Source organism: Streptomyces sp. 3MP-14 (assembly GCF_006334905.2).
Classification (GTDB): Bacteria; Actinomycetota; Actinomycetes; order Streptomycetales; family Streptomycetaceae; genus Streptomyces; species Streptomyces triticirhizae.
The window spans coordinates 1-57,342 of record NZ_VDLZ02000002.1 but is presented as its reverse complement, the minus strand read 5'-3'; the positions used below and the strand labels follow the sequence as shown (position 1 = coordinate 57,342).

Genomic DNA, 57,342 nt, shown 5'->3' with positions numbered 1-57,342 from the left:
CACCGCGATCGACACGGTGCAGCTGTTCTGGGAGACCTCCTACGCCAGGGCCTACGAGGTGCAGGTCTCCGATGACGGTGCGAACTGGACCTCGATCCACACCGTGACCGACGGCGCGGGCGGGGTCGAGACCGCCGAGGTGAACGGCTCCGGGCGGTACGTCCGGGTGCTGGGCACCGAGCGCGGCACCGGATGGGGCTACTCGCTCTACGAGTTCGGCGTCTACACCTCCTGACAGCCACCCGAGGTAGCACGCCCGCGCATCCACCTCCCCGAACGGCCCCGGCCTCCCAAGGCCGGGGCCGTTCTCCGTTTCGATTCCGCTCCTGGCTTCTTGGCGAACGGCGCGCCAAACGATAAAATCCAAACTGAATCGAACACAAACAAACGTTGCGGGCGGAACGGTCCGCGCGCGGAGGGAGTGGGTGCCTCGTGAAGGTCCTGATCGCCGGCGGCGCCGGATACATCGGCAGCACCGTGGCCTCGGCCTGCCTGGACCGGGGCGTCACGCCCGTGCTGCTGGACAAGGGCGTCACCGGGCGGCGGGAGTTCACCGAGGGCCGGACGCTCTACGAGGGCGACATCGCGGACGGCCCGCTGGTGGACCGGATCTTCGCCGAGCACCCCGACATCGGGGCGGTGGTCCACTGCGCCGCCCTGATCGTGGTCCCCGACTCGGTGGCCGACCCGATCGGCTACTACCGGGCCAACGTGGCCGCGAGCCTGGAGTTCGTCGGCCATCTGCTGCGCAACGGCTGCCACCGGCTGGTGTTCAGCTCCTCCGCCTCGATCTACCGGGCCGGGGCCGACCTGACCGTGGACGAGGAGTCGCCGCTGGCCCCGCTGAGCCCGTACGCGCGGACCAAAGCGGTCTGCGAGGAGATGTTCGCCGACATCGCGGCGGGCACCCCGCTGCGGGTGCTCTCCCTGCGCTACTTCAACCCGGTCGGCGCCGACCCGCGGTTGCGCACCGGGCTGCAACTCCCCCGCCCCAGTCACGCGTTGGGGCGGATGATCCTGGCCGCCGAGGAGGGCGTCCCGTTCCGGATCACCGGCACCGACTACCCGACCAGGGACGGCTCGGGGCTGCGGGACTACATCCACGTCTGGGACCTGGCCGCCGCCCATCTCGCCGCGCTGGACGCGTTCGACGGGCTCTTCGCCGACGGCACCCGGTCGTTGGCGATCAACCTGGGGACCGGAACGGGCACCACCGTGCGTGAACTGCTCGCCACCTTTAACGAGGTGAGCGACCGGCCGGTCGAGGCCGTCGAGGCCGGCCGCCGCCCCGGCGACTCGGCGGGCGCGTGCAGCCGGGGCGACCGGGCGCTGCGCCTGCTCGGCTGGCGGCCGGAGCTGTCGCTGGCCGAGGGCATCCGGGACTCCCTCCGCTGGGCGGCGGTCCGGCCCACGGTGCTCGACGAGGGATAGCGCGGGAGAACGGCCGCGCGCGGCGCACGCCTTCGCCGGGCCCCGGGCCTCCGGCCCCGGATCGGCGCCGGCCGGTGGGGCGTTCCGCGCGTCGTTCCCGGGTGCGGCGATGAGTTCTCGTGGTCCCGGAAGTCACCTCTCCGTTGTCCACTCTGAGGAGAAGCGCATGTCTCAGCTGCTGAAGGTCCAGAACTTCACCGTCTCCGCCGACGGGGTCGCCGCCGGGGAGGAACAGAGTCTGGAGCATCCCTTCGGGCGGGCCGTCGATCCGGGGCGGCTGTTCACCTGGGCCTTCCACACCGCCAGCTGGCCCGGCCGCACCGAGCCCGGCGGAAGCCGGGGCCTCGACGACTACTTCACCCGGGACTTCTCCCACAACATCGGCGCCGAGATCATGGGCCGCAACAAGTTCTCGCCGCAGCGCGGCCCGTGGGAGGACCACAACTGGCGCGGCTGGTGGGGCGACGAACCGCCGTTCCACACGCCGGTGTTCGTGCTGACGCACCACCCGCGCCCCTCGTTCACCCTCTCCGACACGACCTTCCACTTCGTCGACGGCGACCCGGCCTCGGTGCTGGAGCAGGCGAAGGAGGCCGCGCAGGGCAGGGATGTCCGGCTCGGCGGCGGGGTGAGCACCATCAGGGAGTTCCTGGACGCCGACCTCGTCGACACCCTTCAGGTGGCGGTCGCGCCGGTGACGATCGGGTCCGGGCTGCGGCTCTGGGACTCCCCGGACGACCTGCTCGACCGGTTCCACCGGGACGTGGTGCCGAGCCCGAGCGGCGTGACGCACCACCTGTTCTGGCGTCGCTGACCGCCCCGCGCGGGGCCGCCCGCCGCCCCGGGCGGAACCCGCACGGAACGCGGGCGCCGGCTCGTCGTCAGGCGGGCCGGCGTTCCGCGATGAGGACCGTGGCCTCGCGCTCCGGGCAGCTGGCCACCCGTGGCACGAGCCCCACGGCGGTCAACTCGGCGAGCAGCGACGCGCGTTGACGTTCGCTCGACTCGACCAGCAGGCTGCCGCCCGGCGCGAGCCACTCCCCCGCGCCGGCGGCGACCCGGCGGAGCACGCCGAGGCCGTCGGCCCCGCCGTCCAGCGCGAGCGTCGGCTCGTGCACCCGGGCCTCGGTGGGCAGCAGGGCGACGGCGTCGGAGGGAACGTAGGGCGCGTTGGCGACCAGCACGTCCACCTGGCCGCGCAGCCGCGCCGGCAGCGGGGCGTAGAGGTCGCCCTCGTAGACCCCGGCCGCCGCGCCCAGGTTGCGGCGGGCGTAGGCGACGGCGCGCGGGTCGAGGTCGGAGGCGTGCACCTCGACGCGGTCCAGCGCGGCCAGCAGGGCCGCGCCCACGGCGCCCGCGCCGCAGCACAGGTCGACGGCCACGGCGGGTGAGGGCGCGAGCCGCGCGGCGCACTCCGCCAGGAACTCCGTGCGCCGCCTGGGCACGAACACGCCGGGCCCGACGCGCAGGCGTTGGCCGGCGAACTCGGCCCAGCCCAGGACGTGTTCGAGGGGTTCGCCGGCGGCCCTGCGGGTCACCGGGGCCGCCAGGGCCTCGGGGTCCGCGCCGAACTCGGCGAGCAGCAGGGCGGCCTCGTCCTCGGCGAAGACACAGCCGGCCGCCCGGAGTCGGTCAACGACGGACGCCAGGACCGTATCCGGGGAGAAGGCGGGAACGGGAGAAGGGGGTGTTACCGACATGAGAGCCTCTCAACGTGCCGGGCCCTCCCTGGCCTCGGCGCGGCGAGCGCCTCCGCGTCCGCTAGCGCGCCGGGTCCTGCGCCCCGTGCCGGGGCCGGAGTGCCCGTGCCGACCATACGGTGATCGGGCTCACCTCCCCGTTCCCCCGGGGGTGCCATCGCACCCGTTTCGAACATCGCTGGTCCGAAGGGACCGGCGTCCACCCTACCCGAGCCACGCCGGCTGGCCGTGGCTCGGGTGGGCGTCGGGACCGTGGTGCCGCCGCCGACGCGGGCCCGCCCAGGCGCGCGTCGGCGAACGGCGGGGGCCCGGCACCGGAACCGGGCCCCGTTCCCCCGCCGGCGCGGCCCCACGCCGCACCGGCCAACCGGACCCGCGCGGCTGCCGCGCCCGCGCTGGGCTCAGTTGCTCTCCAGATAGAAGATGCCGTCGTTCATCCCAGGGCCCGCCGGGCCACCCAGGTCGTTGATGACGTGGTTGATGATGCCGAGTTGGCCCAGCGAGACGATCACCATGCTGGTGAAGTCGATGCCGTCCCCGGCCGGGGTGGCGATGGCCCGCTCGGTGGTGATGTTGGCGTCCTCCAGCATCAGGCTGTAGACGCCGAGGCCGTAGGCGGTGTGGTTGGTGACGCCCTCGGAGACCACGTAGGCGGTCCAGCCCAGCTCGTCGCCGTTCATCCAGGCGGCCTGGTTGGGCGGGTCGTAGGGCAGCTCGCACTGGTAGAAGTACGTGCGGCCGTTGTTGCCGTTCCAGATCACCTGGTGGCCCTGGTAGTGCTCGACGAAGAGGCCGTAGCCGGTGACGTCCTCGCCGTTGACGATCAGGCCGTTGGTGGCGGGGTTGACGTCCCAGCCGATGCCGTCGCCGTGGTCGCCGCGCCAGAGCCAGATGTGGTCGATGACGGTGTCGTGGGCGTGCACCAGCAGGCTGACGTCGGCGGAGCCGGCGTGGGCGCCGCCGATCCGGCAGAAGACGTCGTGCAGGTGGATCGGGTTCTCCTGGTGGCGGGTCGATGAGCCCTCGTCGCCGACCTCGATCAGCACCTCCGAGCCGCCCTCGCCCGCGTCGACCAGGATGCCGGCGAGCTGCACGCCGTCCACGTCGGCGACCTTGATGGCGTTGACCCCGCCCTCGGGGATCAGGGTGGCCAACCCCAGGCCCAGCACGATGGTGTTGGGGTTGCTGATCTCGATGGTCTGGTCGATCCGGTAGACGCCGGGGGTGATCAGCAGGTGCTTGCCCTCGGCCAGCGCGGCGTTCATGGAGGCGGCGTCGTCGCCCTCGTGCGCCACGTGGAACTCGCTGAGCGGGATGGAGGTGCCGGGCGTCGGGCCGTTGGCCCAGGTGATGCCACGGGAGTCCTGGCGCGGGTCGGGCACGAAGACGGCGTAGTCGTCCCCGTCGAGGTAGAGGTAGGGCTTCTCCTTCACCCACGGGGTGGAGTCGACGACGGTGTGGGACGGGTTGGGGAAGTGGTGCGGCGGGGCGCCGTCGACGCCGACGAAGACCATGTTCCACACCGAGCCGGCCCACTCGCCCAGTTCGCTGTTGCGGGTCAGCCACTGCTGCTGGGAGCCGGAGACCACCCGGTCGACCTTGCTGTCGGCGAGGAAGCCGCCGCTGGCCCAGCCGTCGTAGCCGTTCCACAGCGGCATCTCGCCCCTGACGTGCAGGCGGCGGATCGGCGCGGCCTGGGAGACGGCGTAGCGGTTGTAGCCGTCCCAGGGCGTAACGGAGAGGTTCTCCGAGGCGCGCCAGAAGTTCTGGGTGGCGTTGCCGTCGAACCAGTCGGCCTCGACCCGCACCCAGCCGGTGATGTTGACGTCGTCGGGCGACTGCCCGAGCCCCGCGATGTGGGTGTAGTAGCCGATGTTGACGTCGAGGTCCTGGTAGTTGCCCGGCTTGAAGAGGAACGCGAACCGGCCCAGGCCGAACTGCGCGGTCTCCTGCTGCTGGAAGGCCGCGTTGAGGGTGGCCTGGATGTCGCCGATGGGCATCGACGGGTCGAAGACGGTGACGTTGGGGCCCAGGACCGGGTCGGCCTGGGTGATCGGGGTGCCGGAGGCCAGCTGCGCCGGGCGCCGGGCCGGGCCCTGGGACGAGGAGGAGCCGTTGGCCAGGGCGTGGGTGGCGGCGGCGGAGGACACCACGGCGGCGGCCAGACCGGCCAGGGTGGCCCGTCGGGTCACCCCGTTGGGGCGGCGGTGCTTGGGGGCGTCGGGGGACTGGGGGGTGGGCACGGGATCTCCTAGGTCGACCCGACCGTCGCAGGCCGGGGAGGGTGGGGGTCAGAAGATGACGGGGACGAACGGGGAGAGCGCTCTACGGTGGGGGTGGGGGCGGCCGGCCCGCTACCCGCGGGGCCGACCGCCGTGGGAGGCGGCGGGCCGGTCAGGGCCCGGTCGCCTCAGGGGAGTTCGTGGTTCTCGTCGAGGACGGCGCCCTCGTCGGGGTGGAACTGGTCGTAGCCCCGGGTGTCGCACTGGAGACCACCGTTGATGCAGTGCTCCACCAGCGCGGCGAGCGTGGCCTCGTCCCAGCTGTTGAAGAAGTCGTAGTGGAACGAGTACGCGGGGCCGCTGGCCAGGCGCACCTGTGAGGTGTCACCGTCGACCGGGAAGGCCATCTTGAACTCGATCATGGGAACGGCCACCGGGTGCGAGTCCGGGCAGACGTTCTGGTTGTTCTCCACCACCGGGTAGGCCATGTGGTCCTGGTGGTTCGGCGAGTCCAGGTGTTGGCCGTCCCAGCAACTCGGCGCCTGGAAGCGCACGTTCATCTGGGAGCCCTCGGGGCAGTTGGTCGGGAACGTGGTGTTCTCGTAGTCGTCCCCGCACTCCCAACCCTTGACGTAGCCGGGGTGGTTGGCGAACTCCTCCTCGGTCTGCATCGGGTTGCCGACCACGTAGCGCAGGCCGGTGGGGAAGGGCCGCACCGACTCCTGGTCCCTGATGCCGGACTTGTAGTAGATGACCTGGGGCCCGATCGGACGGACCTCCTCGTCACCGTTGTACATCGTCGGCATCCAGTACGCGGACCGGTCACCCGGCACCACGCAGCTGGTCTCGCCGGCGTCCAGCGACGCCTCGTCGGTGTAGGCGTCGGTGGTGTCGTTGCCCATGAACGTGTGGTTGTGCGACTCGCCCGGCATCCCCGGGTAGACGATGGGGTCGTCGTCGCCGGTGTGACTGACCGAGCAGTTGGCCTGGAACTCGCGGTGCTCCGCGAAGGGCGCGTCGGGGTTGGGCTCGATGCCCTCGACCGGCTCGTCCACCGGAATCCACTCGCCAGGCGGGGGTGCCATCAACATCTGGTGCGTGGAGTGGTCGGCCTCCGTCGAGGAGACGGCGGCCTGTTCACCGCTGGGTGCGGCGACGGCGCCCATGGTGCCCAGCCCGGCGGCGACGAGCGAGAGCGCGGCCGCCGCCAACGTGCCGGACAACAGGGCTGTTCTACGTACCATGCGGACCTCCGAAGTCGCTTGGTAACGGGAGAGCGCTCTCCCATCCGCAGTGTTACGTTGATGATGAGAACGTGTCAATGCTCGGTGAACGGCGGGAAGGGTCCGGAACTTTCCCGGAACCGGGGCGGGGCTGCGAGCCGGGCGCGGGCCGGAGGACAACGGTTTCTTCGCCCGGGCCGGGAAACGTTTCCCGGGGCGGCGCGGGGGGCGCACGCCGGGGGCGGGGGGCGGTAACGGGGGTGACGGCCGGTGGTGGGGGCGTCTAGGGTGGTGGGCATGATCCAGCTCCAGATCTACGGCTGACGGCCCCGGCGGGGCACGTCCCCCGCGTCCGCTCCCGCGTTTCCGCTGCGCGCGCCCGTCCTCGGCGACGGTGTGCTGACGCGCCGCCGCGCGGTCCCCCTGTCTGCCCGATCTGAGATGGTGATCACCCATGTCTTCTGCTGTGCCTTCTTCCACGACGTCCTCTGCTACGCCCTCCGGTGTGTCCTCGCCGGCCCGTTCGCCGCTCTCGCCGCGCACCACCGAGCGACCAGCCCATGTGGCCATGTTCGGCATCCCGGCGGTCAGCCATGTGCTGCCGAGCCTGGAGATCATCCGGGAGCTGGTCGCCCGTGGTCACCGGGTCAGCTATGCCAACGACCCGTTGATGGCGGAGCGGATCACGGCCACCGGCGCCGAGTTCGTTCCGTTCACGTCCCGGCTGCCGGTCGTGGACAACGACTGGCCCGAGGACCCGATCGCCGCGATGGGCCTCTTCCTGGACGACGCGATCCGGGCGCTGCCGGGGCTTCGCGCGCACTATGACGCCGATCCGGCGGACGTCTACCTCTATGACATCGCGTCCTATGCCGCCCGGGTCGTCGCCGAGGCGCAGGGCCGGCCGCTGGTGCAGCTCTCCCCCGCCTATGTGGCGTGGCGGGGCTATGAGGAGGAGGTCGCCGCCCCGCTGTGGCAGCTGCCGGGGGCCGACGCCTATCGGGAGAGGTTCTCCGCCTGGCTGGCCTCCTCCGGGGCGACCACGCTCGACATGGAGAGGTTCTCCGGTCGGCCCGAGCGCTGTCTGGCGCTGGTGCCCCGGGCCATGCAACCGCGTCTCGACGACGTGGACACCACGACCGTGACCTTCGTCGGTCCCTGCTTCGGGGACCGGCTGGGCCGGCAGGAGTGGCAACGGCCGGCCGGGGCGCGGCGGGTGCTGCTGATCTCGCTGGGCTCGGCCTACACCCGGCAGGCCGCGTTCTACCGACGCTGCGTCGAGGCCTTCGGCGGGCTGGATGGCTGGCATGTGGTGCTGGGCATCGGCCGGCACACCGACCCGGCGGAGCTGGGCGAGGTGCCGGAGAACGTCGAGGTGCACTCCTGGCTGCCGCAGCTGTCGGTGTTGGAACAGGCCGACGCGTTCGTCACCCACGCCGGGATGGGCGGCTGCTCGGAGGGCCTGGCGACGGGCACGCCGATGATCGCGGTGCCGCAGGCCGTCGACCAGTTCGCCAACGCGGACCGGCTGGTGGAGCTGGGCGTGGCGCGGCGGCTGGACACCGAGGAGGCGACGGCCGAGCGGCTGCGCGCGGCGCTGCTGGAGCTGGTCAACGACCCGGCGGTGGCCCGGCGTTCGGCCGAGCTGCGGGCGGCGGCCGCCGCCGAGGGCGGCACGGCGCGGGCGGCCGACCTGATCGAGGCCGAGGTGCGCTGAGGTCTCCACGCCGTGTCCCGGCCCGGCCGCCCTCCGGCGGCCGGGTCGGGGCTCGGCCGACGCCCGGTCCCGCTACGGGTAGGAGACGACGTAGGACTCGACGGAGCCAGGACCCGCCGGGCCGCCGGTGTCGTTGACGACGTGCTCGATGGTGCCGGTGCCGCCGCCGAGGGAGACCGCCAGCAGGTGTTCCAGGGCGACGCCCGGGGCCTGTGGCACCTCGATGCCGCGTTCGCTGACGACGCTGGGGTTGGCGTTGAAGAAGCAGTACACGCCCAGGCCCCAGGCGCGGTGGTCGGTGACGGCGTCGTTGACCTTGTAGGAGGCGAAGCCCCGGGTCGAACCGTTCATCCAGGACTCCTGGTTGGGCGGGTCGTAGGGCATTTCGCTCTGGTAGAAGTACGTGCGGCCGCGCTCGCCGTTCCAGAAGACCTGGTAGTCCTGGTAGTGCTCGACGAAGAGGCCGTAGGCGGTGACGTCGTCGCCGTTGACGATCAGGCCGTAGAGCGCGGGGTTGGTGTTCCAGCCGATGCCGGTGCCGTGGTCGCCGCGCCACAGCCAGGTGTGGTCGCAGATGACGTGGTTGCTGTTGATGGCGAGGCTGACGTCCGCGTTGCCGGCGTGCATCCCGCCGATGCGGAAGAAGACGTCGTGCAGCGAGGTGGGGTTGGCGGAGTGGTCGGCGTCGGCGCCCTCCTCGCCGACGAGCATCATCAGCGGCGAGTTCTGTTCGTTGGCGTCGATGAGGATGCCGGCGACCTTGACGCCGTCCACGTCGGCGACGGTGACGGCGGGCTGGCCGGGGGCGGGGACCAGGGTGGCCAGGCCGAGGCCGAGCACCACGGTGTCGGCGTGGCCGACCTCGATCGGCGCGTCGAGCCAGTAGATGCCGGGGGTCAGCAGGAGGTGGCGGCCCTCGGCGAGCGCCGCGTTGATCTCGGGGACGGGGGTGTCGGGGTCGGCGACCAGGAACTGCTCGACGGGGATGGACTCGCCCTCGGGGGTGGCCTGGTGCCAGGTGGTGCCGGAGGTGTCGGTGCGCAGGGCCGGGACGAAGACGTGCCAGGCTCCGGCGTCGTCCACGTGGAGGAACGGCTTCTCGCGGATCAGCGGGGTGGAGTCGACGACGGTGTAGGGCGGTTCGGGGAACTGGCCGGCCGGGGCGTTCTCCACTCCGACGAAGACCATGTTCCAGTTGGCGCCGGTCCAGGAGCCGAACTCGCTGTCCCGGGAGAGCCACTGCTGCTGGGAGCCGGAGTTGACGTCGCCCTCGACCCGGCAGTCGGCCATGAAGCCGCCGCTGGACCAGCCGCCGTCGTCCAGCACCAGGTCGCCGTTGACATGCATCCGGCGGTAGGGGGCGGCCTGGGAGACCGCCCAGCGGTCGAAGCCGTCGGGCGGGGAGACGGAGAGGTTCTCCGCGCAGCGCCAGAAGTTGTGGGTGGCGTTGCCGTCGAACCAGTCGGCCTCGACATGGACCGTGCCGTCGATGGCCACGTCGTCCGGGGAGAGGCCGAGGCCGGCGATCTGGGTGTAGTAGCCGACGTTGGCGTTGACGGCGTAGGAGCCCGGCTTGAAGAGCACGGCGTGACGGCCGGTGCCGAACTGGTCGGTCTCCATGGCGTCGAAGATGCCGTCGAGGACGGCCTGGATGTCGGCGGAGGGGGTCTCCGGTCCGAAGATGTGGACGTTGGGGCCGAGGTCGGGGTCGGCCAGCGGGCGGAGCGAGGTGCCGGCCGGCGGCCGGGCGGCGGGTCCCGCGCCGGCGGCCGTGGTGGCGGCGACGCCGACGCCGGCGGCTCCGGTCGCGACCGCGATCCCGGTGAGCAGGGTGCGGCGGGACAGCCGGCGGCCGTGGGCGGGCGGCTCGGTGGGGTCGTCGGGCCGCTGGGGCGGGCGGGGCGTGTCAGGCATGGGTGTCCTCCGGTGTGGGGCGACCGTCCACGCCGCGTTGGTGTCGCGGCGATGGGGCTGAACAGCCACCGGGCGTGATCACAGCGCAGCGGCGGGGGCGGGTCAACGGCCGGCGTCCGGTTCCGGAACCGATTCCGTGGTTCCGGGAAAGCGCTTGCGGTCAACGGGGGTTGGCGGCGGGCGTTCGGTCGACGGCGTTGGCGAGGTGAACGGGCGGGGTCAGACGGAGACCGGGCCCTCGAAGCGGAGTTGGCCGTGGTGGGCGCGGTAGAGGTAGGCCAGCGGGCCGGCGCCCGCGTAGGCGCCGGTGTCGTCGAAGGCCAACTCCCTGGCCACGCCCCGGTACTCGCTGGTGCGCAGCCGGTCCAGCAGCACGCCCCTGGTGAGGCCGCCCCGGTGTTCGACGGTCTCGCGCATCGCGGTGACCAGCAGATGGGTGGCGTCATAGGCCTCGGCCGCGTAGGGCTCGGGGTCCCAGCCGAAGCGTTCGCGGTGGGCCTGGCCGAAGGTGCGCGCCCTGGGGTCGCTGCGCGGGTCGGTGTAGGCGGCCAGGAAGTACCAGTCCTCGGGCGGCTGGCCGCTGCGCAGGAAGTACTCGGGGCCGATGGCGCGTTCGGTGCCCAGGCCGAGGCCGGCGAAGCCGGTGGTGCGCAGCGCGCGGGAGAGCCGGCCCGCGCCCTCGGCGTGGCCGCACCAGACCACGGCCTCGGTGCCGTCGCCGGTGAGTTCGGCGGCCAGGGCGGTGAAGTCGACGTCGGCGCTGTCGAGTTCCCTGGTCCGCGGGGCGAACCGCTCGCGGTCCAGGGAGCCGTTGACGGCGCGGGCGATGCGTCCGCCGTCCTCTCCGGCGGCGCGGTCGTCGAGCACGACGACGCGGCGGGCCGCGTGGGCGGCGAGCACCTCGCCGGCTGCGATGCCGGCGAGGGTGGCGGGCGGGCGGGCAAGCAGCAGGGACGGGTGCTGCCCGCCGTCGGCGGTGCCGGTCACCGAGAGGGCGAGCAGCGGGAGTTCGGCGCGGCCGTAGGTCTCGCCGACGACCGGCAGCACCGCGTCGTCGGTGGGGCCGAGGACGGCCATCACCTCGGGGTCGGCGGCCAGGGCGCGGGCGGCGTCGGCGGCCAGGGTCCGGTCGCCGGCGTCGTCGAGGGAGCGGACAGCGAGGTCGAAGGGGAGGTTGCCCAGCCGGTTCAGCTCGTCGACGGCCATGTTGAGGCCGCGCTGTTGGCCGTTGCCGGCGGTGGCGTGGGGTCCGCTGAGGTCGGCGTGCAGGCCGATGGCGCAGACGCGGCGGCCGGCGCCGGCCGGGGCCTCGGCGCCGGGGCGGGCGCGGGTCAGCAGGCCGGCGCCCGCACCGGCGAGGGCCAGCGCGCCGGCGCCGCCCAGCAGGCGGAGCGCGCGCCGGCGCCCGGGGCGTACGGGGGGCGCGGGGTGTGCGGGGACGCCCTGGGAGTGGGCGGAGGTGGTGCGGGGGTGTGTTCCTGGCGCGTTCTCGGACGCGTGCGCCGGGGCGGTCGCGCCCGGCTCCTCCCGGGAGTCCCGGTGCTCCCGGGAGTCCCGGTGCTCCCGGGACTCCCGGTGCCGCCCGCCGGATAACTCCCCCCTGCCCGCCCCTCCCCCGGCCGGCGGGCCCAACGCCCGGGCGCCGCCGGCCGGTTCGAGCGCGGGACCGGCGGGGCCGCCCGGACCTCCGGGTCCGCCGGGCCCGCCGCCCGGCCCCTGGTCGGCGCCGGTCGGCTCGTGGGACGCGGGCCTCGGCAGCGGCGCCGCGTAGCGGGCGGCGACCTCGCGGGCCAGCGGCCCCGGCAGCCAGCCGGTGCCCACCGGCGGCGCCAACTCCCGGGCCAGGTCCCGGGCCGAGGGCCGCAGCAGCGGGTCCCGGTGCAGGCAGGCGCCGACCACCTCCAGCAGTCCGCGCGGCACGTCGGCCAGCTCGGGCGGCTCGAAGGCGGCCCGGCGTAACAGCTCGCGCGGGGTGCCGTCGCCGAACGGGCCACGGCCGGTGGCGGCATAGGCCAGCAGGCAGCCCAGGGCGAAGACGTCGCTGGGCGGCCCCACCGGGATGGCGCCGCCGACGGCCTGTTCGGGCGAGAGGAACCCCGGCGGCCCGATCCGGGTGCCCGAGCCCCCGAAGCCGGTCAACCTCGGCCCGTCCAGGGTGAGTTGCACATGTCCTGGCCGGACGTCCCGGTGGCAGAGGCCGCCGGCGTGCACGGCGGCCAGCGCCTCGGCCAGCAGCGCGCCCAGCGCGCCGACGGTGCGCGGCGGCAGCGGACCGTGGCCGGCGACGGCCTCCTCCAGGGTGGGGCCGGCGACATAGGGGTAGGCCGCCCAGACCGTGCCGCCGGCGGTGTCGGCGGCGGCCACGGTGACCAGCCGGCGGGCCCGCACATGGCGGGCGGAGGCGACATCGGCCGCGAAGCGGGCGCGGAAGGCGGGGTCGAAGGCATAGGCGGGTCGGATCAGCTTGAGCGCCGCCGGCTCGCCGCGCAGCGAACAGGCGAGGTAGACCACGCCGCTGCGGCCCTCGCCGAGCCGACGCAGCAACAGATGGCTCCCGACGCGACGGGGATCGGCGGGCGTCAACTCCCGCATGGTGTCAACTCCCCCATGGCGTCCGGCTCTTGGCGGCTCTTCCCCGGTCGTCGGCGGTGCGGCGCGGAACCGCTCGCGCCCTGACCCGCCCTCCGTCGTAGCACCGTTGCCTCCCCCGTTCCCCTCCCCTGGGACCGTTCCGCAACGCACCTTAGCGTGCCCCGGCGGGCACCGGGAGTGTTCGCGCGCATCGGGTGACATCGGGGTGAAAGGGGGAATTGAGGTTGCACCCGTGCGCCGGTGAAGTGCGCCGGCGTGCGCCGGTGGGAAGACTGCGGATCATGCTGATCGACGCGCACGACGAGTTCTCCCCGGCCCCCGGCTACCTCGACACCGCCTCCCTGGGGCGGCCGCCGGCCCGTTCCGTGGCGGCGCTGGAACGGGCGGTGCGCCTGGCGGCCGAGGGCCGGCCCGACCAGGCGGCGGCCTTCCGCGCGGTGGAGGAGGCCAGAGCCTCGTTCGCCGCGCTGGTCGGGCTGGGCCCGGAGCGGGTGGCGGTCGGCAGCTCGGTGTCCGCCCATGTCGGGCTGGTCGCGGCCGCGCTCCCCGAGGGCGGTGAAGTGCTGTGCGCGCGGGGCGAGTTCAGCTCGCTGGTGACGCCGTTCGCGCTGCGCGCCGGGGTGCGGCTGCGGGAGGCGGCGCTGGCCGGGCTGGCCGAGGCGGTCGGTCCTGGGACGGTGCTGGTCGCGGTCTCCTCGGTGCAGTCGTCCGACGGGTCCCGCGCCGACCTGGCGGCGGTGACGGAGGCGGCCCGCGCCCACGGGGCGTTGACCCTGGTGGACACCACCCAGTCCACCGGCTGGCTGCCGCTCTCCGCCGACGCGTTCGACTTCACGGTGTGCGGGGCGTTCAAGTGGCTGCTCTGCCCGCGCGGCACGTCGTTCCTGACGGTGCCGGCGGACGGCGGGGGTCTGGCGCCGCTCGCCGCCGGCTGGGCGGCGGCGGCCGATCCGGCGGGCAGCGTCTACGGGCCGGTGACCGAACTGGCCACCGGCGGGCGGCGGTTCGACACCAGCCCCGCGCTCCACACGTATGTGGCGGCCGCGCCGGCGCTCGCGCTGGTGCGCGAGCTGGGGCCGGAGACGATCGGGGCGCACGACCTGCGGCTGGCCGACCGGTTCCGGGCCGGGCTCGCCGAGTTGGGCTTGCCGCCCGGGCCGGGCGGCTCGCCGATCGTCTCGGTGCCGGAGAGCGGGGAGGCGCTGGCCGCGCTGGACGCGGCCGGAGTGCGGGTGACCCGCAGGGGCGGGCGGCTGCGGTTCGCGTTCCACCTGTACAACGGGGACGCGGATGTGGACGCGGCACTGAACGCGTTCCTGCGGTCCGCCTGACGGACGCCGGGCCGGCCCGGGGCCGGCCCGGCGGGGCCGCGCGGCCCGGCGGGGGCGCGCAGCGCCCCCGCCGGGCCGCCACCGCCCGTTCGCTCAGCCGAGGTCGACCTGGGGGTAGAGCGGGTGCTTGGCGAGCAGGTCGGCGGAGCGGTCGGCGACCTCCTTGGCCACGCCCTCGGCGAGGACATACGTGGCCTTGGACGGCTTGCCGCTCTTCGCGGTGCCGGGGGTGGTGCGGCTGAGCACGGTGTCGATCAGCTCGGCGACCTCGTCGAAGCCGTCGGCGGTCAGCCCCCGGGTGGTGAGCGCGGGGGTGCCCAGGCGGATGCCGGAGGTGTACCAGGCGCCGTTGGGGTCGCGGGGGATCGCGTTCCGGTTGGTGACGATGCCGGCGTCGAGCAGGGCGCCCTCGGCCTGGCGGCCGGTGAGGCCGTAGCCGGAGACGTCCAGCAGCACCAGGTGGTTGTCGGTGCCGCCGGTGACCAGCCGGGCGCCGCGCCGGGTCAGCCCCTCGGCGAGGGACTGGGCGTTGTCCACCACGCGCTGGGCGTAGTCCTGGAACGCGGGCTGCCGGGCCTCGGCCAGGGCGACGGCCTTGGCGGCCATCACGTGCGGCAGCGGGCCGCCGAGCACCATGGGACAGCCCCGGTCCACCTGGTCGGCGAGCGAGTCGTCGCACAGCACCATGCCGCCGCGCGGGCCGCGCAGCGACTTGTGGGTGGTGGTGGTCACGATCTGGGCGTGCGGCACCGGATCGAAGTCGCCGGTGAGGACCTTGCCGGCGACGAGCCCGGCGAAGTGCGCCATGTCGACCATGAGCGTGGCGCCGACCTCGTCGGCGATCTCCCGCATGATGCGGAAGTTGACCCGGCGCGGGTAGGCGGAGTAGCCGGCGATCAGGATCAGCGGGCGGAACTCGCGGGCGGCGGCGCGTACCGCGTCGTAGTCCAGCAGGCCGGTCTCGGGGTCGGTGCCGTAGGAGCGCTGGTGGAACATCTTGCCGGAGATGTTGGGGCGGAAGCCGTGGGTGAGGTGGCCGCCGGCGTCCAGCGACATGCCCAGCATCCGCTGGTCGCCCAGCGCCTTGCGCAGCCGCTCCCAGTCCTCCTCGCCGAGGTCGTTGACCTGGCGCACGCCGGCCTGCTCCAGCGCGGGCAGTTCGACGCGCTGGGCGAGCACGGCCCAGAACGCGACGAGGTTGGCGTCGATCCCCGAGTGCGGCTGAACGTAGGCGTGTTGGGCGCCGAACAGCTCGCGGGCGTGCTCGGCGGCGATGGCCTCGACGGTGTCGACGTTGCGGCAGCCGGCGTAGAAGCGGCGGCCGATGGTGCCCTCGGCGTACTTGTCGCTGAACCAGTTCCCCATGGCGAGCAGGACGGCCGGTGAGGCGTAGTTCTCGCTGGCGATCAGCTTGAGCGAGGCGCGCTGGTCCTCCAGCTCGGCGCCGATGGCGTCGGCGATCCTGGGTTCGACGCCGCGCACCACGTCGATCGCCGTGCGGAAGGCGGCGGACTCGGGCGTGCGGGACGGGTTATCGGTGGTCACTTCGGGCCTCCTAGACAGACGTCGCGACGGCCCAGGCGCACGGCTTCACATCGCATCGCTGGGGCCGCTCCCCGATGGTTTCGCCCATCCGAACGCGCCAGTCACGGCCCGAGGCGAGACTAGCACCGCGCACCCTCGTCGCCGAAGGTCGGGCGGGGTCCCACGCTCCCGTGGCCGGGCCCGCTCCGGCCCGCTCCGGGTGCGGGTTCGGGGTGGCTGGGGCACGGTGGAGAGGGTCCGGCGGTCCAGCCACGGGAGGTCAGCGTGTCCGAGCACATCTACCGGGTGACGGAGATCGTCGGTTCCTCGCCGGACGGCGTGGACGCGGCGATCCGCAACGCGATCGAGCGGGCCTCGCGCACCCTGCGGCAGCTCGACTGGTTCGAGGTGGTGCAGGTGCGCGGCCACATCGAGGACGGGCGGCTGGCCCACTACCAGGTGGGGCTGAAGGTCGGGTTCCGGCTGGAGGACACGGGCGACTAGGCCGGTGGCCCGGGGCTCCTGACCGCCGGCCCCGACGACCGTCGGGCTCCGACGGTCGTCGGGGCCTAACGGGCCCCGGTTCCGTCGAGCTGGGCGCGGGTGGGTGGGTCGGCGCCCTCGCGGGCGCAGGTGAGGGCGGCGCAACGGGCGCAGCGGGTCAGCACGCGACGCAGTTCCTCGGGCTCGGTGGGGACGGCGCCGCGCGTCGCGAGGGCGTCGAGGAGCGCGGCCTGGAAGGCGTCGCCCGCGCCGACGGTGTCCACCACCCGCACCTCGGGCGCCGGTACCGCGATCCGGTGCGCCGGCGTGAGCCCGAACGCGCCCTGCGCGCCCCGGGTGACGACGACCAGTTCGGGGCCGAGCGCGCGCAGCGTCTCGGCGGCCTCCTCCGTGTCCTGTTCGGGGTAGAGCCAGCTCAGGTCCTCGTCGCTGGCCTTGAGCACCCGCACCTCGGCGGCCAGCCGTTCGGCGAGGGCGCGGTAGGCGGCGCGGTCGGGGCGGACGGCGGGTCGGACGTTGAGGTCGGCGACGACCATCCGGCCCAACGCGCGCTGCTGGCGGGCCAGTTCGAGGACCCGGGAGGCGCCGGGTTCGACGGCGACGGCGAGCGAGCCGGTGTGGACCACGGCAGTGTCCTCGGGCAGCGGCAGCGCGGCGGGGGTCCAGGAGGTCAGGAAGTCGTAGTGGGCGGAGCCGTTCTCGGCCAGGTAGGCCAGGGCGACGGTGGTCCTGGCCGGTCCCTCGGTGGGCAGCCGGACGACGTCGACGCCGATCGCGGCGAGGTGCTCGCCGACCAGGGCGCCGGGCGGGTCGTCGCCCCAGCTGGTGAGGAGGGTGACGGGGCGCCGGAGGCGGTGCAGGCCGACGGCGACGTTGGCGGGGCTGCCGCCGGGGACGGCGCGGGCCTCGCGAGAACCGGTCGGCCAGAGCAGATCCACCAGGGCCTCGCCCACCACGGCGACCCGAGCTGTCACGTGCCACGCTCCTCCCGGCCGGCCCGTCCATCGGGCCCGGCGTCGGCCCATCCTGTCGGCCCATCCTGGGGTGCGGACGGCGGGGCGGGCAAGTGAGGGGCGGCGGACGCCCCTCCGTCAACCGGGGTTGACGAATCCCGCGCCGTCAACCATGGTTGACGCATGACCGAGGTGGACCTCTCCCCCGTCACCGGGGCGTCCGACCCGTTGGCGGGACTGCGGCTGTCCCGACGGGCGCGCTCCGACCTGGAGCGGGCGGAGGCGGTGCTGGTGCGCCGCGCCCGCAACGACGGCGCCAGCTGGGCCGCGATCGCCGAGGCCCTGGGGGTCAGCCGCCAGGCGGTGCACAAGAAGCACGGCGGGCGCCGCCTGCTGGGCCGTTCCGACTGACCGTCACCAACACGCCAACCCGACTGCTCCCGGGGGGAGTTCCTGAGATGAACCTGACCGCGAACGCGCTGGCGGAGCTGGTCGAGGAGACGGCGCGAACGGTCGGGGCCGACCGGCCAGGGGCGGTCACCGTGGGGGCGGTGCTCGGCGAGGAGACCGCGCTGCACGGCGCGCCGCCCGACACACTCTTCGAGATCGGCTCGGTCAGCAAGACGTTCACCGCGCTGGCCCTGGCCCGGCTCGTCGTACGCGGCACGGTCGACTGGGAGACGCCGCTGGCCGCGCTGCTGCCCGAGGTGCGGGTGCCGGAGCGCGGGGGCCGGCCCGTCACATTGGGCCAACTCGCCCTGCACACCTCGGGGCTGCCCCGGCTGCCGCAGCGGCTGATGCCGCGCGGGCGGCGCGGGGCGCTCGACCCGTATGTGCGCTGCACGGCCGACGCGCTGCTGGCCGAACTCGCCGCGACCCGGCTCCGCTCCACGCCCGGCCGGAAGTTCCGCTACTCCAGCTTCGGCTCCGGCCTGCTCGGGCTGGCGCTGGCCCGGCACACCGGGCGGTCCTACGACGCGCTGATCCGGGAGGAGATCGCCGCGCCGCTGGGCATGGCGGACACCCGGGTCGAGCTGGACGAGGAGCGCGCGGCCCGGCTGGCGCGGGGCCACTCCCGCACCGGGAGGCCACGCCCGCGCTGGCACCTCGCCGACCTGGCCGGCGCCGGCGGGCTGCACGCCACGCCGGCGGACCTGCTGAAGCTGGCCCTGGCCGAACTGGGCGATGTCAGCGGCGAGTTGGGCAGGGCGGTGGCGTTGACCCACGAGACCGAGCAGCGGATCTACCGGGCGCACACCATGCGTCCCGGCTGGTACGGCACCCATCTGCCGGCCTCGCTCGGCCGGCACGCGGTGCTCTTCGCCAACGGCAGGACCGGCGGCTACCACGCGCTGCTGGCGGTGGCGCCGGCCCGGCAGGCGGCCGTGGTGGTCCTCAGCGCCAACGCCCGCTCCGTGGACCGGGCCGGCTTCGACCTGCTCGGCCGGCTCACCGTTGACCCGCTGTTGACCGGCCGTTGACCGGGTCCTGACCTGCGGGAGGGTCAGGGCGCGGCGGGCGTCAACCCGTTGGGCGTGTGGCCAAGGTCGCGGCGGGCCGGCCCCGGCCTGGGTACCGTGGGCGCGCGGCAGTGGCGTTGACGGCGCGGCCGGTGGCGGCCGGCCCTACCGAAGGAGTGGCGTGGCGACGGGCTTCACCGTGGACATAGCCGGCGCGGACGGGATGCGCACCGCCGAGTGGACGGTCGGCGAGGAGTTTCTGATCCGGCCGAACCAGCGTGGCGAGGACGCCGAACCGGCCGCCCGCGTGCGGCTGTTGGCGCCCGAGGGCCACGAGACGGCGGCGGGGCCGGCGAGCGCGCTGGCCTCGCGCCCGGTGACGGTGGCCGAGGTCGAGGAACGGCTGCGGCTGCGGGGCGGCGGGCAGCCGCACCCGGTGCTGGCGCTGACCGGCCCGGACGGCGCGGCGCTCGCGACCGTTCACCCGGAGGAACGGGTGCCCTGGCCACGGCACTTCCGGGTCGTGGACGAGCGGGACCGGCCGCTGGGTGAGATCACCCACGAGCCGGCGCGGTTCGGGCGCCGCTGCACCTGGGTGATCGACCCGGCGGACGGGAGCCCGCCCGTGGTCGGGCGCCGGGGCTCGGTCGGCGGTTGGCTGGTGTTCGCGCTGGCGTTCCCGCTCTGGCTGGTGATCTTCCTCGGCTGCCTGCTGCTGACCCTGCTGACCTTCGGGCAGGTGGCCGAGATGGTGGTCTGGGGCTATCCGCGCAGCGTGGTGTGGCGGCGGCGGGGCGCCGGGCGGGCGTTGTCGTTCGGCCATCTGCGGACCGACTACCACCACGACCCCCGGCTGCTGGACTCCCGGCTGGCGTATGCGCAGGCGGCGCTGCACTACTTCGACGTGATGCACCACGACTGAGCGGCGGCGGCCGCTCGCGCCGGCGCGCGGACGCCGGCGCGCGAACGGGCCCCCGGGGGCGTGCCCCGGGGACCCGTGGTGCGCGACGCTCCGCGTGCCGGCGTGCGCGCCGGGTTGAACGTTGGCCCGGCGCGCGCGCCGGGTTGCGCCTCGGCCCGCGCGCCGGTGTCTCGGACCGTCAGCGGCCGGCCTGGAGCGCCGCCCAGGTCTGGGGGCCGACGATGGAGTCGGCGCCGAGGCCGCGACTGCTCTGGTACTCGCGCACGGCGGCCGCCGTGTTCGGGCCGAACTGGCCGTCGATGGCGAGCGTTTCGCCCAGCGCTGCGGTCAGCGCCCGCTGGAGGCGGGAGACCGCCTCGCCCGAGCTGCCCTGGCTGAGCGTGGGCGTCGAGCCGGCCGACAGCAGCGCGGTCCAGGTGCGGGGGCCGACGACGCCGTCGGCGGTCAACCCCTTGGCGGTCTGGAAGCCCCGCACGGCCGCGCCCGTGGCAGGCCCGAACTGCCCGTCCACGGTGCCCGCGTTCTGCCCGTTCTGGTTGAGCAGGTACTGGAGCGCGGTCACCTGCGGCCCGGTGGAGCCGTCCCGCAGGGTCTGGTAGGTGGGGAAGTCCAGGGCGGGCGGGCCGGGTTCGCCCGGGTCGCCGCCGACCAGTTCCATGTAGTAGTCCCAGTCCCAGTGCGGTCCCGGGTCGGTGTGGTCGTTGCCCGGCACCTCGACATGGCCGACGATGTGCTGCCGGTCCAGCGGGATGCCGTGCTCGGCGGCGAGGTGCCGGGTGAGCGCGGCCGAGGAGCGGTACATCGCGTCGGTGAACCAGGACGGCTCGTCGACCCACCCCTCGTGCTCGATGCCGATGCTGTAGGCGTTGCCGCCCCTGGCGTGCCAGGCGGTGTCCCGGTCGCGGACGGACTGGGTGACCTCGCCGTCCGAGGAACGGATGGTGTAGTGGGCACTGACCTGGGACGCCGGGTTCTGGAACCAGGAGATCGAGCCGGCGTAGGAGCCCTGGGTCACATGGATGACCACGGTGTCGATGTCCTGCGTCCTGCCCGCCGAGTAGTTGGCCGAGTGGGCGGGCGCCCACAGGGCCGGCGGGTAGTCCTCGCTGAGCACGCCGACGTCGGCCGAGGCGTAGTCGCCGCGTTCGGGGTTGACCGTCACGGGATCGACGGCGACCGTCTCGCCGCCGTCCACGACCGCGCTGAGGCCGTCGCCGAGCAGGTCGTAGACGGTATCGGCATAGAGCCGTGCGGTGGCGTCCTGCTCGGCGCCGCCGTACAGGGCGACGACGGGGTACCAGGCGTCGAGGTCGGCCCGCTCCTCGGCGGTGAGGCCCAACTCGTCGGCATACGCGCGTAGAACGGCCGCGCCGCCCTCGATGTTGGCCGTCGTGTCGGACCGGAGTTCGGCGGCGTCGAGGCCGGTGGCCTCGGCGGCGGCGTCCAGGGTGCGGTGGGTCGGGTTGTCCACCAGGTGCATCACGCCGTAGCCACGGGCGTGGCTGGGGGCGCCGTCGTGGTCATTGAGTCGGGTCTCGCCGTAGCCGACGGCAACCAGCAGGTCGCGGGGGACCTGGTAGGCGTCGGCGGCGTCGGCGAACGCGGCGTTGATCGGGTCGGCCGCCTCGGCCGGGTCGGCCATCGCCGGCTGGGCGGCGGCGAGCAGGCCGGCGAGGGTCACGCCCGCCAGCGCCAGGGTGCCGTGCCGTCTGTGTGGGGCAGATCGTCTGAACACGCTTCTCCGTTTCGCGGTCGCGGGATGCCCGCGCCCCGGGGTCGGGCGCGTGGCGCGACCCCAGCCTTCAGCCCAAGCCATGCCCATGTCAATGACGCGCGTTGACCGGCGTGCCGCGGAACGCTCCGCTTGGCTAAGGGAACTGACGCTCGCTCAGCGCGCGCGAAGGCGTCTCCGGCGCCGGCCGGACCGGCGCCGTGCCGGGAGACGGCGGGACGCCGGCCACGCCGCTCCACATCGCCGCGCGGCCGCGCCGCCGCGCCGCCGCGCCGCGTGGGGATGCACGCGCCGGCTGACGCGGCGGGCCGGTCGGTGGCCGGTAGTCGGCCGGTAGTCGGTCGGTAGCCCGGTCGGTGGCCGGTAGTCGGTCGATGGCCGGTAGTCGGCCGGTGGGCGGTCGATGGCCGGTAGTCGGCCGGTAGTCGGTCGATGGCCCGGTCGGCGGTCGGTAGGCGGTCGATGGCCGGCCGGCGGGCCACCCGGTACGCGGCTGGCGTGGGCACCCGGCGGACGGGCTCGACGGGCGGCCCGGCCCGGCGCGACGGACGGTGGGCGGTGGGCGGTGGCCGACAGCCGGTGGCCGGCGAGCAACGGGCGGCGGGCGACGGGCCGCCCGGCGCGGCGAGCGGCGAGCGACGGGCGTGGGCACCCGGTCGGCGGGGCACGATCGGGTGCCATGAGCCGGCCCCGCGCAGGGAAGCGATCGCTTCGTGGAACGCCGCCGCGCGAACGCCCGCACGGGCACGCGCGGCGGACGGACCGGCAGCACACAGCGGAGACCCGGCACAGGCCGGCACCGGCCGGCACAGAGGAGTGAACGGTGGACCAGGCAACGCACACGACCCCACGCGCCGACTTCAGCACCGCCAGGGACGGGGTGCCGATCGCCACCTACAGCTGGCCGCCCGAACACGGCGGCCGGCCGCACGCCGTGGTGCAGATCGTGCACGGCGCGGCCGAACACGCCCTGCGCTACGACCGGTTCGCCAGGGAGCTGGCCGCGCACGGCTACGCCGTGGTCGCCTCCGACCACCGGGGGCACGGCGCGACCGCCGCGCACACCGGGGGCTTCGGCGCGGTGGGCGCATCCGGCTGGCGGGCCACGGTCGAAGACCTGCGGCTGGTCGGCGACCGCGCCCGCGAGACCCATCCGGGGGTGCCGCTGGTGATGCTGGGCCACAGCATGGGCTCCCAGCTGGCGCGGGACTTCGCGCAGGAGTACGGCGGGACGCTGCACGGGCTGGTCCTCAGCGGCACCTTCCGCTCGCTGCCGGGCTGCGAGCCGAGCGGCGCGATCGCCGGCCTCCAGGAGGAGATCGAGGCCGGCGGCCGGGACGCGCCCTCGACGTTCGTGCCCGACCTCTTCTCCTCGTTCAACGACCCCTATCCGCACCGCACCGGCTTCGAGTGGCTGAGCCGGGACCCGGCCGAGGTGGACGCCTATGTGGCGGACGAGCGGTGCGGCTTCGCGTTCGGCGCCGGGCTCTCGCTGGACTGGGTGCTGGGCGTGCGCAAGATCAACGACCCGGAGCAACAGGCCCGCGTTCCACGGGAGTTGCCGGTGCATGTGGCGGTCGGCGAGAAGGACCCCTGCCATGTCGGGATGACCCTGGTCTACGAACTGCTGGAGGACTTCCGCTACCACGGCACCCGGGAGCTGAGCTGGCGCGCCTACCCGGACGCCCGGCACGAGATCCTCAACGAGACCAACCGCGCCGAGGTCCAGGCCGACCTGCTGACCTGGCTCGACGAGCACCGCTGAGGCCCGCACGGCGTAACCACCGTCGACATTCGGACAGTTGTCTGCCCGTCGCGGCATGATGAACAGTCAACTACCGTGCGTCGTGCGAGGATACGTCCCCGTTGTGCAGGTTCCACGGAGAGTTTCCAGAGAAGAGGTCGTCATGGCCGGAGCCGAGGACGTCACCACCCGCGAGGTGGACGTCAACGTGCCCAGCGTCGCGCGCATATATGACTACGCCCTGGGGGGCAAGGACAACTACGCGGTGGACCGCGAGGCGTTCGACATGCTGGAGCGCACCGCGCCCAGCACCCGCCCGTTGGCCATCAACAACCGCCGCTTCCTCCAGCGGGCGGTGCGCATCCTCTCCGAGGAGTACGGCATCCGGCAGTTCGTGGACCACGGCTCCGGGCTGCCGACCCAGGACAACGTGCACCAGATCGCCCAGCGGATGGACCCCGAGGCGCGGGTGGTCTACATCGACAACGACCCGATCGTGCTGGCGCACGGCCGCGCCCTGCTGGAGGAGAACGCCAACACGGCGGTGATCCAGGCCGACTTCCGCGACACCGAGGGCATCTTCGGGCACCCGGACGTCGAGCGGCTGATCGACTTCGACGAGCCGGTGGCCGCGCTGTTCGTGTCGGTGCTGCACTGCATCCCCGACGAGGACGACCCGACCGGGCTGGTCCGCCGGGTGACCGAGCGGCTGGCCCCGGGCAGCTTCCTGGTGATCAACCAACTGGTCAGCGACGACTCGGAGTTGCGCTCCTCCATCACCACGTTCATGAACGAGTCGACCGGCGGCCGCTGGGGCCGGGTGCGCGAACAGGCCGACGTCCGGCGGTACTTCGAGGGTCTGGAGATCCTGGAGCCGGGCCTGGTCGAGATCAGCACCTGGCGCCCGGACAGCGACCTGGGGCCGAAGCAGAAGACCGAGGAGTGGATCGAGTTCGGCGGCGTGGCCCGCAAGCTCTGAGGACCGCGCGACGGCGCGACGGCGCACGGCACACACCGCGCACGGCGCGACGGCGGGCCGGGGGTTCAACTCCCCCGGCCCGCCGTTTCGTTGGCTGTCGACGCGCCGCGCCGCCGCGCCGGTGCGGCTATGCCTCGTCGGCCGCGCGCTCGTGTTCGGCGAGGACCTGCTCCAGCGTCGCCGGCGTCCGGCCGTGCGGCTCGGCGGTGGCGCAGAGGCTGTCCATCACGGCGAGGTAGTCCTCGACGTCCTCCCGCTTGTCCAGGTAGAGCGCGCTGTTGAGCTGCTCCAGGTAGACGATGTCGGGCAGGTCGGGCTCCAGGAAGCGCAGGATGGTCACCGGGCCGCCGGCGGCGGCCAGCCCGCCGAGGCGGAACGGCGCGATCTGGAGGGTGATGTTGGGGCGTTCGGCCATCTCCCGCAGGTGGCGGATCTGCTGCCGCATCGCCTCGGGCCCGCCCATCGGCCGGGTCAACGCGGCCTCGTCGACGACCGCCCAGAGCCGGGGCGCGCCGTCCCGCATAAGCAACTTCTGGCGTTCCAGACGGAGTTCGACGCGGCGGTCGACCTGCCGGTCGGTGGCCCTCGGGTTGCCGAGCCGGATGCAGGCCCGCGCGTAGTCGGCGGTCTGCAACAGGCCGGGCACGAACTGGACCTCGTAGGTGCGGATCAGTGAGGCGGCCTCCTCCAGGCCGATCATCGTCTCGAACCAACTGGGCAGCACATCCCCGTACTTCTGCCACCAACCGGGGGTGCTGGCCTGCCGGGCCAGGGCCAGGAACTGTCCGCGCTGCTCCTCGTCGGTCACCCCGTAGAGGGTCAGCAGGTCGGCGATGTCCCGCTCCTTGGCGGCGACGCGGCCCAGTTCCAGCCGACTTATCTTGGCGTGCGAACCTCGGATGGCGTCCCCCGCCGCCTCCCGACTGATCCCACAGCCCTCACGGAGCCGGCGCAGATGCGTGCCGAGCACGATCCGCAGAACCGTCGGCCCGCCCCTCGGATGAGTGAGCAGGTCCCTCACCGTAGGGGTCGGGCCAAGGTGAGCTGACGTCATGTGAGTTCCCCTGAGCTGTTGAATTAGCGCTCAAGTGTTGCACTGTTCGGACGAGGCGTACAGTCGCCTCGGCCGCACCCAGGGTGACACCCCGGGGGCGCCACCTCGGGCAACGCGCGCCGCTCGGGGGTGGGGGGACGTTCGGTCGGGTCGGCGGTCCGAGCCGGCCGCGCCGGACCGCCGACCACGCCGTGGGTCAACCCGGCACGGTCAACCCGTGGGTCGACTCGTCGATCAACCCGTCGGTCAACGCGGTCAGTCGACCAGGTCGTCGAAGTCCCCGTCCCTGGCTCCTTGCACGAAAGCGGTCATCTCCGCCCTGGTGTAGACGAGCGCGGGGCCCTCGGGGTCCCGCGAGTTCCGCACCGCGACGCCTCCGTCGGGCAGGGCGGCCACCTCGACGCAGTTTCCGTTCGGGTTGCTGCGCGCACTCTTCCGCCAGCTCACGCCGGTGATCCGAGTGGCCGACACTCCGTTGACGAAATCCGGCATTCGCACTCCTCGGGTTGGGTCGTGCCTGCATCCGCACGCCGTGGGGTGGCGTGCGGCCTCCCTGATACTGCCCCAACTCCCGGCGTTCTTGCATCCGTTCTTGCATCCGTGGCTTGCATCTGTTCTTGCGTTCGTTCTTTCAGATGTACTTGCAGCGATACTCTGAGTCCCCCAGGATAGACTCTGCGGAGTCACCGCCTGGGTCATGTCGGACACCCGCGGAGGTCGGTCATGTCAGCTCTCCCCTACGCCTCGATGGCGACGCTCGCCGCTGCCGGGCGGCGGACCCCGTCGGCGGACGTGGCGGGCTTCGCGACGTTCCCCCTGCCGGGAGAGCCGGGCGCGGCGAGATCGGCGCGCTCCCTGACCCGGGCCACCCTCACCGACTGGGACCTCGACGAACTGGTCGGGGACACCACGGTGGTGGTCTCCGAGTTGGTGACCAACGCCCTCAGGTACGGCCTGCCGGCCGGCTCCCGCCCCAGCCCGCTGCCGCCGGCCAGCGAGGACCAGCCGCTGCTGTTGAGCCTGGTGCACTGCGAACGCTCGGTGCTCTGCGCGGTCTTCGACCCCGGCCAGGACGTGCCGCTGGCGCGGACCCCCGAGCCGTACCAGGAGTCGGGACGCGGGCTGAAGGTGCTGGACGCCCTCGCGAAGAACTGGGGCTGGACCACGCCCGATCGGCACGGCAAGGCGGTCTGGGCGCTGCTGGCCGTCGACGAGCCGAGGGACGGCGGGGCAGCGACGCCGCAGTGGGAGCCGTTGAGCCGGCTGCTGTTACTCCTGGAACTGCTCAGCGGGCCGTCCTGGCTGAAGGCCCTCGGCTCCACCTCGGGCGCGGTGACCTCCCGCGCCAACTAGCCCCGCGCTTCCCGCTCCGCCGCCCGGCCACGCCCTCCCCCTCCCGGGGCGGGCCGGGCGGCTTCCGCGGGCCGGGGCGGCGGTGGTCGCCGGGCTCCGCCGGCGGGAACGGTGGGCTCGGAAGCTTGGTATGGTTGACCCGTCGCCGCGGCCGAAGCGCCGCGCACACCTGATGTCCGGGTGGCGGAATGGCAGACGCGCTAGCTTGAGGTGCTAGTGCCCGTTTAAGGGCGTGGGGGTTCAAGTCCCCCCTCGGACACGGACTTTATCCCCAACTCGTGCGGGTCGAGGCAAGCCTCGGCCCGCACGAGTTGTTTCTCGGGCTGGTAGGTCAGGGTCAGTCCCAGGCTCCGGTAGACGTCGGCCTTCGCCTCCGGGTCCGCAGTGGCGAGGGTCTCGCTGATCGATCCGAGCGGTTTGATCATGCTGTGGATCTCCTCCCTGGTCATCCTGCGCTGTGCGGAGACCTTGCGACTCCGCGCGGCGGCTTCGGCCCGGCGGGCCTGGACCTCGGCGGTCCAGGCGGCGACGAGCTTGGGGTCGGTGCCGGCTTCGAGGGCTTCTCGGTAGCGAGCGAGCTTGGCGTCACACTCGGCGATCACCTGGGCGTGGTCCTCGGCACCGGCGGCCGGGGTGATGTCGGGCTGGGCGGCCTGCATCCGTTCGATGGTGTCGGCCAAGCGGTCGGGGGCGAAGGCGCCGGCGAGCCAGGCGTCGAGCCGTGGCAGGAGATCGGCCTCGTTGAGGTAGACGTTGCGCGGGTGGTCGATGGTGTTGGCCAGGGAGTACTCGTTGGGGAAGCGACAGCGGTAGTACAGGCGCTGTTTGCTCTGCTGGCCCTGCATCCGTCGGTTGCAGATGCCGCAGTGGAGTAGTCCCCGGAACACGTAGGGGTGCCGGGTGGTCTGGCGTTCGCGGTGCTTACGGCTGGCTCCCTTGCCGGCGAGCATCTGCTGGACCGCTTGGAAGGTCTCCATGTCGATCAACGGTTCGTGGACGACGTTGGCGGACCACACCCAGGTGTCCTTGTCGTTCCAGCGCAGCTTCGTCTCATGGCCCAGGGCGACGTTGTTGACGTCGAGGAGGACTTCGTCCTTGCGCTGCTTGTTCCACACCTGGTGGCCGGTGTAGCGGGGGTTGGTCAGGATCACGCGCACCGCTCCCTTGGACCAGGCGACGCCGCTGCGGTGGCGGTTGCGGGCCCGGTCGTGGGCCGAGGGGCAGGGGATGCCGGCCCGGGTGAGGGCTTCGGCGATGGCATACAGCCCGCGTCCGGCGCTGTAGTGAAGGTAGATCCGTTGGACGACCCAGGCGGTGTCCGGATCGGGTTCAAGGCGGTGCAGGCGACGCCCGTCGGCGGCCTTGGTGGGGTTGGGGTGTGGTCCGGCGTCCGCGAGTCGGTACCCGTACGGGGGGCGTCCGCCGAGGAAGCGGCCTTCGAGTTTCGTCTGCGCGGACATGGCGGTGCGTACCCGGATCTTGATCCGGGTACGTTCGCCCTTGCTCATCCCGCCGAAGACGGACATCACCATGTCGTGGGCTTCGGATTCGGGGTCGATCGGGCCGCCGACCTCCGGCACCCACAGGGGTACCCCGTAGTGGGTGAAGAGAGGGAACGTCAGGCCGAACTGGTTGCCGTAGAAGGCACGTTGCGGCTCGCCGATCACCACGGCGTCGAAGCCTCGGTGGGGGTCTCTGAGGGCGTCCAGCAGCGCGGCGGCACGTGGCCTCCGCGCCCAGGGGATGGACCGGGACTGTCCGGAGTCGAAGAACTCCGCCACGATCTGCCCTTGCGACCCGATCAGGGCCTCCGAGACGGCCGGCGCACCGCGCCCCGCGACGCGCTGGTGCGGCGGTCGTTGTTCCTTCACACCGTCATCGGCGTGCTCCTCGGCGCCCAGCTCACCCCCGGCGAACGCGCCAGCCTCGACCGCGCCATCACCACCACCTACCAGCAGGCCGGGATCACCGGCGACCCGCGCACCTGGCCCCGCCCGGCCCCGCTGCTGGCCGACCTCGCCCACAGCCTCGAACGCTCCGACGACACCGAGGCCGCCGACCTCGCCGCCCGCCTCCATCCCTATGTCCACGGCGCGTTCGCCGGTCTGTTCAACGGACCCACGAGCAGCCGGCCCGACGGCCACCTCGTCGTCTTCTCCCTGCGCGACCTGCCCGACGAACTCAAGGCCATCGGCACCCTGCTGACCCTCGATGCCGTGTGGCGCCGGGTGTCCAACCCGGCCATCCGCCGCCCCCGCCTGGTGGTGGTCGACGAGGCATGGCTGCTGATGCGTGACCCGGCCGGCGCGGACTTCCTCTTCCGCATGGCCAAGGCCAGCCGAAAGCAGTGGGCCGGCCTCACCGTCGCCACGCAGGACACCGCCGACGTGCTGGCCACCGAGCTGGGCAAGGCCGTCGTCGCCAACGCCGCCACCCAGATCCTGCTGCGCCAGGCATCCCAGGCCATCGACGAGATCAGCACCGTCTTCAACCTCTCCGACGGCGAGCGACAGTTCCTCCTCTCCGCCGAGCGCGGCCAGGGCCTCCTCTCGGCCGGTACGCAGCGCGTCGCCTTCGAGGCCACCGCCTCAGCGGCGGAGCACCGGCTGGTCACGACCAACCCCGCCGAACTCGCCACCTACGACAACGAACCCGACACGACGGAACAGGAACGGGCCCCGTTCATCGACCTCGACCCGCCGAGCCACGACCACCTGGCCGCCTGACCGCCCGGCCCGCTTCCGAGATGCCCCTCCCGACCCCGGAGGTGAACTCCCCCTTGCCGCATCCGCCCAACACCGTCGAGCGCCCCAAACGACTCCTCACCCAGAACCGCCGACTGCGTTCGATGGGGATCTGGACCTGGACCCTGCCCGCCTGGGCCGGCCGCTTCCCCGACGGCCGCACCTACAACACCTGCCCTTCCGCAGGGATATGCAGCTCGGTCTGCTACGCCCGCCACGGCACCTACACCTGGCCCCAGGTCCTGGCCAAGCACCAGGCGAACCTCCGCTTCGTGCTCGACGACCTCGCCGGCTGGGAACGCGCCATGGTCACCGAGCTGGGCGCGCGCCGGTTCCGTGGTACCTGGGTGAGAATTCACGACTCCGGCGACTTCTTCTCCGACGCCTACACCCTGGCCTGGCTCCGCGTGGCGCGTGCCCGCCCCGACGTGACCTTCTACGCCTACACCAAGGAGGTCGCGAGGTTCCGGGCGCTCGTCGAGCCCGACCCGCCGGAGAACCTGTTGTGGGTCTACAGCTACGGCGGTATCCAGGACTCCGCCCTGAACGTTGAGCGGGACCGGGTCGCGGATGTCTTCCCCGACGAGGCAGCCATCCGCGAGGCCGGCTGGAACTCGCAGCAGGCAAACGACCTCCTCGCCGTGCTCGGACCGCAACTCGTCGGCGTCCCCGCCAACCGCATCCCCCACCTCGTCAAGCGCCTGAACGGCCGGACCTTCCGCGCCTGGCAGGCCGAAGTCGAGGCCGAACGGGCCGAACGTAGTTCCCGCACCACACGACGCGGCCATCTGCGGCTCCTGCCCGGTGGTCATGCTCGCGGTGACGCCTCGCGGTCCGGGGCGCCGTCCGCCGCCGCACGCGACGACCGGGCCGCGTAGCCGCCACCCGGGCCTTGCCCTCCCCTTCCCCTGGACTCCACAGGAGCGACCGTGAACCGTTCCTTCGTCTCGTCCTCTCCGCCTGCCGGTCGTCCCGAAGTGCGGTCGAACTCCCCGGTGCACGACTACCTGCGCGATCCCTCCGGAGCACTCGACGGTCTGTTGGACGACGTCCTGGCGTGGGCCGCCGAGTGGGGACTGCTGACCGGCATCGTCGCCGTGCTCGCCCTCGCGGGGCTGGGCCTCATGTGGCTGTGGTGGCGACGGCACTGCCGCGCGCGGATCTCCGCCAACGCCAGGATCGTACGCATCCTCCCCCCACCGGAGGTGGATGCGAGCGGCGGCGCCGCCCTGTGGGCCAACCTGGTCGGGCTGCTGCGACCGGCGATCAGGCGCCTGGCCGGTCAACCGCATGTCGTCTTCGAGTACGTCACCGACCGGGAGACGCTCTCCCTCCAGCTGTGGGTGCCCGGCGTCGTGCCACCGGGGCTGGTGGAGCGAGCCGTTGAGGCGGCCTGGCCCGGGGCGCACACCCGCACGACTCCGGCCGCCAGCCCACTCCCCGGCCGGCTGTCAAAGGACGGGGGCGGGGAAATCGAGTTGGTGGCGGGCCAGTTGCGGCTGGCCCGCAGCGAGGCGCTGCCGATCCGCACCGGCTTCGCCACCGACCCCATCCGGGCTCTGCTCGGCGCCCCGGTCGGACTGGGCCCCGGCGAACGCGCCGTCGTGCAGATCCTGGCCCGCCCGGTGGCCGGGCGCCGGGTGGGCGCCGCCCGGCGCGCTGCCCGCCGACTGCGCTCCGGGCGCTCGCCCCATACGATCAGCCGCCTGCTGGAGACGTTCCTACTGCCCGGGCCCACCCCGCGTCGCCCGACGCGCGCGGGCCAACTCCAGGACCGCCACACGGTGTTGGAGACGGCGGCCGAGGACCGGGCGATCGTGAACAAGGCGCGCGGCGCCCACTACGAGACGCTGGTCCGCTTCGCGGTCTCCAGCACCCTGCCCCACCCGTCCGACAGCATCGAACGGGTCGCCGTGCGCGACCGGTTGACCGGCCGCGTCCACGCGTTGGCAGCCGCCTTCGCGACGTTCAGCGAGCACAACTACTACCGCCGCACCCGGCTCAGCGACCGACGCGCCCTCGCTCGACTGACCGAACGGCGCCTGGGCCGGGGCGATCTGATGTCCGTCGATGAAGTCGCCGTGCTCGCTCACCTCCCCTGGGACGCGGACATCCCGCAGCTGGATCGGGCCGGAGCACGCGCCGTCGCCCCACCCCCCGGCATCCCGGCGCCCGGCCCCGGCGTCAAGCCGCTCGGGCGCACCGACAGCGGCCGGCCCCGCCCCGTGGGTCTGCACGTCGCCGACTCCCGCCACCACCTGCACATCCTCGGGGCAACCGGCTCGGGGAAGTCCGAGCTGATGGCCCGCCTCATCCTCGACGACGCCGAGGCCGGCCGAGGGGTCGTCGCCGTGGACCCCAAGGGCGACCTGATCCAGGACGTGCTGGCCCGGCTACCCGAGGAACTCGGCGAACGGGTCGTGCTCTTCGACGCCGACAGCTCCGCCCGCCCTCCCGTCCTCAACCCCCTCGAAGGTCCGGATACCGCCCGCATCGTCGACAACCTCATGAGCATCTTCTCCCGGGTCTACGCCTCCTCCTGGGGCCCGAGGACGGACGACATCCTGCGCGCCGGCCTGCTGACGCTGCGAGCCCGCCCCGGCGACGAGGCGCCGCTGCTGACCGACCTGCCCACCCTGCTCACCGACCCCGCCGCCCGCCAGCGCGCGGTCAACCAGCTCGACGACGACCTGCTGAAGGGCTTCTGGACCTGGTACGGGAAGCTCTCCGACCCCGCCGCCGCGCAGATCACCGCCCCGCTGATGAACAAGCTCCGAGGGCTGCTGCTGCGGCCGTTCGTCCGCAACGCCCTGGCCGGCGGGCCCTCCACCGTTGCCATCGACCGCGTCCTCAACGAAGGCGGCATCTGCCTGGTGCGCATCGCCCGAGACGCCCTCGGGCTGGAGACGTCCCGGCTGTTCGGCTCGCTGATCGTGGCCCGCACCTGGCAGGCCGCCACCGCCCGCTCCCACCTGGGCCAGCACCAGCGCCCCGACGCCAGCCTCTACCTCGACGAGGCGCACAACTTCCTCAACCTGCCGTACCCGTTGGAGGACATGCTCGCCGAGGCACGCGGCTACCGGCTGTCCATCACCCTCGCCCACCAGTACCTGCGCCAGCTCCCGAGGGAGTTGGAGGAGGGCATCTCGGCCAACGCCCGCACGAAGGTCTACTTCAACGCCTCGCCAGAGGACGCCCGGGTCCTGGCCCGCCACACCGCTCCACGCCTCGCCGAGCAGGACCTCTCCCACCTCGGCGCCTACACCATCGCCGTCCGCCCGGTGCTGCGAGGCGCCGAGACCGGCGCGTTCACCGCCGTCACCGAGAAGCTTCCACCCCGCATCCCCGGCCGCGCCAGGACCATCCGCGCCACCGCCGCCCGCTCCACCCGCACCCGGCCCACCGCGCTCCAGGCCCAAGCCCGACCGGCCGCCTCGGACCCCCGCCGCACACCATGACCCGGGCCGCTCCCCCGACAACTCCGCCCCCGCAACGAGAGGTTCCTCCGTGACCGACGAATACCCCTTCCGCCGTCCCCTGCGCAGCCACCAGCCACGTCGCCTCACCTCCCGGCTGGCCGTCAACGGCGCGCACCTGGCCCTGCTCGCCGGACGCCTCACCGCCCGCGACCGGTGGCTGGCCCGGATGGTGCACGAGCACAAGGTCCTGACCACCCACCAGATCGCGCAGATCGGCTGGCCCTCCGTCCGTTCCGCCAACCTGCGCCTGCTCCAGCTGTACCGGTGGCGCATCCTCGACCGCTTCCAGCCGTTCACCGTCAGCGGCTCCGCCCCCATGCACTACGTCCTCGACACCGCCGGCGCCGCCATCCTCGCCGCCGAAGACGGCCTCGACCCCCGCAAACTCGCCTACCGACACCACACCGCCATCGGCATCGCCCACTCCCGGCAGCTCGCCCACACCACCGGCACCAACGGGCTGTTCACCACCCTCATCGCCCGCGCCCGTCACCCTGCCGCCCAGGAACGCCTGACCGCGTGGTGGTCCGAAACCCGCTGCACGTCAATCTTCGGCGACATCGTCCGCCCCGACGCCTACGGCCGCTGGCACGACCAGCAGGCCGGAACCACCGAGTGGTTCCTGGAGTACGACCGTGGCACGGAGCCGCTCACCAAACTGGCGGGAAAGCTCGGCCGGTACCACCAACTCGCCCGCGCCTCCGCCATCACCACCCCCGTGCTCTTCTGGCTCCCGTCCGCCGCACGGGAAAGCGGCGCCCGCACCGCCCTCGCCGCCGCGCACCAGTCGCTCGACGACCCCACCCTCGTCCCCGTCGCCACCACCCACACCAACGCCGCGCCCCCGAACAACGGCGACCCCGCCGCACCCCGCTGGCTCCCCCTCCCCGGCAGCCAGAGCGGACGCCTCCCTCTGGCCGGCCTCACCCGCGCCTGGCCCCACCTCCCCCCGGTCTCCCCCACGTCCGCGCAGAACACCGCCACCCCCGGCTCCGGCCTCCGGCCGCCCCCGCCCATGCCGCCCAACCGACCTTCGCTTGCTGCGACTTCGGAAGGGTGGTGAACCACCACGTTCAAGATCACCGCCGCGTTCCTCACCGGCCTCCTACTCCTGGTCGCCCTCGGCGCCGCCGGAGCAGCCGGCACACTCCCCACCCTCACCGGCCAGGGCACCAGCTCACCCAGCCGCACCGCCATGCAGGACATCCCGCCGGAGAACTACGCCCTCTACACCGCAGCGGCAGGGACCTGCCCGGGCCTCGACTGGACCGTCCTCGCCGCCATCGGGAAGGTCGAGAGCGACCACGGCCGCTCGCCCCTCGACGGCGTCACCAGCGGCACCAACCCGGCCGGCGCCCGTGGACCGATGCAGTTCCTCCAGCCCACCTTCGACGAGGTCACCACCGAACACCCTCCACCCCCCGGCGGGGCCCAACCTCCCTCCCCCTACAACCTCCACGACGCGACGTACGCCGCAGCCGCCTACCTGTGCGACTCCGGCGCCCGAACCGGCGAAGACCTCCCCGGCGCCCTCTTCGCGTACAACCACGCGGACTGGTACGTCGCCGACGTCCTCACCCAGGCCGCGCAGTACCAGAGCACCACCACCATCGGCGGCGACAACGACACCACCCCCGCCGCCCTCCAGGCCATCAACTACGCCCAGGGACAACTCGGTCTGCCCTACCTCTGGGGCGGCGACGGCCCCACCGCCGGCGAAGACGGCTTCGACTGCTCCGGCCTCACCCGCGCCGCCTACGAAGCCGCCGACATCACCCTCCCCCGCGTCGCCCAGGACCAGTACAACGCCGGCCCCCACATCCCCGAAGACCAACTCCAGCCAGGCGACCTCGTCTTCTACGGCACCCCGGACGAAATCCACCACGTCGGCCTCTACATCGGAGCCGACCAGATGATCCACGCCCCAAGAACCGGAGAACTGATCCAGATCGCCCCGTACCGCTACGCGGGAGACGACTTCGCGGGAGCGACTCGGCCCTCCGCCTCTCCTGCATAGGTTCCCCGCCCGGCCTCAATAGGCTCGGGTCAAAGCTTGCCGGCAGGCCAACCGGTCGGCCCCCGGCAATTGTCGTTTATCGCCGACCACCTGTTGGGAAGCGGCGGCCGGTATCGGTTCAACCTCACCGCTTCTCCGTGCGGCCCGCAGGAGGCCAAAGGAGAGAGGAGATACTCGGAGTAGGGAGCGAGGCGGGTATCACCGGCTACGACGAGTGCGTCGACGGTGCGCTGCCAGTCGCTCAACAGCCCGGCTCCCTCGGCGGCTGTTCTGATCCGTACGAGCCAGTCGGTCAGGTAGTAGCAGCGGTCAGCGACCGCTCCGGGGTCTGCGAGCACTGCTTGCGCAACCCAGGGCACACCGACGCAGGCCTGCTCGGGAGCCGGGAGCGATGACGCAAGGAATCGGACGAGGGCGTCAACGCAGGTGGGCTTGCCAGCCGCGACGTCGAGCCATCGGTGGACCGTGGCTTCCCAGGCGATCGGATCCCACCAGACGATGGGCTTGCCGGTCCTCTCCGAGTGCAGGTAGGTGCCGTCACTTGCTGGTGTGGGTAGAAGGGCGGCGACAGTGTAGCCCCTACCGTGAATTCTATTGTCAAACGGGGAGTGCCCGGCCTCGTGGGCGTCAATGATGTGTGAGACAAGGCGTGGCCAGACGCCGCGGGCGGTCTCGGCGTACCGTTCACTCTCTTCGGCTGCGGCGCTCAATGCGCGCAGTGCCTGATCAAGCACGATTGAGTTGTCGACGTAGGCGCCAATGTGCCTGAGGATGGCAGTGTCGTCATTGAGGACGAGCAGAGCACGGGCAGCGGCCAACGAGTGCGTGCCGCGATGGTCTATGCCGCGTTCGTGCGCCAGCAGCCCACGCCGCTGCGCGTCGAGCAGCACATCGAGCAGGGTGCGGGCCTCGTCGGACACGCAGTTCCCCGCAACGGCAGCTGGCCCGAGCGCCCGGATCGCCGCGTCAAGTCTAGGTACGTAGATCTTGTCGTCGGCCACGGCAGGCAGAGTGTCGACAATCGGGTCATCGAGCGCCGCGATGGGGTATCTCTGAAGCTCCATGTCCCAGGCGCCGAGCGCGCAGTCTCGCATCATGTCGATCGTGATACGCAACGCGACACCGTGCGGACATGTGACGTCGTGGACGCACGGAGATGTCCACACGCTGTCAAATCCCCGGGCGAGGAAGAGCCTGGTCTGAAGCACTTTTGCTCGAGCGAGACCTGTCACGGCCGCTTCAACCCTCGCGAGAGCCCTGGCTCCGTCAGCACCGTCGAGGGCGCGACGTATGCCGATGGCAGCGGGCGTAAGGAGCAGCGGCAGGGAACGAGCTGCGCTGCGGTCCGCACCGTGGGAGAAGTAGGCCTTCTCAGTATCGTGGTCTCGTTCTGGCATGTCGCCTTCACCGATTCGCAGCACGATGTCAGCGGCACTCTTGACGGTATCGTCGGATAGCGGCAACTTGTGCACTAGACGCTGGACGAGCACGTAGACCGCAACTGCGGCGGGCGCATTCCAGGCCATCGGGTCGGTCTCTGCCGCGTCATCGAGCAGAGCGACCGCCGAATTCAGGTCGGCGACCATGTCCTCAATCGTGATTGGTTCGGTCCTGGCGTCCTCCTGTCTCAGGCGATAGCGGGCCATCAACCGCATCGCCTCTTGACTCCGCAGGACTCCGCGCATCCCGTCAGTTAGGACCGCGACGACCTCCGCCGGCGGATGACTTTCGGCCACGAACCCGTCATCGGTCACTTGCACCGTGTATGTCGAGCGGTCCAAATCAGCAGCCCAAGCGCGCCGTGCTCAACTCCAGTTCCCCGGCCGCCCTGGGCACTTCGTCTCCGAGGTACTCCAAGCGACGGCGAACCTTCTCCACGAGTCTCAACCCGACGAGCCGCAACTCTTCTGCTCGCTCGGGTCCCGCACCAAGCACTAGTGTCGCGGCTACCCTGCGTGGAGACCATCCCCGTCGGTCCGCAGCCACCACGCCCTCCGAGGAGGCGCTCAGACCGCCGATTTCATGCGCGACCCGCGCACACTCGAAGTGCCAGACGTCGGGTTCGGCCAGGAACCGGTCGATCAGCGTCTGGGCCTTGCTCAAGTGCCGCACGAGAATACCGACGACGAGAGCAAGCATGGCGACGTTGTTGCAGCCATCCAGCAATATATGGATCACGTTTTCAAGCGGCACGCCCAACTCAAAGATCTCGTCGCAGACCCGCTCCAACGCCTGCAGCGCGCTCATGCACGGATAAGGCCCGTCGCCCGTGCCGCGATACGAGTTCCATGTCCCGGAGTCCCCGACATACGTGTGGGGTGCGCCCGTGATGTCCAGTTCGGCACGGTACTGGTCAACATCGCTGATCACCGACTGCGAGTGCTCATCAACTCCGGTCAGAATCCGGACTCGCACGGTCGCGGCGTGGTTCAGAATTCGGTTCAGGACTGATACGCCGTTGCGAAAGTCGGTTTGGAACAGAACCATGAACGGGCCCCGGCACCAGGCGGCCAGCGGCATAGCGGGACCGACCCACTTGTGGTCGCGCACACCCTCATCACGGCCATGTCCGTAGCTTCCGTCGTCTTCCTCATCCAGGTAGTAGGCCAGCACCATGTCAGCGAGGAAGCCCCGCTTGTAGGCCGCCAATGCCCGCCCACAGCAAACTCCTTCCAAGGCCGAAGCCAGATACTCGGGCGCAGCGTCCGCGATACGTCGCAGCACCGCTTCGCCATCCTCGCCCAAGTCGGGACCAAGCAGCGCGAGCAGCTCAACCACTGTCTCGTCGGTGATCTCCTGCGAGATCGCCGGCCGCTGACGACGTCGCTGGAGGCGCGGATAACCGATCTGCCCGAAGAACTGCTGCATAGCGCGCTGTTCATCGGTGATCGCAACGCTCGTCCGTGCTCGTTCTTCTTCCCTGTCGCGAAGCCGTTGATCAGCAGCCGCGCAAAAGCGCAACAGCCGGACCCGCAACTGCTCCCTCAGCGGGTGTCCCCCTGGTACCTCGGAGTGGACGAGCGAGCGCAGCCAGTCGGCCAGCAGGGTCCGTACCTCGTCGCCGGTTCGCCACGGTGTCTCGTCATCCAGCAGCAGCTCCACCAGAGGCTCTACCGCTGCGACCCGTACGAACGCGTGCTGATCACGCAGTCGTTGATCCACCAATCGGATCAACCGTCGCACCCCAGCACGGCCTTCCCCTTGGAGTTGCGGCCATGCCTCCCGCAACACCGGCCGCGGGTCTGCGAGGGTCAGAAGCGCCTCCCCCGGCACGTCGGTCCACCGCTCCCCATGCCCGGCAGCAACCAACTCGTCGAACTTGCACTGCCATCGTACGAACCGCCCGGCCACCGGGTTCGAGTTACTGGCTGGTGCAACGAGCACAGCTTGACATGCCAACCGGGCCGCGCCCAACGCCCATCTCGGCACTCCGGCATCGACCAACACTCGCATCGGGTCGCCCTCGGCGAGCAGTAGCCACGCCACCGCATACCGGCGCACTTCGTCGTGCGCGAACTCCGGCAGCGGACGAAACGGGTTGTCCAGAGATGTGCGCAGCAACCCGTCCTTGCGCAGCCCGGCCAGCGCGTCCGGGTCAATCGACGCGGCAACAGCAAGTTGATCGCCACCCTGCAGAGCGTGGCGCGAAAGCAGGAGCATGGCGACTTCACGCGCATCGAGAATGCCATGGTCCTTCGAACCGTTCCGTCGGACAAGGCCGGCCCAGACCTGTCGCATCGCGTCAAAATCGCTGACTGGAACTCCGTGCACACCGCCGCGCACCAGCAGATCCACGACCACTGGTCGCCGCAGCAATTCCCGCGACCGTGGATTGGCCGCCATCGCCTCCAGTTCCTTGAACTCCGCCACAACCAGGTCGATCTGCGAGTCCGTCAGCGGCGACACCGCTACCTCGACCAGTTCCTGGCCAAGGCGTCCGGACATGGCATCCGTGACCAGCTGCTTCGCATCACTCGCCGTAACCGCTACCACCGTCACACCGACCGTGGCCGCTGCATCCACGACGTATGTCAGCAGAGTCTGGGCGCCCTCGGTGATCGCGTCCGCGCCATCCACGACCAGAGCCCGGGTCGGCGCGGACATCTCCGCCAGCAGATCCCGCAGCGGAATCCCCAACACTCCCTCGAATTCCAGCGGAGTACTTGGCAGGTGCCGCAGGTTCATACACACGATCTGCGTCGTCCCAGCCGCCCCGCCCGCAACGGCGACGTCCACCTTGTGATCGGCAGACCTCGATTCTTCCTCCGCGCCTGCCGTGCTCATCGCTGTCAGCGAGCGGAGCGCTACCGCCGACTTCCCAACACCTGACTCACCATGCAGGACCACGCCGCTCGCTGCCCCAACCGCAGCCACCAGCGCCACCGCCACATCGTCCCGGTCCAGGCGAACGCGCCGCGCGCCGTCCTCGGAGACGATCTCGTCACTGACCGCTGATCGCGCCTGCTTCTCCAACAATTCAAGCGCCCGCCATCCCGTGCGATGACGGCGAACTGCCGGATCCACCAAGTCGTGGACCATCCGCCGCAACATCGACAGGTTCACCGAGGCTGCCGAGGGGGCCCAATGGTCCGCCAGCACCAGCAGCCGATCCCGCAGTGATGTCCCCCCGGGACGGTCCCTACGACGTGACACCGGGGTCAGCGAATCCGCCAGCGCCGACCACTCCGAATCGTTCGCACTCTCCACTCGTGGCATCAGCACCACCAGTCGGGACAGCAGTTCCCACGCCTGCTGCTCAACAACACGCGCCGGCGGTTCCGGAACCCCAAGATCAACCAGTGCCCGCCGAACCAGCTTCTCGACCTGCCTCAAGCGCTCACGCACTGGCTGTTCAAACTTCTTCGGTGTCCGAACCAACCCGAAGAACCCATCTGCACCTGATTGGTTAGTTGCTAGGTCAGCCAAGGTCTTCAGCTGCTCCGCATGGTCCTGCGGCCCTGCGACGGCCAGCCCAAGTCGCAACTCCGGTCCATCCGAGGGCGAGTTCAACAGCTGCTTCACGAACGCCCTGAACAACCCTCGCGACTTTTCATCGCTGTCCACCACGTTGGGGGTGCGCCGCGCCGCCACCGCCAAGATCAGCGACGGCTCGTCCTCGTCCTCCGTGGCAGCCCCGACCACCAGATCGTCCACGGTGAACTCCGGGGCCTGCTGGAATGCGACCGACACGACGGTCCTACTCGGGCCCAACCCGACCGCCCCGTGCCCGAGCAACAACCGCGCCAGGTAGTCGGCTGCGACCTTTCGCTCAAACGTCACGCCCCCGCCGCCGGTCGACACCGGACTCGCCCCGGCTTCTGCTATCGACGTGCCCTCTGCACCGCGACGCTCAGACCGCCATGCACGCACGAGTTCGCTGTCCGTATTCAAGCGCCACAGAACTGTCCCGCCCAACCGACTCGACCGCACAAGGCAGACGGCCTCCAACCGCCGCAGCCGGCTCAATGCAGTCGTCGACGACACCTTCAACTCGGATGCGAACGTCCGCCCCGACACCGGCTCGTCCTGACCAGCGACCGCGATCAGCAAGGCGTAATAGTTCCCACCGAGAATCGAGTACAACATCTCCGCAGTGCCAGCCACGCTCTCATCGTAATCCGCGCCCAGAGGCCGCCGAGGCGCTCCAGCAGAGACTTTCGTCCGTTAGCTGCCGGATGCACGCGGGGGCACTCATCGCTCCGTCGGTGACATCAGCCCCCGAGCGGCGGGACGTCTCGGTCTTCCGCTAGAGCGCGCAGCAGGGTCCAGCCGGGGGCGCGCTCACCTGGTGTGACCTCGCTGGTGAAGACCTCGGGGTCGCCGAAGACCGGTTCGCCGTCGGGCCGGCGGGTGTAGGGCACCAGCCCGTAGTCCACGCCGTCGTTGAGGTCGAAGGCGGTCCAGGTGATGGCCTCCTGTTCGCCTTCTCGAAGGGGGTGGTTGGAGACCGCCCGGGAGGCGATGCCATCGGAGGTGTGTAGCCATACCTGGGGAACGGCGAAGACCCATCGGTTGGCGTGAATGCGGTGGGCGTGATCGGCGGACCGGCGTTCGAACGCGGCAGCGGTTCGCTGATCGCGCAGGTAGTCGTAGTCGGAGAGGGCGAGCCTCCGTTCGCCTTGCAGGACCACGATGGCGGGACAGTCCCTGGCCCGGATGGCGCTCTCCATCCGGCCGACGACGTCGTCGAGCAACGCCAGCACGGCGTCAGTCGGCAGCGGGCCCACCCCCTCTCCGGATCTCCTGGCCCTTGTACTCGTGGTAGGCGCCCATGATCTCCACGGAGACACGCTCGCCCAGGTGCCCGAGGTACAACAACTGCCGCGTGATCTCGCTCCGCTGGTGGCGCGCCACCCTGGTCGGCGCGTCGTCCGGCTCCGCGCCGTTCAGCTTCTTCAGTTCCGCGAGCAGCTCCTCGGCTGTCTCCACGGCCTTGTCCAAGTCGATCCGCACCAGCTCTCCCTCCGCTCGGCTCGACGGCAGTCTGCCGCATCCCCGAGCGTGACAGGGAACCTCCGGCGAGGAGTGTTCACCTGCCCGGGAGCTACGGCACCTGATCGTCGTCGGGAGGCGGGGCCAGGAGGGCGCGCAGCAGGCCGAGTACTTCTTCGCGTTCGCGGCGTGGGGTCCTTCGGATGCTCCGCTTCCTCAGGACCCTGACGGCCAGGTCCAGGCCGAGGATGTCGCCGTCCGCGCCGGTCTGGAGCCTGTAGTGGTCGGGGCTGATCATCCAGGCGTCCCAATCGTCTGCCGGCGCTCCGGCCCGAGCGTCGTGGTCCGCCGGCGTGCTTTCGTCGGGGCAGGGGCAGGTGGGGTCGTCGCACGGGCGTCCAGCGGGGTGCCCGGCGATCGTGGGCGAGCGCCGGTAGTAGGGCGCGTCGCCGTTGAGCATCGGGCAGTGTTGCCGGGCGTACCCGAGGCACTCGGGGTGGACGGCGGGCTCGGGGGCGACCCCGGCCCGCACGTCCATCGGCCTCACGAGCAGGTAGATCCGCTCTTCAAGTGGTTCGCCGCAGATCTGACAGAGTCGGTGGACGAACGCGGCGCGGCGCCTGTCGGCGTCGATGGCGCCGAACACCACCCGTCCTGCGTGTTCCACGGTGATCCACGGCACCACGAGGCCGCCGCTCAGTGGTCGGTTCCGGCATCGGATCGGGATGGGTGGCCTGTTCATCGGGACTCGGCGGTCGGCTGGTGCAGTAGTTCACGTGCTGTGCTGGAGACTTGGAGGAGGCCGGTAGGAACACGGATGTCGGCAGCGTTCATCTGCCCCTTCTCTCCTTGTAGTTAACGCTTTGGTGCGCTGAACGGCCGTTGGCGGCTTGGCGTTCGCTCCCGTCGGAGCGGGCTCTTGAACCGGTGCCTTCACGCTGCGGGCGCCATGCCCGCACGGTGGGGAGCGGCCATGCGCCACGCGAGAGGTGCCGGACGGCGGGTGCCGGTGCCCGCTACGCGCGAGGTGTGGACGACCCAGGTGACCGCCTGCACCGTGCTGGGCAGCTCACCCAACCGGAGAGCGGCCCTGCGGTAGCAGTTGGCCAGCAGGTCGTAGCGGCGGGCGCTGGACAGGCCCCGCTCGCGCGCGCCGTAGGTGTGGCCGACGGCGACGTCGTGGGCGTGCCGGTCGATCACCACGGCGTCCGGGTCGGCGATGCGGCGGAAGAAGTGGCCGGTCTTCCGTTCCATGGGCAGGACGGACTCCGGATCCGCGCCGGCGAGGATCGCGGAGACCTTCATCAGCGCGTCGGCGACGTGTCCGCCGGACAGACCCGATCCACAGGCCGTGCGCGCCAACTCGACGTTATGTTCCCATGACTTGTTGGCGGACAGCGCGGCGATCACGCCCGCGCCGACCCGGGCGTCCCCACCCGTGAACGATGCGGCCAGGTCGTGAGCGGTGCGATACCACAGGCGCCCCTGGTGTTCCTGCTCGATGGTGGCCGAGTGCCACACCCCGATGATGTTGCGCACGAACTGGGCACGCCTGCGCACGGATACGTCGATGGGGATCATCGCTTCCTCCCTCCGGGAATGAACGGGGAACGGAAATCGACGGCTTGCGGGCAGGCAGAAGCCCTCGCCCGCGCCGAGGAACGGGGCGCGGTGCGTCGCCGTTGCCGACGGTGAGCGCGAACGCGCCAGACGACCGCCTGCCGGCTCTGGCGGGCGGTCGTCTTGGGTGATCGCGTGAGGCGACTCGGGTCCTGCCCGCGCTGGAGACGGCGGGGAGTCGGGCCGAGGTCGATCAGGTCGCGGGGGCCAGGTCGGGCACGTCCAGCACCCGGGAAAGGCTCACCAGCGTGCGATGGTGCAGCTGGTCGAAGTCGCCGGTCAGGGAACGCAGAGCGTTGCGCTCCGGCCGCGTCGCGCCGCGAACGACCTGCCCGTGGTGGGCGTAGGTGTTGACGGCCTGCACCACGCCGAACGCTGTGCCGCGCCAGGGCGCCACCCGCGCGTCGTTCTTCCACAGGTGCGTCAGGGACTCGCGCTTCCTCTCCACCAGCGTTCGTCCGCGCCCCAGCTTGGCAGGCAGCTCGGCGTGCGCGTGCAGGAAGTCCTGCCACTGCCGGTCGTCCACGTCGATCCGACACAGGCGCGCGACCTCGTCGGTGAACGAGTCGGCGACCCGGTACACGAGGTTCAGCGCGTCCCTGGCCTGGGCGAGCTTCAGCACCGACTTCCGCGAGTGCTTGACCTTGACCACCTGACCGGATTCCTTCAGAGCGGCGTGCATCGTGTTGTCGCACACCACGTTGGTCACGACGGGCTTGTAGGTCGTGGCCAGCGAGCCGTCAAAGGACGTCGTGGCCAGCAAGTGGGGACGGAATGTCACGCCTTCTGGCGTGACGACGTTCTCCGGTACCTCCACCGAGACCCAGGCCACGGCGCCCCCCTTCAACAGACCCGCTGAACCAACCGCAAGGTCGTCGTCGAGCAGCTGGGCGACCTTGTTCAACAGCCACTCGTCGTACGGGTGCGGTTCGTAGCCGGGACCGAAGTAGCCGAGGACGCGTCCGGTGTCACTGCGGGAGAACGCCACTCGGTCGTCGTCGCGCTCCGGGTATCCGGTGAGCGGACTCTTCACATAGACCTCGCTGGGCACTGACTCCCAGCCGAAGAGCCTGCGTCGGACGTCCTCGACCGGTATCGCGCCGGCGTAGTGGTTGGACTCGGTGCCCTGCATCCCGCGATGGTGATGCCAAGCGGTGCCCCGCTTCTCCGTGAAGCCGATCAACGTGTTCTTGTTCAACCATTCCAATGTTTCCAGAGACATGCCGAGTTGCCCTCTCCTTGGTTCTGATAAATGACGGGGAAAGAGAACGGAAACAGCGCGCTGTCCGCGTTATGGTCGTTGAGGGTGCCGGAAGCGGAAGGTGAGCAACGATGAGTGCCTGTAAGGGCGTTCACTCAAATACGGGCGGCTGAACCTGCCGATCGTCGATCGAGAGGAGGGAATTCCCCACTGGTTCTCGGCTCCGCCGCGCCCGACCCCTCACGGTCGGTAGGGACGCTTGTCGAGCGGTAGGGCCAGCAACCTCTCGTACCGGTTGGCGTACCGTTGGGAGACTTCCGCCAGCACCCGCTCGTCGGAGGCGCCGGGGTGCGCGGACTCGCGAAGGGTCGTGATGAAGCGGCTCACCAGAGCGGGAACGTCCCGGCTCTCCACATGCGGTTCGCAGTCCCAGCAGGCGTTCCACCGACCGTCCCCGCAGAGGCCACGTAGGGAAGCGTCGCTGCTGAGGGCGTCGCGTGGGACGGAGAACACCCACTGCGGATCCGGTGAGAAGCAGAAGTCGCAGCGGTGGTGGTCGGCATGGAGCTGGCAGATCCGGGCGAGCCGGTCCCTCATCTTCGCGGCGTCCCGGTGGGTGATGGCCAGTTCGACCCGGGAGTCCCATTCCGCCGCATCCAGATCAGTGACTTCTGACCACAGGGCGATGGTGATGGCGTCGCCGATGTCCCTGAACTCCAGGGTGTGACGGATCGGCCCATCCTGTCGCGCCCAGTACTCGCGCTCCTCTTCACCCGGATTTTCCTCATGAACATAGGTGTCGGTGATTTTCCTCTCCTCCTCTGAGGTGGTTCCCTGATCTGCGCCTTGACTTGCGGACCGGATTTCACCGTGGCCCGTGTGGCGGCAGTCCTCGTGCCCCTCACCGCTGCTCCCCTGCCCCTGCGGCACTACGGAGGCCCGTCACGCGACCAGGTGGCGGGCAAGCTCGCAGGCATCGGCGCCAAGCTCGATGCGGGCGCACCACACACGAACGTCCGGGCCTTCAGGTGGGCGAAAGGTCCAGCCGATCTCTCCCGTCCGTCGCAGGAGATCGGACGCGTCGCCATCAGCGAGACAGGACAGCGCTCCGTCTACGTCTCCGGCGACATCGCACCACGCGCACGGGGTGCCGTTCAGGTCCGGGCCGCACTCGCCATCGCAGCGCTCGTGGAAGTCGCTCTGCAAGAACCTGAGTTCGCTACTCAAAGCGTCCATCGCCCGGTCGAGGGAGTCAAAGCACTCCGGGGCGTTCTCCGGGAGGCATCCCGGGATGTTGCTGCCCAGGTGCAGGTGCGCAACCTTGCTATCCGTCATCACGCTCAACGCCCGAGGTAGGCGAGATCCGGCACGCCTTGCAGAGAATCTGGGCCTTCAAAGGCCAGCGCCGGCAACGGCATCCTGTCCACCGACCGCAACTCCCGCTCGATGCGCGCTAGAACATCGTTGTCGTCGAGCTGAGTTGGGGTCGCGTTCTCCTCCGGTGCCCTCGGGGACATCGCGCCCTGATCCCCACAACCAGCCGTCACGCACAGATCCGGCATGTGCGCCGGATGCATCCCAGAGCCGACGTTCTGATACGCCGTTCCCGGATAGTCGCGTAGAAAGCCCGACTCACCTCGGTAGGTCTGCAACGCGGTGCGCACCGTGGCGTCCGGGGCCAGGGCGAACATCTGCCGCAAGACATCACGCACCACGTGCCAGCAGGCGTAGGGGCCGTGGCGTCCGGACGCCGACGTTCGCGCTCCCTGCCCCCGGCTGTCCGAGACGCGCAGGCGCGCCACGATCGCGTTTCGCTGCCGCACAGGGTGCGCGTCTCCTGCGACGGTCACGTTGCCGCCGTAGCTTCTGTCCGAGACTTCCTCGGTGATCGCGGAGAAGTCACCGAGTGATATCCCTCGAATATTCATGATCCTCCCTCAGGTACTCAATCCCGACCCGCATCCGGAGATACATCAGCGTCGCTCCTTACTTGAATACGGCAGCAAGAAGCGTTCGATCGTCGAGGCCGAGAAGAACTTTCCCAGCATGTTGCGCACGGCACGCTTCGTTTGCCTGCCGTCCGCGACGTTCGATGCGATGCTCTACTTGAATACGGGGCCCTGAGCGGACCGATCGTCGATCTGATGAGGAAAAAACTTCGAGATCTCCTCCCACCTGCGCCGATCACGTTCGGAGGCACCCCCGAAAATGAACGCCGCGAACGGCGCCAGCAGGGCTGCCGTGCAGCCGGATGGAATCCCGTTTCTTCTTTTCGGGCATGGGTGTTCCCGGGGATCGCATGAGACAGCGCGACCCCCGGGAACAGAAGCTCTGGGAACTACCGTCGGCGCGCCGACTCGTAGATCATGTCATCGCGCACTGAATCAAGGGCGGCACGCAGTTCTTTCCACTCGCGCCGCGCATCGTCACGGGTACGCCTCACCTTGTACCGGGAATCTCGACGGCCACCCCTGAGTTCCTGTGCGGTTCTGCTGATAACTCCCGCACGGCCGAGATCATCCGCATTCCCCGCAAAGCGCAACATCACGCCGAGAGTCGGGTACTCGCTCCCGTCGCCCCAGGCGGCGCGGAAGATCGACTCGCTCTGCCCTGACACATACGGAGTCACCGCAAGCGAGGTCAGGGTGTCGGCGTGGGGAACTCCCCGCATGAGCTGGGCGCCTGGCATCGTGTCGATCTCCTCCGGGGCCACGTCCAGCCGGTACCCGTTGCGCGCGGCCGCATCGCGAACAGCCCAGCGCTGAAGGGTTGTACGGGTGACCACGATCACCCATCCGTCCCTTCGCTCGTACTGCCACGCCGAGACTGCACGGGTGGCCGTCCAGAGCGCGGCGGGTTCACAGGTATCGATGATCTTGGCCAGACGCTTGGCGAAGATCAGCACCGCGTCTTGCGTCACGTCGGCGCTGACATCGTCGGTGCCGTACCGCGCCCTTCCGCCCGGTGCCACGGTGGCGCTGCCGTCCATGCGCTTGCGCGACCGGGTGGAATCAACGACACGGCAGTAACGCTGTGCCAGGTCCTGAAGAGACCGGAAGTCATCCTCGTTCACCCGGGCCATGTCTTCGGGAGAGATAGCGTCCCAGCCCCGCCCCGGTTCTGTGCCCGCTGTCGCGGAAATCCGCTCAGCCATGGTCATACTCCGTTCATTCGCGACGCCGCACTTTGCGTTACGCCTCGATAGTTCGTTTCTACCATATGCAGGTGCGAGAAAAACACCCCTCGACGACAAGAAATTCGAGATCCTTCGGTCACGACTTGGACCGATGACAGCAACAACAATGAGAGACATTCCAGCACGCCACACCGGAAAGGAATAACCAGCCAGACGCAGGCCAAAAATCGAATCCATCGACCGTCAATCGACAAAATCAATTGCGCGAGAATGCTCGATGAATCAAAGGGGCGGCGGCAGCACTCCACCATGCAGAACTATTTTTCACACACCTCGGGGGTAAGTCGGGTGCCACGCAGGAAGAGGCTGCACGCCTTCGACCTGCACCAAGGAGCAGCGACAAGGCTTCCTACCTGGGAGGCATACAGACAGGAATTGAGATCAGAAGGCAGACCGGCACCTGGATAGGGGGTAGCCCCCGGACGCGTGCCCTTCTTATTGGGGTTCGTGTGCACGACGCGGGAGGGAGTTCCGCACGGACTCGAAGAACGAGAGCGTCTCCGGGCTGGGCTGTTCGTCGATCTCAGCCAGGGCGGTGGTGAGAAGCGCCAGGGTTCGCGGAATGCTGTCGGGCTGGTCGAGATGATCCTGAAGGCGGGCAATCTCCCGGTAGAGGCTTTCGTTGTAGGGGTCCAGTCTGCGGGCCCTCTCCAGGAGATCGAGCGCCCTTTCCGGGTCGGCAGACCGCAGCGACCGGATGAGAGAGCTGTACGCGTTCAGGATGTCTCGACGCAGTGCTTCCCTCGGGGCGTCGAGCCAGTCGCTCGCGAGGTCGGCCGCCAGGTCGCCTTGGTACAGGTCGCCGATGCGTCCCAGGGCAGCCTGCTGTCCCTCGGTCGTCTCGGCCCGAAAGTCGGCGAGTTCCCTCTGGACGTCCCACAGGTCCACGGCGACGATGTCGGTTTCCAGGCTGTAGTGGCCGTCGCGGTGGCGAATGACGTTCCCGAGCGACGCGTCTTCACCGGTCAACGCCTTGCGGAGTTGGCTGACGGTGGCGTGGAACGCGTTGTGTGGTCGCCGGGCTTCCGGCCAGAGGGCGGCGCACAGGACATCCCGGTGAACGCCATCGGGGTGGAGGGCCAGGAAGGTGAGCAGGTCGCGGTGGCGCGGGGCCAGTGGAATGTCGGTCGCGCCGGCCCCGTCGGGCTGTCGGGTGATGCGGGTGCGGCCGAGGACGGAGAGCCGCAGAGCGCGGGAAGCGGTGTGCTGACCGGACGGATCCTTCTCACCGAGGCCGGTGTTGGGCGCGCCCTCCGGGCGAGCAAGGGAGGGCAGTGGCGGCGAGAGCGCGGAGCCAACTGCGGTCTCGTCGGCGTCACTTGGGCCGGTAGGAGGTGCGGCTCCAGCTGGCGCGAGTTGGCGTGGGGCGGGTGGCTCCGTCGTCGGAGCGGTCGGTTGCCCGAGCAGTTGGAGGAGTTGCTGGGCGTCGGTCTCCGGGAGGGTGAACAGTCGGGCGTCGGCGGCGAGGGGCTCGGCGACGGCGTGGTTGGCGGCGGCCACGGTGCCGTCCTCCCGAACGCGGATGGTGGCGCCGGGGTGCCAGGGCCCCAGCAGCACCCCGGTCAGGCCGAGGACGGAGCCGTTCTCCAGCACCGACTGCGTGCGCCGTGCCGCGTCCTGTCTCGGGGTGGCCAGCAGGATGAGTTCACCGGCGGGGATCGCGCCGGGCTCGTCGCGGCTGCGAGTGAGCAGCTCGCTTTCCAGCACGTCGAGGGCCTCTCCCAGGTCGCGTGTGACATGCAGCCGGGGCGGGTGTGGCGGACCGGCGGCGTCCGGGCCGAGCAGCAGAGCGAGGTCTTCGGCAGGGACGAGCAGGCGTGCTTCGCCTGCGTCGGGTCGGTGGTGGTCGGCGAGCAGGGAGATCAGGAGCGCGCGGGCGGCAGGTCGGGTGCCGGGCCCGGTGAGGCCGAGTCCACGGAGGCGGGCCAGGTCGAGCGCGAACGCCCGCCCGTCGCGAAACCCGGCGGCTGGCCGGCCGTCGATGGCAGCGTCTCGGGCGAGGTTCCGTGCCCGGTCCCGCAGCACGGCTTCGGAAACGGGGACGGCCGGAGGGAGCGGAACGGCGAGCGTGGTGGGCGGCAGCTCGATGTCGTCGCCCTCCGCAGGCGAGGTGGGGCGCGCGCGTTCGTGGGCGAGGCGCAGAGTGCGCACGATGGGCGCCATGGCCGGGTCTTCGCCGGGCCGTTGGCCGGGGCTTCCGGGGCGGTAGCGGATGCGGCGGCGCAGGCGGATGGTGCACCAGGCGGCCGTGGTCAGGGCCGCGAGTCCGAGGCCGACGAAGGCCCCGGTGGGCGTCACCACTCCGTGGTCGTCCTCGGGTTCGACGGCGTCGGGGATCGCGGGCTCCGTTGGTGCGGGCTGGGCGGGCGTGGTCGGGGGCGGCGTGGGGAACGCGTCGGCCTCGTCCGACGGTTCCTCAGGGTCGGCCGGCGGCGCCTGCTCGTTGGCCTGGTCGCGCTCGCGGTCGTCTCCGGCCTCGTTCTCGGGGTGTTCCGGGGTGGGAGGGTCCGCGTCCGGCGGCAGGTTCAACACCCAGCCGGGGCGGATGAGGTCGGGGTGGGTGAGGGAACGCCCGTCGGCCTGGCGCCGGTTCTCGTTGAGGGTGAAGATCTCCGGCCAGCGGGCGCCATCGCCGAGGGCGCGGTCGGCGATGCGCCAGAGGCTGTCGTGCACACCGTCCCGTGGGGGAAGCACGGTTACGGTGCCGGGTTCGTCGAGCTGAGCAGTGGCCGACGCGGTGTCGCGCACGAGGAACGAGGTGGCGACCGTCGAGACGGCGGGGGCGTTTCGGCCCTCGGTGCCCGTGGGGTCGGGCTGGGTGACGAGGACCGCAGGCGTGGCCGGGGCTGGCCGGGGCGCCGGCGCCAAGGGCCCGAGGGTGAGCATCCCGATGAGCGCGGCGGCCAACGCGTGCGTCGGGGAACGGTGTAGCCGTGGGCGCGGCACCGTGGAGGCAGCGTCGCGCGCGCTGCGGGCGACGTCGAGCGTGAACAGGCCCCATACCGGCCACAGCACACACGCCAGGATCCGCAGGATGTCGCGGGTCGAGAGCGGGGTGGTGAGGACGGTGGTGAGTTCCTCGCGGCTGGGGATGCGTGTGGGGAGGGGCCAGCCGATGAAGTGGGCCAGGCCCCAGGGGACGCCGGCGAGCAGCACCGCGAGGGCGACGGCGGCCAGGGCGGAGCGGAGAAGGCGCGCGGCGAGGCGCAGCGGCCGGAGCGCGCGCGGAGTTGGCCGCGTTCGGAGGGGCTGACGTGCTTCTCGGTGCGCGGTTCCGGGCATGGTGGAGGCGTCCTTCTATTCCGGGGTGCTGATACCCGGCTGAGGCTGGGCGGTGCCGACGGCCGTGACGGTCAGTTCGTCAATGCCCAGGAGGTGGAGCAGCTGGGTGTCCTGAGCGGTGGTGACCGTGACGGTGACGGTGTCCTCCGTCGCGTTCACGGTGCCGTCCGTTCCGATGTCGGTCAGGTAGTCCTGGGCGAGTTGGCGGGCCTGGGCGGGGTCGAGGCGGATGGTGCCGTCCGCACGGTAGGCGGCCAGGTCCAGGGCCTGGGCGCCGGCCCGTGCTGCCTCCTGCGCCTCGCCCAGGCAGCGGTTCTTCGCGGCCAGGGCCAGGCCGCCGTCCAGGGCGAGTCCGCCGAAGGACATCAGAGCGACCATCAGCGGGAGGACGAACGCGGTGATCCGGCCAGCGTCGCCCCGCGCTGCTCGTCGCCAGGGGCGCGGGGCGGGGATCTTCATGCTGATCATCCGGTGGCGCCACGGTAGACATCGACGGGGGCGGTGAACTCCGCGCTGAGGGTGGTGCTTCCGGGCAGCGGCAGGAACGCGAGGTCCTGGAGGCCGACGGTGCAGGTCAGCGTCACGGTGACGGTGGAACCCGCGTCCAGGCTGCCGTTGAGGTCCACATCGACGTGCTGGCAGGCGAGGCCGGCGTTCTCCAGCGCGGCGGTCGCGGCGGTCTCGGCATTGTGCAGGGCGTGGGCCGGGGTGCGGGCCTGGCTGGCGGATCGGGCGGCCTGGTGCGCGGCGTCGTCGATGCGCATCCTGCTCTCGGCGCCCCGGGTGGAGTAGACGACGACGTAGAGCACGAGGATCAGCACGGGCAGGAGCAGCACCAGTTCGGCAGACGCCGAGCCCCGGTCCCTCAGGTGGGACGGCCGATGAACGTGCGGGCGCCACGCGACCGGCCCCGGGGAGGTCACGGCGTCGCCTCGGGTGCGGGCTGGAACTCCTCGGTGGGGCCCGCCGCTTGGGCGTGGACCGGGAGTTCGAGGAACGGGAGGACGCTCAGGGCGTTGCCGTCCACCCACACCTCGGTCTGGGCGGTTCCCCGTTCGACGGTGACGGTGGCGTTCCGCAGGGGCCCGTTGCCCAGCTGGTCCAGCACGGACCGTGCCGCGCGGTGCCCGTCGGCGGCGGTGCCGTGGTGGGAGCGGGCGGCGGCCAGGCCCTGGGAGGCTGCCGCCTGCGCGGCGTGCACCGCGTGTCCCCACACCGCGACGTTCGCGACCAGCAGGATCAGCGTCATGAGGACGGGGAAGACGACCACGGTCTCGGCGATGGCGGCGGCGCCTCGGTCAGACCGTAGCGCCGCCGGCCAGTGCCGGGGCGGTCGTCGGGGAAGGGTGGCCACAGCGTGCTCAGGGGGCGCTCGGATTGGTGAAGTTGATGTTCTCGGCCGCCGCCTGGATCTCGTCGCTGAAGATCAGGCCGACGCCGGCGCCGACGCCGACCAGGGCGGCGGTGAGGATCACGGCCTCGGTGCTGTAGCCGCGATCATCCGCCGCGAGGCGGCCGAGGAAGACGACGAGGCGGGCTCTCAGCCTGAGCAGGTGGTCGTTCATTCTGGTTTCTCCCTCTCGTGGTGGAGCTAGAGCGAGCCGCTGATGTGGGCCATGGCGGCGTAGACGATGAACAGCACGAACGCGAGGGCCATCAGCGAGGTGGGGAACGCGGTGCGTTCGTTGGCGGCGGTGGCGGCGGCTTCCGCTTCGGAGGTGGCTCGGGCCCGCAACGCTGCGGCCTTCGCGGCCAGGGAGGCGCGCACCTTCGCGCCTTCGGTCCCGGCGAGCGTCAACGCCGCGCTCAACTCGGACAGTTCGGCGATCCGCAGTTCGTCGCCGAGCTGGCCGAGGGTCTCCCAGGGGGAGGCGCGGGTGAGTTCGGCGGTGGTCAGGGCGCGGCGCAGCTGGCGGAAGGACCAGCTGTCGCTGAGGTCTGCGGCGTTGTGCAGGGCGCCCAGGACGCCGGAGCCGCCGGCCAACAGGATGTGGACGAGGTCGAGGTAGGCGGACAGGGCGTGGCGGAACGCGGCGCGGCGGCGGGCGGCCTCCGCCCGGACGGACAGTTCGGGGAGCAGCAAGCCGGCGACCGCGAGGGCGATCGAGACCCCGGCGGGCATGACCCACCCCGACTCGGTGCCACCCAGGGCCGCGAGGCTCGTGAAGACGGCCGGGAGCAGCAGCCCGGCCAGGGCGAGAGTGGCCTGGTCCGCGAGGTGGGTGTCGATGGAACGGCCGGTGATGGCCAGGTCGCTGGCGAGTCCGGGGCGCGGCAGGCCGAGGGCGCGCAGCACGGGGATGACCGGCCGGCCCAGGCGTGTTGCCCACCCGTCGGCCGCCGGCTCGTCGGCGAGGGCGAGGACGGGCCGACGCGTTCCTCCGTCCGCCCGGACGATCGCCACCAGACTGGCCAGCGCGGGACGGGGTGGCCACAGCCATACCGCCAGCACCCACAGGCCCAGGCCGACGCCGGCGGACAGCAGCAGGATGTCGGTCAACGTCTCCCGCCTCTCGCTGTCGCCGTGAGGAAGGGGGCGGGCGCCTCGATGCGGCCCAGGCGCACGAGCCAGACCAGGGCGATGGTGATGATGGCGGCGATCAGCAGCAACACGGCCTGCCCGCCGACGCCGTTGTACGGGTCGAGGAACTCCCGGTTGAACAGCACCAGTCCGGCGATGAAGGCGAACGTGGTGCCGGTGACGATGCGCACGGTGGTGCGCACGCGGGCCTGGGCGGCGGACACCCGACGGCGCATCTCGACCTGGGATCGGGCGGTCTCGGCCAGCGCGCCGAGGCGGGGGGCGAGCTGGCGGGCCTGGTGCCGAGCGGAGAGGATCAGCACGCTGATGACCAGGTCTGCGGTCGGGTCGGCCAGCTTCTGTGCCAACCGCCGCAGCGCGAGGTCGAGTTGGGCTCCGGCTTTGAGTTCGTCCGCCAGGGCGCGCACATGGGGCCGGATGGTGTCCGGGGCCGTGCTGGCGGTCGCGGTGATCGTCTGTTCCAGGCCGGCGCCGGCCGCGAGGGTGTCCCGCAGCATCTCGGCCCAGCCGGCTACGGCCTCGATCAGTGCGGTCTCCTTCTCTCCGGCCGAACCACCGTTCAGGCGGGGCAGGTTCCACACGGCGGCAGCGGCCAGCGGGCCGGCGACGGGCCACCGGGTCAGCGCCAGGGCGGCGAGCCCGGCAGCGACGGCGGCCAACGTCCAGGACCGAGCGTGGAGCCGCCGGCGCCGGCTGCGGCGTGGCGCGGGGAGGGAGCCGGCCATGGGCTGGCGCCCGACGACGGTCACCAGGAGCGCCCCGAGGCCAACTCCCACGCCGCACAGGCCGAGCAGGGCGGTTGCGGCGTTCACGCTCGCCACCTCTCCCCCAGGTCCGGGGAGAAGCCCGCCGAACGCAGTTCGTCCAGCGTCTCCGTCCGCATGGGGACTCCGACGGTCGCGAGCCGATGGGGGCCTGGGCGGAAGATCTCGTTCGAGATGATCTGCCGTTCGTCGGCGCCGATGACCTCGCGGACCGAGGAGACCACGCGCCGGTGCTCGGCACCGCGCGGGCGATCCAGGTGCACCACGAAGTGGACCGCCGAGGCGATGAGCAGGTTGGTGGCCTCGATCGACAGCCGCTCGCCCGCCTGCGCCGCGTAGGCGGCCAGCTTGGTGAACGCTCCCGCGCTGGAGGAGGCATGGATGGTGCCCAACGAGCCGTCGTTGCCCTGCGACATGGCGTTTGCCATCGGCACAACTTCGGCACCGCGAACCTCGCCGACGATGACCCGGTCGGGCGACATCCGCAGCGCCCAGCGCACCAGTTCGGCCAACGGAACCTCGCCCTCGCCCTCGATGTTGGCCTCCCGAGCCTGGAGCGCCACCACGTCCGGGTGGGCGTGGAGGTCGGCGTCGAGGCCGAGTTCGAAGGTGTCCTCGATGGTGATGAGCCGTTCCTCGCGGGGGATCTCGGCGGCCAGCGCGCGCAGCAGCGTCGTCTTGCCCATCCCGGTTCCGCCGGTGACGAGGATGTTCTTGCGCGCCCGGACCATGGCGGCAAGCAGGGACTCCAGCTGGTGGTCGATCGTGCCGAGCGCGCGCAGCTCGCTCAGGCTGACCCGCTGGTAGCGGTGGCGGCGGATCGCCAGGGACGGACGCGCGGAGACACCCATCACGGCGAAAGCCCGCTCGCCCCCGGGGAGTTGGAAGGAGACGCCGGGGCTGCCCCGGTCGAAGTGCCGTTCCTCCACGCCGCCTCGGCTCGCGAGGCCGCGCACCAACCGCACCAGGTCCTCGTCCGAGCCGGCGACCGGCGCCACCTGCTCGCGCCGTCCGTCGGCGTAGCGCACGAAGACGCGGTCGGCCCCGTTGATGTTGATGTTCTCGATGGCCGGGTCGCGCAGCAGCGGTTCCAGTCCGCCCATCCCGAAGATCTCGTCCAACACCGAGGCGATGACTGCTTGTTCATCCTGGTCCGAGACGATGCGTCGGCCACGGCTGAGCAAGTGGCCGGCGTACTCCTCGGCCGCGTCCCGTAGAACGTCCTCGGCCTGCGCGCGACGTTCCTCGGCCGACGGCTGGGGTCCCTCGTCTCGGCTGTCCGCGCGGTCCTGGCCAGACAACGGCGTGGCGAGTTCCTGACGCAGGAAGCGGCGCAGCCCTTCGACCGCGTCGTCTTGGGAGAGCCATGACCCTGCGCTCGTGGTCGCCTCAGGAAGGGGGAGGGCCGGTGGACGGGGCGGCAACTCCGGTGGCACCGGGCGGATGAGGCCGTCAGCGGGCCGGACGCGGCGGCGCTCGGAGGTGGGATCGGCGAAGTCGGTCATCGCGGAATCCGATGCGTCGCGTTCGGGACGGTGTTCGCGCCCTCCGGCTGGTCGGGCGCCGGGGAGTCGCCGGTCGGCACCGCAACCGCCAGGGCGTCCCGGGCAACGCGGGCCGCGAGTTCGGCGGCGGCGCGTCCCAGCCGCGAGCGCCCGGGAGCCGAGCGGGGCGCGGGCTGTCCGCCGAATGCCCGGGCTCCGGCAGGGTCGTGCGGTATCCGGCCGGCCACGTGCACCCCGAGTTCGTCAGTGCCCAGCGCCTGGGTGATCTCGTCGGTGGGGTAGCCGGGGCCGACCAGCACCAGCCTCGGGCGGCGCGACCAGCCGGCAACGGGGCGCACCATGACCGCGAGGTGGGCGAGGGCCTCGTCGGTGGCGCCGGCCACCAGCAGCAGCACGTCCGCCTCTCGAACGACGTCCAACGCCGGGGAATCGGCATCGACCCGGCCGCAGTCAGCGATGACCGCCACACCGGGGCGGGAGGTCGCCCGCCGCAGCAGCGACCCGTGCGGTCCGACCGTCAACTCCCCGAGGGCAGCGCGGGCTTGCCCCGCCGCAGGCGGCCCGGCGACCACCGGCAGTCCACCGGACAGCCGCTGGGTGTGCTGCCAGATCAGGCCGGCGTCTTCGCCCGCCCGGCGCCCGGCGGCGGCGAGGGTGACCAGGCCGGGGTTGAGTTCCAGCCGGTAGCGGGCCATAAGATCGCCACCGGCCGGGTCGCACTCCACCACCACGGGTTGCCCACCGGCAGGCCACCCGGCCGCCATCGCCACCGCGCTGGTCGTAACACCCGGCGCCCCCTTCAGGCTGCACAACGCCACCACGGTCACGACGCACTCCCGGCGACGACGACGAGATGGAGGTCCTCGGTGGGCCAGGCCGCCATCGCCTGGGCGTCCTCGACGTCCAGCTGCACGGTGGCGACGGCCTTCTGACCATCCCCGGTGTCCTCGATCGCGGTCACCACGGCGGTCCACGACGTGCCGGGCCAGCTCTCACCTCCGGCCGTGGTCCCCTCGGCCTGCCCGGCCACGATGTCCACCGTGCTGCCGGGCTGGAGCCCGGGAGGAAACTGGCCCCGTTCCAGCGGCACGGCGGTCACCGCCCGGCCGGCCGGCGGCACGAGCGGATCGCCCAGCGCCTCCGGGCTGAGGATCGTGCCGGCCGGCAGGCTGTAGGCGACCGGCTGGCCCGCCACATCCGGCAGCGCGCCGGCCCTGATGACCTCAACCCCCGGGTCGAGGGCCAGACTCACCTCCCTGAGATCTCCGGCGCTGATCTTCTGCCCCACCGTCACCGGCCGCGCGAGAACGAGAACGGCCTCGCGATCCCCGAGTTGGGAGGCGACCAGCACCCCGCCCAGCCCACAGCCCAGCACCAGCAGCACACCCACCAACAGGTAGGGCACCTGCCGCCGCCGGGCGACCCCGGTCAGCCTCGGCCGCTCCCGGCCCGTAGGCGGATCGACGGGTACGGAGCCGCTGCGCGAAACGGACGTCACCGCGCTGGAACTCATGGAGAACTCCCTTCCTCAGGCTTGTTCAAGGAGGTCAGGCGGTCAGTTGAGCGCGTGGCTTTCCAGTACGCGGAAGGAGGTGGCCGCCTCGGTGGCCAGCCCTGGGAACTCCCCGGACTCGCCAGCTCCCGCCCAGGCCACCGTCCACCTCACCTCGACGGAGACCGGATACGCCTCGCCGGGCTGGTCGGCCGAGGAGGAGCGGTAGGTGTGACCACAGTCCGGCGACGACCGCTCCGGGGCGCCCCGCGCCTGGTACGGCGTACCGGGGCCCTCGCAGACCACCTCGCTGCCGTCGCCCATCGACCACGTCACGGACAACGGCGTCGCCACGGCGGTCACCGAGACACCGGGAACGGACGCCGTCGCGGAGATCTCCTCCCCCGTTATCTTTTTCGCGGTCCTGCAATGGGGCCGCTGGCCTCTGGGCTCGGTATGACTGTTGCCCCCTGTCGAAGGCATGACCTGGGGGGTGGTGTCGCCGGGACCCGGGGGTGTTCGTCGGAGACGCTGATCAGAGGTCCGGCCACCGTCCGGTCCGGTGCAATGCCGGACAGCTCGCGGGCGGCAGGTCTGCATAACGTGGCTGCGCGAGCACGACACCCAGGCCGAGGCCGGCACCGTCAACACCCCTGGAAGGGTGCGATGTTCGAGATCGACAACGTGGGCGTGTTCCTCGGCCTGGACGTCGG

General features: G+C 71.5%; 51 protein-coding genes, 1 tRNA gene and 1 riboswitch (1 of these 53 only partly in view). Of the genes, 19 read left to right on the top strand and 33 right to left on the bottom strand.

The window, feature by feature from the left end:
* The 3 genes from FH609_RS02720 to FH609_RS02710 form a co-directional block, all read left to right on the top strand.
* Nucleotides 1-235, top strand: the 3' end of a protein-coding gene (locus tag FH609_RS02720; RefSeq protein WP_226961354.1) for a discoidin domain-containing protein. It extends 1,595 nt beyond the left edge of the window; only the last 235 of its 1,830 coding nucleotides appear in the window; the start codon falls outside the window, past its left edge; its stop codon occupies nt 233-235.
* Between the two features lie 197 nt (nt 236-432).
* Nucleotides 433-1,431 (top strand): UDP-glucose 4-epimerase GalE, encoded by a 999-nt coding sequence (gene galE / locus FH609_RS02715; RefSeq protein WP_139667592.1) that lies wholly within the window; start codon nt 433-435, stop codon nt 1,429-1,431.
* Between the two features lie 166 nt (nt 1,432-1,597).
* Nucleotides 1,598-2,245, top strand: a complete 648-nt coding sequence (locus tag FH609_RS02710) for a dihydrofolate reductase family protein (RefSeq protein WP_139667591.1) — start codon at nt 1,598-1,600, stop codon at nt 2,243-2,245.
* A gap of 67 nt (nt 2,246-2,312) precedes the next feature.
* On the opposite strand, the gene FH609_RS02705 is transcribed toward FH609_RS02710, so the two are convergent.
* The 3 genes from FH609_RS02705 to FH609_RS02695 all read right to left on the bottom strand — a co-directional run bounded on the left by FH609_RS02705 (nt 2,313) and on the right by FH609_RS02695 (nt 6,597).
* Nucleotides 2,313-3,131: a putative protein N(5)-glutamine methyltransferase gene (locus tag FH609_RS02705; RefSeq protein WP_139667590.1), complete on the bottom strand. Its 819-nt coding sequence runs from the start codon at nt 3,129-3,131 to the stop codon at nt 2,313-2,315.
* 401 nt (nt 3,132-3,532) lie between these two features.
* Complete coding sequence (locus FH609_RS02700) at nt 3,533-5,374, bottom strand: adenylyl cyclase (protein WP_193317893.1); 1,842 nt, start codon at nt 5,372-5,374, stop codon at nt 3,533-3,535.
* A gap of 167 nt (nt 5,375-5,541) precedes the next feature.
* A complete protein-coding gene (locus FH609_RS02695; RefSeq protein WP_139667588.1) occupies nt 5,542-6,597 on the bottom strand; it encodes a DUF1996 domain-containing protein in 1,056 nt (351 codons plus the stop codon).
* A gap of 547 nt (nt 6,598-7,144) precedes the next feature.
* On the opposite strand from FH609_RS02695, the gene FH609_RS02690 reads away from it, so the two are divergent.
* Nucleotides 7,145-8,293, top strand: a complete 1,149-nt coding sequence (locus FH609_RS02690) for a macrolide family glycosyltransferase (RefSeq protein ID WP_139667681.1) — start codon at nt 7,145-7,147, stop codon at nt 8,291-8,293.
* Nucleotides 8,294-8,365: 72 nt separating this feature from the next.
* Here the strand turns inward: FH609_RS02690 and FH609_RS02685 are convergent, their stop codons facing one another.
* Nucleotides 8,366-10,207, bottom strand: a complete 1,842-nt coding sequence (locus FH609_RS02685; RefSeq protein ID WP_139667587.1) for a coagulation factor 5/8 type domain-containing protein — start codon at nt 10,205-10,207, stop codon at nt 8,366-8,368.
* A 219-nt stretch (nt 10,208-10,426) separates the two neighbouring features.
* A complete protein-coding gene (locus FH609_RS02680; protein ID WP_193317892.1) occupies nt 10,427-12,799 on the bottom strand; it encodes a bifunctional serine/threonine-protein kinase/ABC transporter substrate-binding protein in 2,373 nt (790 codons plus the stop codon).
* Nucleotides 12,800-13,080: 281 nt separating this feature from the next.
* Here FH609_RS02680 and FH609_RS02675 point away from each other — a divergent pair, with 281 nt between their 5' ends.
* A complete protein-coding gene (locus FH609_RS02675) occupies nt 13,081-14,130 on the top strand; it encodes an aminotransferase class V-fold PLP-dependent enzyme (protein WP_139667585.1) in 1,050 nt (349 codons plus the stop codon).
* 93 nt (nt 14,131-14,223) lie between these two features.
* On the opposite strand, the gene FH609_RS02670 is transcribed toward FH609_RS02675, so the two are convergent.
* The gene (locus FH609_RS02670; RefSeq protein ID WP_139667584.1) at nt 14,224-15,675 is read right to left on the bottom strand and encodes a glycine hydroxymethyltransferase; all 1,452 of its coding nucleotides are present in this window, start codon (nt 15,673-15,675) and stop codon (nt 14,224-14,226) included.
* Nucleotides 15,676-15,697: 22 nt separating this feature from the next.
* Nucleotides 15,698-15,790, bottom strand: a riboswitch (ZMP/ZTP riboswitch).
* 149 nt (nt 15,791-15,939) lie between these two features.
* Between FH609_RS02670 and FH609_RS02665 the strand changes: the two genes are divergently transcribed.
* Nucleotides 15,940-16,158 (top strand): dodecin, encoded by a 219-nt coding sequence (locus FH609_RS02665; protein ID WP_139667583.1) that lies wholly within the window; start codon nt 15,940-15,942, stop codon nt 16,156-16,158.
* Between the two features lie 65 nt (nt 16,159-16,223).
* Here the strand turns inward: FH609_RS02665 and FH609_RS02660 are convergent, their stop codons facing one another.
* Nucleotides 16,224-17,132 carry a carbohydrate kinase family protein gene (locus tag FH609_RS02660; RefSeq protein WP_226961353.1) on the bottom strand — a complete coding sequence of 303 codons (909 nt, stop codon included), beginning with the start codon at nt 17,130-17,132 and terminating at the stop codon, nt 16,224-16,226.
* Between the two features lie 162 nt (nt 17,133-17,294).
* On the opposite strand from FH609_RS02660, the gene FH609_RS02655 reads away from it, so the two are divergent.
* From FH609_RS02655 to FH609_RS02645, 3 genes are all read left to right on the top strand, one after another.
* Complete coding sequence (locus FH609_RS02655; protein ID WP_139667581.1) at nt 17,295-17,522, top strand: helix-turn-helix domain-containing protein; 228 nt, start codon at nt 17,295-17,297, stop codon at nt 17,520-17,522.
* A 47-nt stretch (nt 17,523-17,569) separates the two neighbouring features.
* The gene (locus FH609_RS02650) at nt 17,570-18,592 is read left to right on the top strand and encodes a serine hydrolase domain-containing protein (protein ID WP_139667580.1); all 1,023 of its coding nucleotides are present in this window, start codon (nt 17,570-17,572) and stop codon (nt 18,590-18,592) included.
* Nucleotides 18,593-18,752: 160 nt separating this feature from the next.
* Nucleotides 18,753-19,493 (top strand): hypothetical protein, encoded by a 741-nt coding sequence (locus FH609_RS02645; RefSeq protein ID WP_139667579.1) that lies wholly within the window; start codon nt 18,753-18,755, stop codon nt 19,491-19,493.
* A 178-nt stretch (nt 19,494-19,671) separates the two neighbouring features.
* Here the strand turns inward: FH609_RS02645 and FH609_RS02640 are convergent, their stop codons facing one another.
* The gene (locus FH609_RS02640; RefSeq protein WP_226961352.1) at nt 19,672-21,228 is read right to left on the bottom strand and encodes an N-acetylmuramoyl-L-alanine amidase; all 1,557 of its coding nucleotides are present in this window, start codon (nt 21,226-21,228) and stop codon (nt 19,672-19,674) included.
* 820 nt (nt 21,229-22,048) lie between these two features.
* Here FH609_RS02640 and FH609_RS02635 point away from each other — a divergent pair.
* Nucleotides 22,049-22,990, top strand: a complete 942-nt coding sequence (locus tag FH609_RS02635; protein WP_139667577.1) for an alpha/beta fold hydrolase — start codon at nt 22,049-22,051, stop codon at nt 22,988-22,990.
* A 142-nt stretch (nt 22,991-23,132) separates the two neighbouring features.
* Nucleotides 23,133-23,948 (top strand): SAM-dependent methyltransferase, encoded by an 816-nt coding sequence (locus FH609_RS02630; RefSeq protein ID WP_139667576.1) that lies wholly within the window; start codon nt 23,133-23,135, stop codon nt 23,946-23,948.
* A 127-nt stretch (nt 23,949-24,075) separates the two neighbouring features.
* On the opposite strand, the gene FH609_RS02625 is transcribed toward FH609_RS02630, so the two are convergent.
* Complete coding sequence (locus FH609_RS02625) at nt 24,076-25,002, bottom strand: helix-turn-helix domain-containing protein (protein ID WP_139667575.1); 927 nt, start codon at nt 25,000-25,002, stop codon at nt 24,076-24,078.
* Between the two features lie 255 nt (nt 25,003-25,257).
* A complete protein-coding gene (locus FH609_RS02620; RefSeq protein WP_139667574.1) occupies nt 25,258-25,494 on the bottom strand; it encodes a DUF397 domain-containing protein in 237 nt (78 codons plus the stop codon).
* A gap of 231 nt (nt 25,495-25,725) precedes the next feature.
* Here FH609_RS02620 and FH609_RS02615 point away from each other — a divergent pair, with 231 nt between their 5' ends.
* Complete coding sequence (locus FH609_RS02615; RefSeq protein WP_139667573.1) at nt 25,726-26,355, top strand: ATP-binding protein; 630 nt, start codon at nt 25,726-25,728, stop codon at nt 26,353-26,355.
* 174 nt (nt 26,356-26,529) lie between these two features.
* A tRNA-Leu gene (locus FH609_RS02610) sits at nt 26,530-26,614 on the top strand.
* Here FH609_RS02610 and FH609_RS02605 read toward each other — a convergent pair.
* Nucleotides 26,580-28,136, bottom strand: a complete 1,557-nt coding sequence (locus FH609_RS02605; RefSeq protein WP_226961351.1) for a recombinase family protein — start codon at nt 28,134-28,136, stop codon at nt 26,580-26,582. The genes FH609_RS02610 and FH609_RS02605 overlap by 35 nt on opposite strands.
* 9 nt (nt 28,137-28,145) lie before the next feature.
* Here FH609_RS02605 and FH609_RS31385 point away from each other — a divergent pair, with 9 nt between their 5' ends.
* The 5 genes from FH609_RS31385 to FH609_RS02585 all read left to right on the top strand — a co-directional run bounded on the left by FH609_RS31385 (nt 28,146) and on the right by FH609_RS02585 (nt 34,595).
* Entirely contained in the window at nt 28,146-29,081 is a 936-nt protein-coding gene (locus tag FH609_RS31385; RefSeq protein WP_226961350.1) for a VirB4 family type IV secretion system protein, read from the top strand.
* Between the two features lie 20 nt (nt 29,082-29,101).
* On the top strand, nt 29,102-29,977 hold the full coding sequence (locus tag FH609_RS02600; protein ID WP_193317891.1) for a GP88 family protein: 876 nt from the start codon (nt 29,102-29,104) through the stop codon (nt 29,975-29,977).
* A gap of 117 nt (nt 29,978-30,094) precedes the next feature.
* On the top strand, nt 30,095-32,557 hold the full coding sequence (locus FH609_RS02595) for a type IV secretory system conjugative DNA transfer family protein (protein WP_139667680.1): 2,463 nt from the start codon (nt 30,095-30,097) through the stop codon (nt 32,555-32,557).
* A 49-nt stretch (nt 32,558-32,606) separates the two neighbouring features.
* Nucleotides 32,607-33,641 (top strand): replication-relaxation family protein, encoded by a 1,035-nt coding sequence (locus FH609_RS02590; protein ID WP_193317890.1) that lies wholly within the window; start codon nt 32,607-32,609, stop codon nt 33,639-33,641.
* A 132-nt stretch (nt 33,642-33,773) separates the two neighbouring features.
* Entirely contained in the window at nt 33,774-34,595 is an 822-nt protein-coding gene (locus FH609_RS02585) for an NlpC/P60 family protein (RefSeq protein ID WP_139667571.1), read from the top strand.
* 29 nt (nt 34,596-34,624) lie between these two features.
* Here FH609_RS02585 and FH609_RS02580 read toward each other — a convergent pair whose 3' ends face one another.
* The 10 genes from FH609_RS02580 to FH609_RS02535 form a co-directional block, all read right to left on the bottom strand.
* The gene (locus tag FH609_RS02580) at nt 34,625-36,349 is read right to left on the bottom strand and encodes a hypothetical protein (protein ID WP_139667570.1); all 1,725 of its coding nucleotides are present in this window, start codon (nt 36,347-36,349) and stop codon (nt 34,625-34,627) included.
* A 28-nt stretch (nt 36,350-36,377) separates the two neighbouring features.
* Nucleotides 36,378-40,199 carry a hypothetical protein gene (locus FH609_RS02575; RefSeq protein WP_139667569.1) on the bottom strand — a complete coding sequence of 1,274 codons (3,822 nt, stop codon included), beginning with the start codon at nt 40,197-40,199 and terminating at the stop codon, nt 36,378-36,380.
* A gap of 107 nt (nt 40,200-40,306) precedes the next feature.
* A complete protein-coding gene (locus FH609_RS02570) occupies nt 40,307-40,822 on the bottom strand; it encodes a hypothetical protein (protein WP_226961348.1) in 516 nt (171 codons plus the stop codon).
* Nucleotides 40,803-41,048, bottom strand: a complete 246-nt coding sequence (locus FH609_RS02565) for a hypothetical protein (protein WP_139667568.1) — start codon at nt 41,046-41,048, stop codon at nt 40,803-40,805. Before FH609_RS02565 ends, FH609_RS02570 begins: the two co-directional genes overlap by 20 nt.
* Nucleotides 41,049-41,139: 91 nt before the next feature.
* On the bottom strand, nt 41,140-41,694 hold the full coding sequence (locus FH609_RS02560; RefSeq protein ID WP_226961347.1) for a cell envelope biogenesis protein OmpA: 555 nt from the start codon (nt 41,692-41,694) through the stop codon (nt 41,140-41,142).
* Between the two features lie 266 nt (nt 41,695-41,960).
* Nucleotides 41,961-42,608 (bottom strand): hypothetical protein, encoded by a 648-nt coding sequence (locus FH609_RS02555; RefSeq protein WP_139667567.1) that lies wholly within the window; start codon nt 42,606-42,608, stop codon nt 41,961-41,963.
* A gap of 232 nt (nt 42,609-42,840) precedes the next feature.
* Complete coding sequence (locus tag FH609_RS02550) at nt 42,841-43,869, bottom strand: DUF932 domain-containing protein (RefSeq protein WP_139667566.1); 1,029 nt, start codon at nt 43,867-43,869, stop codon at nt 42,841-42,843.
* 219 nt (nt 43,870-44,088) lie between these two features.
* Complete coding sequence (locus tag FH609_RS02545; protein ID WP_139667565.1) at nt 44,089-44,778, bottom strand: hypothetical protein; 690 nt, start codon at nt 44,776-44,778, stop codon at nt 44,089-44,091.
* Nucleotides 44,779-44,790: 12 nt separating this feature from the next.
* Nucleotides 44,791-45,183: a hypothetical protein gene (locus FH609_RS02540; RefSeq protein WP_139667564.1), complete on the bottom strand. Its 393-nt coding sequence runs from the start codon at nt 45,181-45,183 to the stop codon at nt 44,791-44,793.
* A 5-nt stretch (nt 45,184-45,188) separates the two neighbouring features.
* A complete protein-coding gene (locus FH609_RS02535) occupies nt 45,189-45,776 on the bottom strand; it encodes a hypothetical protein (RefSeq protein ID WP_139667563.1) in 588 nt (195 codons plus the stop codon).
* Between FH609_RS02535 and FH609_RS02530 the strand changes: the two genes are divergently transcribed.
* Nucleotides 45,775-45,972, top strand: a complete 198-nt coding sequence (locus FH609_RS02530; RefSeq protein ID WP_139667562.1) for a hypothetical protein — start codon at nt 45,775-45,777, stop codon at nt 45,970-45,972. The genes FH609_RS02535 and FH609_RS02530 overlap by 2 nt on opposite strands.
* A 214-nt stretch (nt 45,973-46,186) precedes the next feature.
* On the opposite strand, the gene FH609_RS02525 is transcribed toward FH609_RS02530, so the two are convergent.
* The 12 genes from FH609_RS02525 to FH609_RS02470 all read right to left on the bottom strand — a co-directional run bounded on the left by FH609_RS02525 (nt 46,187) and on the right by FH609_RS02470 (nt 56,971).
* Nucleotides 46,187-47,008, bottom strand: a complete 822-nt coding sequence (locus FH609_RS02525; protein WP_139707833.1) for a hypothetical protein — start codon at nt 47,006-47,008, stop codon at nt 46,187-46,189.
* A gap of 471 nt (nt 47,009-47,479) precedes the next feature.
* Nucleotides 47,480-50,326, bottom strand: a complete 2,847-nt coding sequence (locus tag FH609_RS02520) for a hypothetical protein (RefSeq protein ID WP_139667560.1) — start codon at nt 50,324-50,326, stop codon at nt 47,480-47,482.
* A 15-nt stretch (nt 50,327-50,341) separates the two neighbouring features.
* Nucleotides 50,342-50,794: a pilus assembly protein TadG-related protein gene (locus FH609_RS02515; protein WP_226961346.1), complete on the bottom strand. Its 453-nt coding sequence runs from the start codon at nt 50,792-50,794 to the stop codon at nt 50,342-50,344.
* Nucleotides 50,791-51,249 (bottom strand): TadE/TadG family type IV pilus assembly protein, encoded by a 459-nt coding sequence (locus FH609_RS02510; RefSeq protein WP_226961345.1) that lies wholly within the window; start codon nt 51,247-51,249, stop codon nt 50,791-50,793. The genes FH609_RS02515 and FH609_RS02510 overlap by 4 nt, the downstream gene beginning before the upstream one ends.
* Nucleotides 51,246-51,680, bottom strand: coding sequence for a TadE/TadG family type IV pilus assembly protein (locus FH609_RS02505; RefSeq protein WP_226961344.1), 435 nt, complete (start codon nt 51,678-51,680; stop codon nt 51,246-51,248). Before FH609_RS02505 ends, FH609_RS02510 begins: the two co-directional genes overlap by 4 nt.
* A 7-nt stretch (nt 51,681-51,687) precedes the next feature.
* Nucleotides 51,688-51,891: a hypothetical protein gene (locus FH609_RS02500; RefSeq protein ID WP_139667559.1), complete on the bottom strand. Its 204-nt coding sequence runs from the start codon at nt 51,889-51,891 to the stop codon at nt 51,688-51,690.
* 26 nt (nt 51,892-51,917) lie between these two features.
* Nucleotides 51,918-52,826: a type II secretion system F family protein gene (locus FH609_RS02495; RefSeq protein ID WP_139667558.1), complete on the bottom strand. Its 909-nt coding sequence runs from the start codon at nt 52,824-52,826 to the stop codon at nt 51,918-51,920.
* Complete coding sequence (locus FH609_RS02490) at nt 52,823-53,680, bottom strand: type II secretion system F family protein (RefSeq protein ID WP_226961343.1); 858 nt, start codon at nt 53,678-53,680, stop codon at nt 52,823-52,825. Before FH609_RS02490 ends, FH609_RS02495 begins: the two co-directional genes overlap by 4 nt.
* Nucleotides 53,677-54,933, bottom strand: a complete 1,257-nt coding sequence (locus tag FH609_RS02485) for a CpaF family protein (protein ID WP_226961342.1) — start codon at nt 54,931-54,933, stop codon at nt 53,677-53,679. The genes FH609_RS02490 and FH609_RS02485 overlap by 4 nt, the downstream gene beginning before the upstream one ends.
* A 200-nt stretch (nt 54,934-55,133) precedes the next feature.
* Nucleotides 55,134-55,964: a chromosome partitioning protein gene (locus FH609_RS02480; protein WP_139667556.1), complete on the bottom strand. Its 831-nt coding sequence runs from the start codon at nt 55,962-55,964 to the stop codon at nt 55,134-55,136.
* Nucleotides 55,961-56,650: an SAF domain-containing protein gene (locus tag FH609_RS02475; RefSeq protein ID WP_139667555.1), complete on the bottom strand. Its 690-nt coding sequence runs from the start codon at nt 56,648-56,650 to the stop codon at nt 55,961-55,963. The genes FH609_RS02480 and FH609_RS02475 overlap by 4 nt, the downstream gene beginning before the upstream one ends.
* Before the next feature lie 42 nt (nt 56,651-56,692).
* Nucleotides 56,693-56,971 (bottom strand): hypothetical protein, encoded by a 279-nt coding sequence (locus FH609_RS02470; protein ID WP_139707830.1) that lies wholly within the window; start codon nt 56,969-56,971, stop codon nt 56,693-56,695.
* Between the last annotated feature and the right edge of the window lie 371 nt (nt 56,972-57,342).

What these genes read in the sequence shown, in the direction of transcription:
- FH609_RS02620 (WP_139667574.1), bottom strand. Translation starts at nt 25,494, where the DNA reads ATGCCGGATTTCGTCAACGGAGTGTCGGCCACTCGGATCACCGGCGTG.
- FH609_RS02690 (WP_139667681.1), top strand. Translation starts at nt 7,145, where the DNA reads ATGTTCGGCATCCCGGCGGTCAGCCATGTGCTGCCGAGCCTGGAGATC.
- FH609_RS02585 (WP_139667571.1), top strand. Translation starts at nt 33,774, where the DNA reads ATGCAGGACATCCCGCCGGAGAACTACGCCCTCTACACCGCAGCGGCA.
- FH609_RS02550 (WP_139667566.1), bottom strand. Translation starts at nt 43,869, where the DNA reads ATGTCTCTGGAAACATTGGAATGGTTGAACAAGAACACGTTGATCGGC.
- FH609_RS02540 (WP_139667564.1), bottom strand. Translation starts at nt 45,183, where the DNA reads ATGACGGATAGCAAGGTTGCGCACCTGCACCTGGGCAGCAACATCCCG.
- FH609_RS02530 (WP_139667562.1), top strand. Translation starts at nt 45,775, where the DNA reads ATGATCCTCCCTCAGGTACTCAATCCCGACCCGCATCCGGAGATACAT.
- FH609_RS02600 (WP_193317891.1), top strand. Translation starts at nt 29,102, where the DNA reads ATGCCCCTCCCGACCCCGGAGGTGAACTCCCCCTTGCCGCATCCGCCC.
- FH609_RS02680 (WP_193317892.1), bottom strand. Translation starts at nt 12,799, where the DNA reads ATGCGGGAGTTGACGCCCGCCGATCCCCGTCGCGTCGGGAGCCATCTG.
- FH609_RS02520 (WP_139667560.1), bottom strand. Translation starts at nt 50,326, where the DNA reads ATGCCCGGAACCGCGCACCGAGAAGCACGTCAGCCCCTCCGAACGCGG.
- FH609_RS02650 (WP_139667580.1), top strand. Translation starts at nt 17,570, where the DNA reads ATGAACCTGACCGCGAACGCGCTGGCGGAGCTGGTCGAGGAGACGGCG.
- FH609_RS02655 (WP_139667581.1), top strand. Translation starts at nt 17,295, where the DNA reads ATGACCGAGGTGGACCTCTCCCCCGTCACCGGGGCGTCCGACCCGTTG.
- FH609_RS02630 (WP_139667576.1), top strand. Translation starts at nt 23,133, where the DNA reads ATGGCCGGAGCCGAGGACGTCACCACCCGCGAGGTGGACGTCAACGTG.
- FH609_RS02695 (WP_139667588.1), bottom strand. Translation starts at nt 6,597, where the DNA reads ATGGTACGTAGAACAGCCCTGTTGTCCGGCACGTTGGCGGCGGCCGCG.
- FH609_RS02705 (WP_139667590.1), bottom strand. Translation starts at nt 3,131, where the DNA reads ATGTCGGTAACACCCCCTTCTCCCGTTCCCGCCTTCTCCCCGGATACG.
- FH609_RS02625 (WP_139667575.1), bottom strand. Translation starts at nt 25,002, where the DNA reads ATGACGTCAGCTCACCTTGGCCCGACCCCTACGGTGAGGGACCTGCTC.
- FH609_RS02475 (WP_139667555.1), bottom strand. Translation starts at nt 56,650, where the DNA reads ATGAGTTCCAGCGCGGTGACGTCCGTTTCGCGCAGCGGCTCCGTACCC.
- FH609_RS02710 (WP_139667591.1), top strand. Translation starts at nt 1,598, where the DNA reads ATGTCTCAGCTGCTGAAGGTCCAGAACTTCACCGTCTCCGCCGACGGG.
- FH609_RS02515 (WP_226961346.1), bottom strand. Translation starts at nt 50,794, where the DNA reads ATGATCAGCATGAAGATCCCCGCCCCGCGCCCCTGGCGACGAGCAGCG.
- FH609_RS02525 (WP_139707833.1), bottom strand. Translation starts at nt 47,008, where the DNA reads ATGACCATGGCTGAGCGGATTTCCGCGACAGCGGGCACAGAACCGGGG.
- FH609_RS02535 (WP_139667563.1), bottom strand. Translation starts at nt 45,776, where the DNA reads ATGAATATTCGAGGGATATCACTCGGTGACTTCTCCGCGATCACCGAG.
- FH609_RS02555 (WP_139667567.1), bottom strand. Translation starts at nt 42,608, where the DNA reads ATGATCCCCATCGACGTATCCGTGCGCAGGCGTGCCCAGTTCGTGCGC.
- FH609_RS02615 (WP_139667573.1), top strand. Translation starts at nt 25,726, where the DNA reads ATGTCAGCTCTCCCCTACGCCTCGATGGCGACGCTCGCCGCTGCCGGG.
- FH609_RS02685 (WP_139667587.1), bottom strand. Translation starts at nt 10,207, where the DNA reads ATGCCTGACACGCCCCGCCCGCCCCAGCGGCCCGACGACCCCACCGAG.
- FH609_RS02500 (WP_139667559.1), bottom strand. Translation starts at nt 51,891, where the DNA reads ATGAACGACCACCTGCTCAGGCTGAGAGCCCGCCTCGTCGTCTTCCTC.
- FH609_RS02675 (WP_139667585.1), top strand. Translation starts at nt 13,081, where the DNA reads ATGCTGATCGACGCGCACGACGAGTTCTCCCCGGCCCCCGGCTACCTC.